This is a genomic window from Sphingobium trunci, from assembly GCF_022664535.1.
In the GTDB taxonomy this organism is placed as follows: domain Bacteria; phylum Pseudomonadota; class Alphaproteobacteria; order Sphingomonadales; family Sphingomonadaceae; genus Sphingobium.
This window is the reverse complement of the sequence record NZ_JAKUJY010000026.1, coordinates 1-56,391: the sequence shown is the minus strand read 5'-3', so window position 1 is coordinate 56,391 and position 56,391 is coordinate 1. Positions and strand designations below refer to the sequence as shown.

The 56,391-nt window shown below is 62.5% G+C and carries 49 protein-coding genes; 23 read left to right on the top strand and 26 right to left on the bottom strand.

The features are described from left to right. Positions 1–281: 281 nt before the first annotated feature. From MJ601_RS18310 to MJ601_RS18285, 6 genes are all read right to left on the bottom strand, one after another. Positions 282–455, bottom strand: coding sequence for a Trm112 family protein (locus tag MJ601_RS18310; protein WP_242129080.1), 174 nt, complete (start codon positions 453–455; stop codon positions 282–284). A gap of 20 nt (positions 456–475) precedes the next feature. Continuing rightward, positions 476–1,084: an LON peptidase substrate-binding domain-containing protein gene (locus MJ601_RS18305; protein WP_242129077.1), complete on the bottom strand. Its 609-nt coding sequence runs from the start codon at positions 1,082–1,084 to the stop codon at positions 476–478. 8 nt (positions 1,085–1,092) lie between these two features. Continuing rightward, positions 1,093–2,004, bottom strand: coding sequence for a tetratricopeptide repeat protein (locus tag MJ601_RS18300; RefSeq protein WP_242129075.1), 912 nt, complete (start codon positions 2,002–2,004; stop codon positions 1,093–1,095). A 166-nt stretch (positions 2,005–2,170) separates the two neighbouring features. Beyond that, positions 2,171–2,581, bottom strand: a complete 411-nt coding sequence (locus MJ601_RS18295) for a DUF2141 domain-containing protein (protein ID WP_242129087.1) — start codon at positions 2,579–2,581, stop codon at positions 2,171–2,173. 14 nt (positions 2,582–2,595) lie between these two features. Continuing rightward, complete coding sequence (locus MJ601_RS18290) at positions 2,596–3,321, bottom strand: sterol desaturase family protein (protein WP_242129073.1); 726 nt, start codon at positions 3,319–3,321, stop codon at positions 2,596–2,598. 30 nt (positions 3,322–3,351) lie between these two features. Beyond that, positions 3,352–4,242: a prephenate dehydratase gene (locus MJ601_RS18285; protein ID WP_242129071.1), complete on the bottom strand. Its 891-nt coding sequence runs from the start codon at positions 4,240–4,242 to the stop codon at positions 3,352–3,354. 188 nt (positions 4,243–4,430) lie between these two features. Between MJ601_RS18285 and MJ601_RS18280 the strand changes: the two genes are divergently transcribed. Both MJ601_RS18280 and MJ601_RS18275 read left to right on the top strand, forming a co-directional pair. Continuing rightward, positions 4,431–5,057 (top strand): c-type cytochrome, encoded by a 627-nt coding sequence (locus MJ601_RS18280; protein WP_242129069.1) that lies wholly within the window; start codon positions 4,431–4,433, stop codon positions 5,055–5,057. A 33-nt stretch (positions 5,058–5,090) separates the two neighbouring features. Then, positions 5,091–5,690: a GNAT family N-acetyltransferase gene (locus MJ601_RS18275; RefSeq protein ID WP_242129067.1), complete on the top strand. Its 600-nt coding sequence runs from the start codon at positions 5,091–5,093 to the stop codon at positions 5,688–5,690. A 170-nt stretch (positions 5,691–5,860) separates the two neighbouring features. Here the strand turns inward: MJ601_RS18275 and MJ601_RS18270 are convergent, their stop codons facing one another. Continuing rightward, the gene (locus tag MJ601_RS18270) at positions 5,861–8,470 is read right to left on the bottom strand and encodes an EAL domain-containing protein (protein ID WP_242129065.1); all 2,610 of its coding nucleotides are present in this window, start codon (positions 8,468–8,470) and stop codon (positions 5,861–5,863) included. A 50-nt stretch (positions 8,471–8,520) separates the two neighbouring features. Further along, a complete protein-coding gene (dnaN, locus tag MJ601_RS18265) occupies positions 8,521–9,633 on the bottom strand; it encodes a DNA polymerase III subunit beta (protein WP_242129063.1) in 1,113 nt (370 codons plus the stop codon). Between the two features lie 199 nt (positions 9,634–9,832). Between dnaN and MJ601_RS18260 the strand changes: the two genes are divergently transcribed. The 3 genes from MJ601_RS18260 (at position 9,833) to MJ601_RS18250 (ending at position 12,134) form a co-directional block, all read left to right on the top strand. Continuing rightward, on the top strand, positions 9,833–10,294 hold the full coding sequence (locus MJ601_RS18260) for a hypothetical protein (protein ID WP_242129086.1): 462 nt from the start codon (positions 9,833–9,835) through the stop codon (positions 10,292–10,294). A gap of 46 nt (positions 10,295–10,340) precedes the next feature. After that, the gene (gene rlmN / locus MJ601_RS18255) at positions 10,341–11,600 is read left to right on the top strand and encodes a dual-specificity RNA methyltransferase RlmN (RefSeq protein WP_242129061.1); all 1,260 of its coding nucleotides are present in this window, start codon (positions 10,341–10,343) and stop codon (positions 11,598–11,600) included. Positions 11,601–11,708: 108 nt separating this feature from the next. Continuing rightward, the gene (locus MJ601_RS18250) at positions 11,709–12,134 is read left to right on the top strand and encodes a hypothetical protein (protein WP_242129084.1); all 426 of its coding nucleotides are present in this window, start codon (positions 11,709–11,711) and stop codon (positions 12,132–12,134) included. Between the two features lie 68 nt (positions 12,135–12,202). Here MJ601_RS18250 and MJ601_RS18245 read toward each other — a convergent pair whose 3' ends face one another. Then, on the bottom strand, positions 12,203–12,721 hold the full coding sequence (locus MJ601_RS18245; RefSeq protein WP_242129060.1) for a porin family protein: 519 nt from the start codon (positions 12,719–12,721) through the stop codon (positions 12,203–12,205). A gap of 305 nt (positions 12,722–13,026) precedes the next feature. Then, positions 13,027–13,536, bottom strand: a complete 510-nt coding sequence (locus MJ601_RS18240; RefSeq protein WP_242129058.1) for a porin family protein — start codon at positions 13,534–13,536, stop codon at positions 13,027–13,029. Positions 13,537–13,827: 291 nt separating this feature from the next. On the opposite strand from MJ601_RS18240, the gene MJ601_RS18235 reads away from it, so the two are divergent. The 7 genes from MJ601_RS18235 (at position 13,828) to MJ601_RS18205 (ending at position 18,750) form a co-directional block, all read left to right on the top strand. After that, positions 13,828–14,541 (top strand): cytochrome b/b6 domain-containing protein, encoded by a 714-nt coding sequence (locus MJ601_RS18235; protein WP_242129055.1) that lies wholly within the window; start codon positions 13,828–13,830, stop codon positions 14,539–14,541. Next, a complete protein-coding gene (locus MJ601_RS18230) occupies positions 14,538–15,284 on the top strand; it encodes a molybdopterin-binding protein (protein WP_242129053.1) in 747 nt (248 codons plus the stop codon). The genes MJ601_RS18235 and MJ601_RS18230 overlap by 4 nt, the downstream gene beginning before the upstream one ends. Positions 15,285–15,315: 31 nt before the next feature. Beyond that, positions 15,316–16,557 carry an SAM-dependent methyltransferase gene (locus MJ601_RS18225; protein ID WP_242129051.1) on the top strand — a complete coding sequence of 414 codons (1,242 nt, stop codon included), beginning with the start codon at positions 15,316–15,318 and terminating at the stop codon, positions 16,555–16,557. Between the two features lie 110 nt (positions 16,558–16,667). Beyond that, positions 16,668–16,979 (top strand): hypothetical protein, encoded by a 312-nt coding sequence (locus tag MJ601_RS18220; protein WP_242129049.1) that lies wholly within the window; start codon positions 16,668–16,670, stop codon positions 16,977–16,979. A 183-nt stretch (positions 16,980–17,162) separates the two neighbouring features. Further along, on the top strand, positions 17,163–17,585 hold the full coding sequence (locus MJ601_RS18215) for a DUF350 domain-containing protein (RefSeq protein ID WP_242129047.1): 423 nt from the start codon (positions 17,163–17,165) through the stop codon (positions 17,583–17,585). Positions 17,586–17,607: 22 nt separating this feature from the next. Then, the gene (locus MJ601_RS18210; protein ID WP_348635602.1) at positions 17,608–18,441 is read left to right on the top strand and encodes a S1 family peptidase; all 834 of its coding nucleotides are present in this window, start codon (positions 17,608–17,610) and stop codon (positions 18,439–18,441) included. 33 nt (positions 18,442–18,474) lie between these two features. Beyond that, on the top strand, positions 18,475–18,750 hold the full coding sequence (locus tag MJ601_RS18205) for a DUF3297 family protein (protein WP_242129043.1): 276 nt from the start codon (positions 18,475–18,477) through the stop codon (positions 18,748–18,750). An 82-nt stretch (positions 18,751–18,832) separates the two neighbouring features. On the opposite strand, the gene MJ601_RS18200 is transcribed toward MJ601_RS18205, so the two are convergent. From MJ601_RS18200 to MJ601_RS18185, 4 genes are all read right to left on the bottom strand, one after another. Next, on the bottom strand, positions 18,833–19,522 hold the full coding sequence (locus MJ601_RS18200) for a CHAP domain-containing protein (protein WP_242129041.1): 690 nt from the start codon (positions 19,520–19,522) through the stop codon (positions 18,833–18,835). A 73-nt stretch (positions 19,523–19,595) separates the two neighbouring features. After that, the gene (locus MJ601_RS18195; protein WP_242129039.1) at positions 19,596–20,126 is read right to left on the bottom strand and encodes a CHAP domain-containing protein; all 531 of its coding nucleotides are present in this window, start codon (positions 20,124–20,126) and stop codon (positions 19,596–19,598) included. A 110-nt stretch (positions 20,127–20,236) separates the two neighbouring features. Next, complete coding sequence (gene recF / locus MJ601_RS18190; RefSeq protein ID WP_242129038.1) at positions 20,237–21,307, bottom strand: DNA replication/repair protein RecF; 1,071 nt, start codon at positions 21,305–21,307, stop codon at positions 20,237–20,239. 329 nt (positions 21,308–21,636) lie between these two features. Continuing rightward, positions 21,637–22,179 carry a hypothetical protein gene (locus MJ601_RS18185; protein ID WP_242129036.1) on the bottom strand — a complete coding sequence of 181 codons (543 nt, stop codon included), beginning with the start codon at positions 22,177–22,179 and terminating at the stop codon, positions 21,637–21,639. Positions 22,180–22,365: 186 nt separating this feature from the next. Between MJ601_RS18185 and MJ601_RS18180 the strand changes: the two genes are divergently transcribed. Beyond that, positions 22,366–22,899, top strand: coding sequence for a peroxiredoxin (locus tag MJ601_RS18180; protein WP_242129034.1), 534 nt, complete (start codon positions 22,366–22,368; stop codon positions 22,897–22,899). Here MJ601_RS18180 and MJ601_RS18175 read toward each other — a convergent pair whose 3' ends face one another. Both MJ601_RS18175 and MJ601_RS18170 read right to left on the bottom strand, forming a co-directional pair. Next, positions 22,900–23,805 carry a dienelactone hydrolase family protein gene (locus MJ601_RS18175; RefSeq protein WP_242129032.1) on the bottom strand — a complete coding sequence of 302 codons (906 nt, stop codon included), beginning with the start codon at positions 23,803–23,805 and terminating at the stop codon, positions 22,900–22,902. It lies immediately after the preceding gene. Between the two features lie 71 nt (positions 23,806–23,876). Further along, positions 23,877–24,263 carry a gamma-glutamylcyclotransferase family protein gene (locus MJ601_RS18170; RefSeq protein WP_242129030.1) on the bottom strand — a complete coding sequence of 129 codons (387 nt, stop codon included), beginning with the start codon at positions 24,261–24,263 and terminating at the stop codon, positions 23,877–23,879. A gap of 327 nt (positions 24,264–24,590) precedes the next feature. Between MJ601_RS18170 and MJ601_RS18165 the strand changes: the two genes are divergently transcribed. Then, positions 24,591–24,776: a PspC domain-containing protein gene (locus tag MJ601_RS18165; RefSeq protein WP_242129027.1), complete on the top strand. Its 186-nt coding sequence runs from the start codon at positions 24,591–24,593 to the stop codon at positions 24,774–24,776. A 93-nt stretch (positions 24,777–24,869) separates the two neighbouring features. On the opposite strand, the gene MJ601_RS18160 is transcribed toward MJ601_RS18165, so the two are convergent. The 3 genes from MJ601_RS18160 to MJ601_RS18150 are packed head-to-tail and all read right to left on the bottom strand — an operon-like array spanning position 24,870 to position 26,543. Further along, a complete protein-coding gene (locus MJ601_RS18160; RefSeq protein WP_242129025.1) occupies positions 24,870–25,067 on the bottom strand; it encodes a hypothetical protein in 198 nt (65 codons plus the stop codon). A gap of 9 nt (positions 25,068–25,076) precedes the next feature. After that, positions 25,077–25,817: a DUF72 domain-containing protein gene (locus tag MJ601_RS18155; protein WP_242129023.1), complete on the bottom strand. Its 741-nt coding sequence runs from the start codon at positions 25,815–25,817 to the stop codon at positions 25,077–25,079. Positions 25,818–25,877: 60 nt separating this feature from the next. Then, positions 25,878–26,543, bottom strand: coding sequence for a peptidylprolyl isomerase (locus tag MJ601_RS18150; protein ID WP_242129022.1), 666 nt, complete (start codon positions 26,541–26,543; stop codon positions 25,878–25,880). Between the two features lie 412 nt (positions 26,544–26,955). Between MJ601_RS18150 and MJ601_RS18145 the strand changes: the two genes are divergently transcribed. The 4 genes from MJ601_RS18145 to MJ601_RS18130 all read left to right on the top strand — a co-directional run bounded on the left by MJ601_RS18145 (position 26,956) and on the right by MJ601_RS18130 (position 34,063). Further along, positions 26,956–29,169: a TonB-dependent receptor gene (locus MJ601_RS18145; RefSeq protein WP_242129020.1), complete on the top strand. Its 2,214-nt coding sequence runs from the start codon at positions 26,956–26,958 to the stop codon at positions 29,167–29,169. 67 nt (positions 29,170–29,236) lie between these two features. Beyond that, the gene (locus tag MJ601_RS18140) at positions 29,237–31,450 is read left to right on the top strand and encodes a beta-glucosidase family protein (protein WP_491572930.1); all 2,214 of its coding nucleotides are present in this window, start codon (positions 29,237–29,239) and stop codon (positions 31,448–31,450) included. 4 nt (positions 31,451–31,454) lie between these two features. Next, positions 31,455–32,960, top strand: coding sequence for a carboxylesterase/lipase family protein (locus tag MJ601_RS18135; protein ID WP_242129018.1), 1,506 nt, complete (start codon positions 31,455–31,457; stop codon positions 32,958–32,960). Between the two features lie 65 nt (positions 32,961–33,025). Beyond that, complete coding sequence (locus MJ601_RS18130) at positions 33,026–34,063, top strand: LacI family DNA-binding transcriptional regulator (RefSeq protein ID WP_242129016.1); 1,038 nt, start codon at positions 33,026–33,028, stop codon at positions 34,061–34,063. Between the two features lie 84 nt (positions 34,064–34,147). On the opposite strand, the gene MJ601_RS18125 is transcribed toward MJ601_RS18130, so the two are convergent. From MJ601_RS18125 to MJ601_RS18095, 7 genes are all read right to left on the bottom strand, one after another. After that, entirely contained in the window at positions 34,148–36,385 is a 2,238-nt protein-coding gene (locus MJ601_RS18125) for a TonB-dependent receptor (protein ID WP_242129014.1), read from the bottom strand. A gap of 137 nt (positions 36,386–36,522) precedes the next feature. Continuing rightward, entirely contained in the window at positions 36,523–37,680 is a 1,158-nt protein-coding gene (locus MJ601_RS18120) for a nucleoside hydrolase (RefSeq protein WP_242129012.1), read from the bottom strand. A gap of 229 nt (positions 37,681–37,909) precedes the next feature. Further along, on the bottom strand, positions 37,910–38,293 hold the full coding sequence (locus MJ601_RS18115) for a 4Fe-4S dicluster domain-containing protein (protein ID WP_242129010.1): 384 nt from the start codon (positions 38,291–38,293) through the stop codon (positions 37,910–37,912). After that, positions 38,290–39,894 (bottom strand): FAD-dependent oxidoreductase, encoded by a 1,605-nt coding sequence (locus tag MJ601_RS18110; protein WP_242129008.1) that lies wholly within the window; start codon positions 39,892–39,894, stop codon positions 38,290–38,292. Before MJ601_RS18110 ends, MJ601_RS18115 begins: the two co-directional genes overlap by 4 nt. Beyond that, positions 39,891–41,243, bottom strand: coding sequence for an LLM class flavin-dependent oxidoreductase (locus MJ601_RS18105; RefSeq protein ID WP_242129006.1), 1,353 nt, complete (start codon positions 41,241–41,243; stop codon positions 39,891–39,893). The genes MJ601_RS18110 and MJ601_RS18105 overlap by 4 nt, the downstream gene beginning before the upstream one ends. Before the next feature lie 156 nt (positions 41,244–41,399). Then, entirely contained in the window at positions 41,400–43,541 is a 2,142-nt protein-coding gene (locus MJ601_RS18100) for a TonB-dependent receptor (protein WP_242129005.1), read from the bottom strand. Between the two features lie 425 nt (positions 43,542–43,966). Then, on the bottom strand, positions 43,967–44,245 hold the full coding sequence (locus MJ601_RS18095) for a hypothetical protein (protein ID WP_242129003.1): 279 nt from the start codon (positions 44,243–44,245) through the stop codon (positions 43,967–43,969). Positions 44,246–44,448: 203 nt separating this feature from the next. On the opposite strand from MJ601_RS18095, the gene MJ601_RS18090 reads away from it, so the two are divergent. The 5 genes from MJ601_RS18090 to MJ601_RS18070 form a co-directional block, all read left to right on the top strand. Further along, a complete protein-coding gene (locus tag MJ601_RS18090; protein ID WP_242129001.1) occupies positions 44,449–46,593 on the top strand; it encodes a type I secretion system permease/ATPase in 2,145 nt (714 codons plus the stop codon). Continuing rightward, positions 46,590–47,981 (top strand): HlyD family type I secretion periplasmic adaptor subunit, encoded by a 1,392-nt coding sequence (locus tag MJ601_RS18085; RefSeq protein WP_242128999.1) that lies wholly within the window; start codon positions 46,590–46,592, stop codon positions 47,979–47,981. The genes MJ601_RS18090 and MJ601_RS18085 overlap by 4 nt, the downstream gene beginning before the upstream one ends. 47 nt (positions 47,982–48,028) lie before the next feature. Next, the gene (locus MJ601_RS18080; RefSeq protein ID WP_242128997.1) at positions 48,029–48,550 is read left to right on the top strand and encodes a toxin-activating lysine-acyltransferase; all 522 of its coding nucleotides are present in this window, start codon (positions 48,029–48,031) and stop codon (positions 48,548–48,550) included. Positions 48,551–48,972: 422 nt separating this feature from the next. Further along, positions 48,973–49,314: a hypothetical protein gene (locus tag MJ601_RS18075; protein ID WP_242128995.1), complete on the top strand. Its 342-nt coding sequence runs from the start codon at positions 48,973–48,975 to the stop codon at positions 49,312–49,314. After that, the coding region (locus MJ601_RS18070) for a calcium-binding protein (protein WP_281061362.1) at positions 49,314–56,391 on the top strand (7,078 nt) is incomplete at its 3' end. The genes MJ601_RS18075 and MJ601_RS18070, both read left to right, overlap by 1 nt.

The following is a 56,391-nucleotide window of genomic DNA, read 5'->3' as shown; positions in this document are numbered from 1 at the left end:
AGCTTCTCCCGGATACCGTCCAGATCAACGAAGCGATCCACCGCCCGCAACAGGTGGTTCTGGGGAACATGGTCTTCCAGCCTGAAGCTGTAAAACAGCGCCTCCTGCATCACCGTCCGATCACCCATCATGAGCCTGTCTCCTAACGACAGGATCAGTGAATCAGGACCGCGCAATTACTGCAAGCCCGGCTTTTTCAACACTATCGGCCAATCCCAGACACCCGCCTCCCGCCTGCGGGAGGGGAGAAACGACGTCCGCCTGCCACCCGAAACCGCCAGTCAGATGGACCGGGCTTCGCGGACCACCAGCACGGGCACGCCATCGCGCACCGGGAAGGCCAGGCCCGCCGCGTCCGACACCAGTTCGCTTCGTTCCGCGTCCCAGCGCAGCGGCGTCCGCGTCACCGGGCATGCCAGCTTGGCCAGCAAGGCAGGATCGGGGGCGCCACTCATTGTCCCACTCGCTGGCCCGCTCATTGCATGGTCGCGCCGCCGTTGCGCTCGATGCGCCCGACGATCTGCATGAGCTGGATGATCCGGTCGCTCCGGTCGCCCAGCGTATCGGCCTCCAGCAGGGTCTGCTTGGCGGCGGGGTCGAAGGGAGCGATCTGCGCGATGCCGTTGACCAGCGCCATATCGTCCAGCCGCGACACCGCCGTCCAGTCCACCACATAGCCCAGCGCTTCGGCGAAACGCCGCGATTCCAGCTCCAGCGCCGCGCGTTCGACGGCGGAGAGGATCTCATCCTCCTGCGCCATCGGCTCCACGTCCGCCTCGATCTGGCGAAAGGCGGTCGGCACGTCCAGTTCCCGCACCACGCGAAACCGCGCCAGCCCCCTGAGGACGATATTGAACCGCCCATCCTCCAGCGCCTCGATATGGGTGATGTGGCCCAGGCACCCCATGTCGAAGAGCGCCGGTTTCTCCCCCTCCTCGCGCGGCTGGATCATGCCGATCCGCCGGTCCCGCGCCACCGCGTCGTGGATCAGCGCCTTGTAGCGCGGCTCGAAAATATGGAGCGGCAACTCCATCCCCGGCAGCAGCAGGGCGCCCGACAGGGGAAAGATGGACACGCGCGCCATCGCGGGGATCAGGAAAAGAGGATTTGCGAAAGCCTGCGCCGCTGCGCCGCCACCCAGGGGTCTTCCAGCCCCGTCGCCTCGAACAGCTTGATGAGCTGCGCCCGCGCCGCGCCATCGTTCCAGGCCCGGTCGCGCCGCACGCTTTCCAGCAACTGTTCGGCCGCGCCGTCCCGGTCGCCATTGGCCATAAGGCCGTTGGCGAGTTCGAAGCGCGCCTCATGATCGTCGGGATCGGCCGCGACCTTCGCCGCGATACCGGAAAGGTCCGCCACCGGCTTCGCGTCCCGCTTGAGCGCGATCGCAGCCCGCGCCCGCTCGATCGCCTGATCCTTCGCCACGTCGGCGGGCAGCGCCGCCAGCACCGCCTCCGCCTTGTCAAGTTGCCCCAGCGCCGCCAGCGCCCGCGCCTCGCCCGAAGCGACCTCCGCATTGTCCTGCACCATCTGGCCGATCTGCTGGAACACGGAAAGCGCGCGTTCCGCCTCGCCACCGGCCAGCAGTTCCTCGCCCATGGCGATCAGCGGGGCGATTTCCTGCAACTGGGCCTTTTCATCGGATTCGATCGGCAACTGGGCCAGCAACTGGTCGAGATATTGCTTGAGCTGCCCTTCGGTGCGCGCCTGGCTGAGATCAGCGACCGGCTGGCCCTGGAACACGGCATAGACGGTCGGGATCGACTGGACGCGGAACTGCGCCGCGATGAACTTGTCCTCATCGACATTGATCTTGACCAGCTTCACGCCCTTGGGCGCATAGTCGGCGCAGACCTTCTCGATCACCGGCGCCAGCTGCTTGCAGGGGCCGCACCATTCGGCCCAGAAGTCGACGATCACCAGGCTCGTGCGCGACGGGTCCACCACATCCCGGCGGAAAGCCTCCACCGATGCCTTGTCGGCCTCGCTCAATCCCAGGGTCGCCACTTCAAAATCTCCTGCTGCCTGTGCGGTCACTCGCCGCCTCCATACAGCGCCTTATGTGGGGCGTCACCCCATTGGAACAAGGCCGGTGGAAAAGCGTACGATTGTAGCGGCTTGCGGCCCGATTGCATCAGGTCGCGCGTTCCAGTTCCCTGACTTGCCGTGATTCCTAGAGGAAATATTTGACCCGGATGTCCTGCTGCACCGCAGCGCCCGCCACGGCGAACTGCGCGGATTTGAAGCTGGGCGCGCCGAAGCGGATCGCGGGATTGCGCGAAAAGCCCACCCCTTCGCGCGGGATGCCAGCGAACGTGTCCAGCTTTCCATTGCCATTCTCATCATGGACGATGGCGATCGCATAGGTTCCGGGCGCCATCGCGCCCAGCGCGATCGTCCCCGCCTTCACCGGCACCGCGAAATGCCGCTTTTCGGGATCATGGGTGCAATCGGGGAAATAGCGCGGCGACCGGGTGACGCAGATCAGGACATTGCCCTTCGCCGACCGCAGGCCCCGCACCTCCATGCTGAGCGGCTGTGCCAGATCGGCCGGGGCCGCGCCCATCAACAGCGTCATCAGCATCACCGATCCCGTCTTCACGCCGCCTCCCTGAATCTGCCCAAACCCCTGTCCGTCCCGCAAAGCCGGTCCCAGACGCGGAAATAAAGCCCATAGTTGCAGGCATATTGCTCATGATGCCGCTGGTGATGGCTGGCGGTGATCAGCCAGCGTCCCACCGGTCCCTTCACGAGCCAGGGCGGAAACATCTCCCACCCCATATGGTTGCCGACGCCCATCACGGTCATGATCGTCAGCACCGCGCCCAGCGCAGCGACATGGATGGGGATGAGGAAGACCAGCGCCGGGATGACGACCGCGCCGGTCAGCGCTTCCCAGGGGTGGAAGCTCATCGCCGCCCAGGCCGTGGGCGGGCGGCTGGCATGGTGCACGGCATGGGCGATGCGGAAAAGCCGGGGCCGGTGCATCCAGCGATGCGTCCAGTAGAACCAGGCGTCATGCGCGGCGAGATAGAGCAGCACCGAGACCGGCAGATACCAGAGCGGAAAGGCGTGGACGTCGGCATAGACCCGCGTCCACCCACGCGCCTGCCATCCCCATGCGACCACGCCCGCCGGAATCCCGTAGATCAGCGCGGACGCCAGCGACCAGCCGATTTCGCGGCGAATCTGCCGGTCCAGACCGCGATAGAGGCCGGGCTGGCGCAGCCGCGTCGCCCAGGCGAAGCCCCCGCTGGTCAGCAGATAGCGCACCGCGACGATCAGGCTCATCGCCAAGGCGGACAGGATGACGGCTGCGACCATGGCGGGACTATAGCAGCCCTGCGCCGAAGGTCACGTTCTGGGTCTGGCCTGCCGGTAACTTCCCAGCATCCGCACCCATTTGGTGTGGAATTCCAGTTCCGCCAGCGCGCGATCGACCGCCGGATCGCCGGGCATTCCCTCTATATCGCAATAAAATTCCGTCGCGGCGAAGCTGGCGCCGCGCTGGTAGCTCTCCAGCTTGGTCATGTTGACGCCATTGGTCGCGAAACCGCCCATCGCCTTGTAGAGCGCGGCGGGGATATTCTTCACCTCGAACAGGAAGGTGGTCATCACCAGTCCCACGCCCGCCGTCGGCATCTTCGGCTCGCGCGAGAGGACCAGGAAGCGGGTCATATTGTCGTCGCTGTCCTCGATATTCTCCGCCACCAGCCGCAGGCCATAAAGTTCCGCCGCCAGATAGGGGGCGATCGCCCCCTCGCCCGCCACCTGGGTTTCCGCGACCAGCGCCGCCGCGCCCGCCGTATCGGCATAGCTGACCGGCTGGATGCCGCGATCGCGCAGATAATGGCGGCACTGGCCCAGCGCCTGGGGGTGGCTGACCGCGCTCTTCACCGGGGCGGTGTCGGGCGCCATCAGGCAGTGCCGGATGCGCAGAAAATATTCGTCGATGATGTGCAGCCCGGATTCGGGCAGCAGGAAATGCATGTCCGCGACCCGTCCGTGCAGGCTGTTCTCGATCGGAATGATCGCCCGCGCGGCTTCGCCGTTCCGCACCGCGTCGATCGCATCCTCGAACGCGAAGCTGGGCAGGGGCAGGCAATCGGGCGCGTAGCCGAGCGCGGCAAGGTGCGAATTGGCGCCCGGCGCGCCCTGGAAGGCGACGGCGCGAGCAGGGTCGGCAGCGGCCTTTGCGGCCATTTCCGCGACAAGGAGGCGGGCGGGGGCGGGGAAGTTTTCCATGGACGAAAAGCGCGCTTATTCACTCCATCGCGCACGCGCAAGCATGCTGTTGGTGCACAAAGCCATGAAAAGCGCGCATGATCGCGTTCAACCCGGCTTGCACGTTCGCGTTTGCGCCATTATGGCAGCGGGCGAGAGGGGACGCGACCACAAGCGCCCAGAACAGAAATCCAGGGGAATCCGAGCGAATGGGCGATCGTTTCAACACCGCTGCCGGTTGGGCTTTGTTCGCGGGTATCATCGCGCTGGGCGGCGCGATTGTCAGTTCCAAATTCTTCCATGAAGAGCGGCCCGAGAAGATGGGCTATGCGATCGAAGGCGTGGAAGCCGAAGGCGCGGGCGCCGCCGCCAGCGGCCCCGGCCTCAACACCCTGCTCGCCAGCGCCGATGTCGCGGCGGGCGAGAAGGTGTTTGCCAAGTGCGCGGCCTGCCACACCGCCAATCAGGGCGGCGCCAACGGCATCGGTCCCAATCTCTACGCCACGGTGGGCGAAGCGATCGGCCAGGGCAAGGGCGGCTTCGCTTTCTCCGAAGCGCTCAAGAGCAAGGGCGGCAACTGGACCTTCGAGGCGCTGGATCACTGGCTGACCTCGCCGCGTGAATTCGCGCCGGGCACCAAGATGACCTTTGCTGGCCTGGGCAATCCGGTCGACCGCGCGAACGTCATCGCCTGGCTGAACGCTCAGGGGTCGAACCTGCCGCTGCCCGCCGCCGACGCCGCGCCCGCCGCAGGGGGCGACAATGCCGCACCGACCACAGCCGCCAATGCGGCAAGCAACGCCGCCGCACCGGCGGAAAAGGCCCCGGGCAAGTAAGCGCTGGCCGACGATCCCGTCCGGATCGAGGATTTGACGGGCGCGGCACTGGTTGCCGCGCTCGACGCGCTGGCGGACCTGCGCATCACCGTGTTTCGGGCCTTTCCCTATCTTTATGACGGGGATCGCGGCTATGAGCGCGATTATCTCGCCGCCTATGCGCAAAGTCCGGGTGCGCTGGTCGTAGGCGCCTTCGCCGGGCCGGAGGGAGCCGAACGCCTGGTCGGGGCCGCCACCGCCGCGCCCATGGCGGATCATGCCGCCGAATTTGCCGCCCCCTTCCGGGAGCGCGGCATGGACATCGGCCGGATCTATTATTTCGGCGAATCGGTCCTCCTGCCCGGCTGGCGCGGCCGGGGCATCGGCCATGCCTTTTTCGACCGGCGCGAGGCGAAGGCGGGCGAACTGGGCTTTGCCATGGCGAGCTTCTGCGCGGTCGTCCGGCCGCCGGACCATCCGGCACGACCCGCCGGCTACTCGCCGCTCGATCCCTTCTGGCGCGGCAGGGGTTTTGCGCCGGTCGGGGGGCTGGTCGGCCAGTTCCGCTGGAAGGAATGGGGCGAGGATGGGGAAACCAGCCATCCCATGCAATTCTGGGTCAAATCGCTGGCGGGCGATTCGCCGTCCATCTGAGCCTCGCCGTTCGGTCCTCTTTTTGTTTGGAAATGCGTCTTTGGCGCTTCTCGGCACCGGCCCTCTCCCCCACCCGGCCATCCATAGAATACTACCGTTGGGTGGCCGGGTGGGGGAGAGGGCCGGTGCCGCCTCGAAATGCGCCCTTCCGCGCATTTCCAGACAAACTTTCAGGACGCGATCGACCGCGGCAAGGCGCGCAGCTTTGCCATATCGACCGTCTGGGTAAATTCCACGCCCATACGGTCTTCCTTAGACCAGCGGGCCACCGCGTTGACGGTTTGGCTATCCCCCAGTTCGATGGCGAACAGCGTCCCTTCCGGCACGTTCCACAGCCCCTCCAACTGCGCCCCGGTGGAGGAGATGTTGCGGATGCGGCCGGTATAGACATGGCCGTCATGGTGCACGGCGACCGTGCGCAACATGGTCTTGCGTTCCGGCCTGCTCGACTGGAAGCCCTGCGGCAGGATGATGCCCCGCTGCCCGTGCTGCTGGACCAGCACATCGGCCGCGGGCAAGGGCCGGCCATAGACATAGCCCTGTATATGGCTGCACCCCAGTTGGCGGATCAGGTCCAGCTCATCCTGGGTTTCGGCGCCTTCCGCCGTGGTGTCCATGCCCAGCGCTTCGGCCAGGCTGACGATCGCCTTGATGATGGCGCTGTTGCGGCTGCCCTTGATCGCGGCGCCACGCACGAAGCTCTGGTCGATCTTGATCTTGTCGAAGGGCGCCTTCTTCAGATAGCCGAGCGAACTGTAGCCGGTGCCGAAATCGTCGAGCGCCAGGCGCACGCCCAGCCCCTTGAGCCGCGAGAACATCGATTCGGTGCCGTCGTCATCGTTCAGGAACACGCTTTCGGTGATTTCCAGTTCCAGCCGTTCGGGCGCCAGCCCGGCGGACGCCAGCGCGTTCATGACGGTGGAGGGCAGGCCCGGATTGGCGAACTGGATGGGCGAGACGTTGACCGCCACCCGCACGCCGTCGGCCCATTGCGCGGCATCATGGCAGGCCGTCCGCAGCACCCAGTCGCCGATCGGGCCGATCAGGCCGCTATCCTCCGCGATCGGCACGAACAGGGCCGGCGAAATGGAGCCGCGGATCGGATGATTCCAACGCAGCAGCGCTTCATAGCCGGTAATCTGCTCCGTCTGGGAAGAGACCACCGGCTGATAGACAAGGTGCAGGCCATCCTTGACCAGCGCCTTGCGCAGATCCTCTTCCAGTTGCCGGCGGTCCTCGGCATCGGCGTGCATTTCCGGCGAATAGAAACGATAGATGCCGCGTCCGTCGCCCTTGGCCGCATAGAGCGCAAGGTCGGCGTTGCGGATCAGCGCTTCCGCCGTGACGCCGTCCTGCGGGCAGAAGCTGATGCCGATCGACACGCCGATGACGACGGCCGTTCCCTCGATCGTATAGGGTTGCGACACATCGGCGATGATCGCCCGCGCCAGATGATCGAGCATGATCTTGTCCGCCCGGCCGGGCAGCAATATCTTGAATTCGTCGCCGCCCTGCCGGCCAACCAGCCCCTTGTCGCCGACCACGCGCTGGATGCGCCGGCTGACCTGCCGCAGCAACGCATCGCCCGCCGGATGGCCAAGCGTGTCGTTGACCGTCTTGAAGCGGTCGAGGTCCAGCATCATCAGCGTGCAGTCGCGCGGCTGGCCGCTCGTGCCCGCCACCGCCTGCTCCAGCGAACGCATCATCTGCACGCGGTTGGCCAAGCCGGTCAGCGAATCATATTGCGCCAGCCGGTTCACCTCCGCCTGGCTGCGGCGCATTTCGGTGAGATCGGTGCCGGACCCCCGGAAGCCGTGGAACTGGCCATATTCGTTGAACACCGGCTGGCCGGAAATCGACCACCAGCGTTCGTCCTTCGCCATGGCGGCACGAACCGCGATATCGGCAAAGCCCGTGCGCGCCGACAGGTGGAAGCCGAGCGTCCGTTCGCCGTCCCCTTCCTGGCGGTCACCAGGGCGGACGATTTCGGTGATGGGGCGCCCGATCAGCGTTTCGTCGCGCAGGTCGAGCGTGCGGGCCAGCGTGTCGGAAATATAGACGATGCAGCCATGCCGGTCGGTTTCCCAGAACCAGCCGCGGCCCGACCGTTCATATTCGTGCAGCAACCGGTCGGATCGCTGGGCGCGCAGGTCGCGCCGATGGAAGGCGATGGCCCGGTTCATGTCGTGCGCCGCCTGCCGCAGCGCCGCGACCATCAGCACCGCGATGCAACTGAAAAGCAGGCCGACCTGCGCGAAATCCGCGCCTTGCACCAGCGATGCGACCAACAGGCCCAGAAAATAGCTTACCCCCAGCAGCCGCCGGTCGCCGAAGATCGACACCGCCATCAATGCCACCGCCAGTTCGGCCGCCAGATTGCGCGACAGCGCGCCGCCGATCAGGGAAGGCCCCAGCATCAGGCTGAAAGCCAGGCCCGACAGCAGCACCAGGGGCAGTATCAGCCATTTCTGGTGATGCGGCCGAAGACGCTGGAAACGCGCGCCGCGCGGCGCCACGATGGCGATGCCGTCGACCAGCAGCATGACGGACAGGGCAACGGCATGGCCGATATTGTCGCGTTCGTAAAAGGGGACGTGCAGCAATGCGGTGATGCAGAGCTTGCCCAGCAGGACCAGCGGCCAGAGCCTTGCGATATGGACGAACGTGCCCGAAACCCAGGATGCGTCGACGTCCGTCCCGCCTTCGCCAAGGCCGAGAGCCACGATCAGGTCAGTCCGCCTGGACTGGAACGCCTCCAGATTCGTCCGCAGGGAAGTCATGCTCCCCCGCGTAACGATAAGATGTTGAAAGAAGCTTACCCTGAAGGAAGCTATACCCGCATCGGCATCAGCACATAGAGCGCCGGGCTACGGTCATTTTCGCGGATCAGCGTCGGCGCGGCGGCGTCGGCCAGATGCAGTTCCACCGCCTCGCTGTCGATCTGGCCCAATATGTCGAGCAGATAGCGGGCGTTGAAGCCGATATCGAAGCCTTCCCCCTGGAACGCACCGGGCACCTCTTCAGCTGCCGTGCCGTTTTCGGGGCTGGTGACGGACAGGGTGATCTTGTCGCGATCCAGCGTCATCTTGACCGCGCGGGTCTTTTCCGTAGCGATGGTGGCGACGCGGTCCACGCCTTCCTCGAAGCTGCGCGGATCGATCTTGAGCAGCTTGTCGTTGGCGGTCGGAATGACCCGGCTGTAATCGGGGAAGGTGCCGTCGATCAGCTTGCTGGTCAGGATCGCGCTGCCCAGGCCGAAGCGGATCTTGCTGGCCGACAGGCTGATCTGGACCGAGCCTTCCACCTCGTCGAGCAGCTTGCGCAGTTCGCCGATGCACTTGCGGGGCACGATGATGCCAGGCATGCCGTCGGCGCCGTCCGGACGGGGCACGGTGACGCGGGCGAGGCGGTGGCCGTCGGTCGCGGCCGCCTTCAGCACCGGCTGGCCGTCATCGGAAACATGGAAATAGATGCCGTTCAGATAATAGCGCGTCTCTTCGGTCGAGATGGCGAAACGCGTCTTGTCGATAATCTGCTTCAGCGTCTCGGCCGGCAGTTCGAAGCTGGTCGGCAGGTCGCCTTCCGCGATCACCGGGAAGTCGTCGCGCGGCAGGGTCGACAGGTTGAAGCGGGCACGGCCCGCCTGAATCAGCATCTTGCCCTCGGCGGCATGGAGCGACACCTGGCTGCCTTCGGGCAGCTTGCGGGCGATATCGAACAGGGTGTGCGCGGAAATGGTGGTGGCGCCGGGCTGTTCGACCTGCGCCGAGACGCTCTCGACGATCTGGAGGTCGAGGTCGGTCGCCATCAGCTTGATCGCGCCGTCGGCCGACGCTTCGATCAGCACGTTGGACAGGATCGGAATCGTGTTGCGCCGCTCGACCACCGACTGGACGTGGCTGAGGCTCTTGAGGAGCGTTGCGCGTTCGATGGTGGCCTTCATGTCCCTGTTCTGTCCGTTTCTTTTTTCGCCAAAGCCCGAAATCGGTCGAATCCGGGCGACAATGATGGATGGTCCTTCATAACCGCTGTGACGGCCCCTGCAAGCGCTCGCTGATCGTTTCGCTGGTCAAAGGGTTGCAAAAGGGAACAGCTTGGGCTTTGCCGGGGATGTGAAACTTCTCCGGTCCCTTGCCCTGCCGATGCTTGCGTTCGGTGCGTTGTCCGGAACGGGGGCGCTGGCGCGTGACTCGCTGGGCGTTTTCGAAGCCTGGGGGGCCTTTCGCGATCCGGCTGCTCCGCGCTGCTATGCCATCGCCATGCCGGTGACGGCGAGATCGGAAGGCTTCGCCGCCGTCGGGAGCTGGCCGCGCCAGCAGGTGCGCGGGCAGGTGCATTTCCGCCTGAGCCGGATGCGGGCGAGCGACGCGGCGGTGATCCTGAACGTGGGCGACCGGCGCTTCACGCTGGTGGCGGGCCAGGTCGACGCCTGGGCACCCGACGCGCGGACCGATGCGGCGATCGTCGCGACGATGCGATCGGCCACCAGCATGAGCGTGCAGACCCGCGATGCGCGCGGGCGGGGGTTTGCGGATACCTATGCGTTGCGCGGGGCGGCTACGGCGATCGACGCGGCGGCGCTGGGGTGTGCGAGATTGCACTGAGGCGCCGCCCTTCCAAAATCCCCCAAAATCGGCTATGGGCGCGGCCATGCAGTCAGCCGCCACCCCCTTGATGCCGATTCCCGGCGCTATCGATCCTGTGCCCGTGCCGCGCGCGGTGACGCCCCGTGAGGATGGGCGCGTCGACCTGATGGGCCTGTCGCGCCCGCAGATCAAGGGCGTGCTGGAGGAAGCCGGGCTTGACCAGAAGCAGGCGAAGCTGCGGTCCAAGCAGTTGTTCCACTGGCTCTATCATCGCGGCGAAACCGATTTCGACGCCATGACCGACCTGGCCAAGCCGATGCGCGGCTGGATGGCGGAGCGCTTCGTCGTCGGACGGCCCGAAGTGGTCGAGGCGCAGGTGTCGAGCGACGGCACGCGCAAATGGCTGCTGCGGTCGGACGACGGGCAGGATTATGAGATGGTGTTCATTCCGGATGCCGACCGGGGAACGCTGTGCGTGTCAAGCCAGGTGGGCTGCACGCTCAATTGCCGTTTCTGCCATACCGGCACGATGCGGCTGGTGCGCAACCTGACGCCCGGCGAGATCGTGGGGCAGGTGATGCTGGCCCGCGACGCGCTGGGCGAATGGCCGCGCGGCAACATGGCGTCGGCCAATGACGACGAGGCGGACGACGCCGCGCAATACACCACCGACGGGCGCATGCTGACCAACATCGTGATGATGGGCATGGGCGAGCCGCTCTATAATTTCGACCATGTGCGCGATGCGCTGAAGGTCGTGATGGACGGCGACGGCCTGGCCCTGTCGAAGCGGCGGATCACCCTGTCGACGTCCGGCGTGGTGCCGATGATGGCGCGCGCGGGCGAAGAGATCGGCGTGAACCTTGCCGTGTCGCTCCATGCCGTGACCAAGGATGTGCGCGACGAACTGGTGCCGCTGAACAAGAAGTACGGCATCGAGCAGCTGTTGCAGGCCTGCGCCGATTATCCGAGCGCGAACAATGCCCGGCGCATCACCTTCGAATATGTGATGATCCGGGACAAGAATGACAGCGACGAGGATGCGCGCGAGCTGGTGCGGCTGATCCGCCAGTACAAGCTACCCGCCAAGGTCAATCTGATCCCGTTCAACCCCTGGCCGGGCACCGATTATGAATGTTCGACGCCGGAGCGGATTCGCGCCTTCAGCAACATCGTGTTCGAGGGCGGGATCAGCGCGCCGGTGCGCACGCCGCGCGGGCGGGACATCATGGCCGCCTGCGGACAGCTGAAGTCCGCAAGCGAGAAGAAGAGCCGGGCGGAGCTGGATCGGCTGGCGGCGGAGAAGCAAGCCGCGCTCGGATAGAGCGGGGTTGATTTGGTGCGCCCAGCATGGCGCAAGACGAGAACCCCGCCCGGAACGGCGGGGTTTTTCTTGGCCCTTCGTCCGGGCGGCATGAAAGGGTGAATGAGAATGACGGACGAAGAGATCGAACGGATTGCCCTGGGCTTTTGCGCGCGGACGCTGCCCAAGGAGGAATGGACGCATATGGCCCATTTCTCGACGGCCTTGTGGCTGATGCTGCGGCGGCCCGATCTGGTGCCCGAGCGCGACATGCCGGGGATGATCGCCGCCTATAATGAGAGCGTCGGCGGGGTGAACAGCGACATGTCCGGCTATCATGAGACGATCACCCAGGCGTCCTTGCGCGCGGCGCGGGCGGTGCTGGCAGGTTTGGCCGACGGCGCGACGCCGGGGGAAGCCTTTGCAGCGTTGATGGCGTCGCCCATGGCCGACAAGGACTGGCTGCTGGCCTATTGGTCGCGGGAGCGGCTGATGTCGACCGAGGCGCGCCGTGGATGGGTGGAACCGGACCTCAAGCCCCTGCCCTGGGCATAGAAAAACTGGGCATGGAAAAAGGGCGGCCCCGCGAGGGACCGCCCTTCCCCTGTTCTATCCGAGAGGGATTAGAAACGGAAGCCGATGCCGACCACGCCGGCGTCACGGCCGCCGATGTTGGCTTCATATTCGCTACGCTGATATTCAGCCGAGATGTAGGTGTTGCCGGTCACGGCGAATTCCACGCCGCCGCCGTAACGCACGCCTTCAAACGCCGCGCCAGCGCCGCCGAAGTCGATGCGGGTGTTGGCATAGCCGACCTTGGCGAAAGCCAGGGCGCGCGGCGTCACGATGTAGCCCAGACGAACCGATGCGGCGAGGTCACGGCTGATTTCCGAACCAGTAGCCACACCGTTGCCGCTGGTGGTGGTATCGCTGAACGACACTTCCGGACCGAAGGTGATGTTCGGGGTGACGGCCAGGTCGTAACCGGTGCTGACGCCGTAGCTGAAGCCGTCCTTGCCGCTGAACTTGTCATAGCCCAGCAGAACGCCCGCGCGCGGACCGGTGAAGGGCGCAGCGTCCTGAGCGAAAGCGGGAGCGGAAACGGCGGCAGCAGCAAGTGCTGCGAAAATCACAGTCTTCATAAAGTCCTCATATTCTGAGTAACGCCCATGCCAATGAACATGGCTGACGTTTTCTGTTCTGTTACGGGAGGTGTTACGATTTTATATTGTCATCACCTTTTGGAACACTGATTCAAATCAGAATTCCGCCCGTCCTGCGTGCAGCGATATTTTTCGCTGACGGCGCGCATATGTAATCTGATTGTCATAGTTGCAATATGGATATGAACTTTATGGAATGATGATGTTTTTTCGCAACAGTGCCGTTCATGCAAAAAGGGCGGCCCCATTCAGGACCGCCCTTCTTATTTTAACAAAGGATCGCGTTAGAAGCGGAAGCCGACGCCAACGACGCCTGCGTCACGGCCGCCAAAATTCGCTTCATATTCGGTGCGCTGATATTCAGCCGAGATATAGGTGCGCGGGGTCACCGAATATTCCAGACCGCCGCCATAACGCACGCCTTCCAGCGAGTAGTTGCCGCCGGCCGTCGGCTCGAAGCGGGTGTTGGCATAGCCGACCTTGCCGAACGCCAGCACCTTGGGCGTCACGACATAGCCCAGGCGCACCGAAGCGGCGAGGTCACGGCTGACATCCGTGGTCGCGCTGTCGGTGGTGGCGTCGCCGAAGGACACTTCCGGACCGAAGGTGACGCGCGGGGTGACGGCCAGGTCATAGCCGGCGGTGCCGCCATAGCTGAAGCCCTTGTCGCCCTGAATCTTGTCAAAGCCCATGGTGACGCCCGCACGCGGACCAGTAAAAGGCGCAGCGTCCTGAGCAAAAGCCGGAACAGAAACGGAGACAGCAGCAATCGCTGCGAAAATCGCAGTCTTCATGATATTCCTCATAGCTTATTCGATACCCTGAACGGGGTGAGGCTTATCTATTTACTCATCCGGTTTTTAAAAGAGACTGATCTTTAAAAAATTTCCAGCCCATTCTCTCTTGAAATATCGGGATATCGATCCATACGAACTTAAACTGCCCGCAGCTTCACTTCACGTCGGGCCGGGTGCTTATGGACCCGCAAGCTGGCTCCCACATGAACGGAAACATGAAATTGCGTTCACCCGTGTAACGGCTCCGTAATTTTTGACCTCTGTGGTGCAGAAGAGTAACAGTCCCCTATGGATAGCGCGCCCTGGCAAGCTCGATCGGTGCCGCGTCACAGGCTGGCGACGCGGCTGTGGCACTGGCTGAATGCGTTGCTGCTCTATGTGCTGTTCACCAGCGGGCTGGGCATCTTCAACGCGCATCCGCGGCTTTACTGGGGGCAATATGGCGCGAATTTCGACCATCCCTGGCTGAGGCTGGAGCGGTTCGGAAGCTGGATCACCCTGCCCGCCCATTATAATCTGGCGATGTCGCGCCACTGGCATCTGACAGCCGCGCCGATCCTGGCCTTTGCGCTGCTATTCTACATGGTCTGGAGCCTTTTCGGCCATTTCGGGCGCGACCTTGCCTTTCGCCGGGGCGAACTGGCGCCGCGCCATGTCTGGCAGGATATCAGGGATCACGCCCGGCTGCGCTTCCCGTCCGGGGAGGCGGCGCTGCGTTATAATGTCCTGCAGAAGGCGAGCTATAACGGCGTCCTTTTCATCTTGTTGCCGCTGGTGATCCTGACCGGCCTCACCATGTCGCCGGGCATGAATGCGGCCTGGCCCTGGCTGGCGGAGATGTTCGGCGGGCGGCAGTCGGCACGGTCGATCCACTTCATCGCCGCTTTCGCCTTGGCGGGCTTCTTTCTGGTGCACATCCTCATGGTGGTCCTGGCCGGGCCGGTGAACGAGATCGGGTCGATGATCACCGGGCGCTACAAGGTGCCGGAGGCGCGGCCATGATCCTGCATCGCAGGGCGCTGATATTGGGCGCGGCCGCGACGCTGGCGGGCTGCGATCGGCTGGCGAAGAATGCGACGGTGCGGGAAACATTGTTCTCCGCCGAGAATTTCCACAAATGGGCGCAGCGCAGCCTGATGGCGCGCGATGCGCTGGCGCATGAATTCCGGCCCGACCAGATTTCCCCCTTCTTCCGCCCCAACGGCACCGCCAATCCCAATACGCCCGAATATAAGACGCTGTGGCGCAACGGCTTTGCCGACTGGCGGCTGAAAGTCGGCGGACTGGTCGATCGCCCCATGTCGCTGTCGCTGGCGCAACTGCACGGCTTCCGCCATCGCGAGCAGATCACGCGCCATGACTGTGTCGAGGGGTGGAGCGCGATCGGCCGATGGCGGGGCGTGCCGTTGAAGCAGGTTCTGGACGCGGCCCGGCTACGGGATGGTGCGCGCTACATCGTCTTCCACTGTGCCGACGATATGGGCGGCGGCAAAGGCTATTATGAGAGCATCGACCTGACTGACGCCTTCCACCCGCAGACCATCCTGGCCTTCGCCCTCAACGGCGAGCCGCTGCGGGTGGCCAATGGCGCGCCCCTGCGTCTGCGGGTGGAGCGGCAGCTTGGCTACAAGCAGGCGAAATATCTGATGGCCATCGAGGCGGTCGCCAGCCTCGAGAGCGTGGGCGGCGGGAAGGGCGGCTTTTGGGAGGACCATGCCGGCTATGACTGGTATGCGGGAATTTGACGCAGGCGAAGCGACCTGACAGGTTAAGTCCATGAAAATCTTCGATCGGGTCATCAAACGGCTGGTCACGCGCGGCCAGCTCTCCATTTTCTACCATGACGGCAAGAAGATCATAGCCGGTACGCCGGAGCCGGGCTTCCCCGAGCTGGCGCTGAAATTCCACGATGGGCGGGTGCCGTTCGACATCATCAAGGATCCGCGCCTGGGCATGGCGGAAGCCTATATCGACGGCCGCGTCACGATCGAGGGCGGGGGGATCATGGAACTGATCTCGCTCATCCGCATGAACAACGCCTGGGAAAGCGGCAGGTCGATCAGCGACCTGGGCTCGATCAAGCGCGGCATCAAGTCGATCCGGCGAAGGCTGTGGGCGGCCAATCACCGGGCGCGGTCCAAGGCCAATGTCGCCCATCATTACGACCTTTCAGGGGCGCTCTATGCGCTCTTCCTCGATCGCGACCGGCAATATAGCTGCGCCTATTTCCCCGACGCCGACAATGAGACCGGCATCAGCCTGGAACAGGCGCAGGAGGACAAGAAGGCGCATATCGCCGCCAAGCTGCACCTGGAACCCGGCATGAAGGTGCTGGACATCGGCTGCGGCTGGGGCGGGATGGCGCTGTATCTGCATCGCACCTGCGGCGTGGACGTCACCGGCATCACCTTGTCGGAAGAACAGCTGAAGGTCGCGCGCCAGCGGGCGGCGGATGCGGGCGTCGCCGATCATGTGCGTTTCGAGCTGATCGACTATCGCGATGTCGAGGGGCCGTTCGACCGCATCGTGTCGGTCGGCATGTTCGAGCATGTCGGGACCAGGGATTACCGCACCTTCTACAACAAATGCCGCGAATTGCTGACGCCGCAGGGCGTGATGCTGATCCACACCATCGGCCGGGTCGACGGGCCGGGCATCACCGACGCCTTCACCCAGAAATATATCTTCCCCGGCGGCTATATCCCGGCGCTGTCGGAAATGATCCAGGGCAGCGAGGGCACGCGGCTGATGGTGACGGATGTCGAGGTGCTGCGGATGCATTACGGCCTCACCATCCGCGAATGGTACAAGCGGACGCTGGCGCACAAGGCGGATATCGTCGCGCTCTACGACGAGCGATTCTTCCGCCTGTGGACCTTCTATCTCGCCGGTGCCGCGACGGTGTTCGAACATGGCGGCATGGTCAATTATCAGGTCCAATATGTCCGCGACCGCCGCAGCCTGCCGATCACGCGCGATTATATGCTGGAAAAGGAAAGCGCGCTGCGCGGCCGCTGATTCAAGCATGAATATTGGCTGACGGCGCCGTTCCCGGACGGTTCAGTCGGACTGCTGCATTGTCTCCCCCATGTCCCCGGTGACGGGCGTGCATGTGAGGAGAGAAAGACATGAACATCTTGTGGAAGGGCGTGGCTGCGCTGGGCCTGGCGGTGAGCGCCATGGGCGTGAGCGCGGTCCCCGCCCATGCGCAATATTATGGCGGCTATGACTATGGCTATCGTGACGGCTATCGCGGCGACCGGTGGGACGGCCGCTGGGATGACCGGCGCGACTGGAGGGATCGCCGCGACTGGCGTGACCGGCGGGACTGGCGGGGCGACCGGCGCTACTGGCGCGGCCATTATCGCCAGCGCTGCTGGACCGAATGGCGCTACAACCATTATCGCGACAGGCGCGTGAAGATTCGCGTCTGCAACTAGAGCATTTTCAAAGCAGATGGCATCATCTGTGGTTTGGAAAATGCGGAACACCGAGGACGAACAGAGCATCATCCGATTCGGCTTGATCGGATCATGTTCTGGAGCGGGTCTCCGCCCCCCCTGTGAACGAAGCGAGCCGTCCGCCGATTGCACCGGCGGGCGGCTTGCTGCATTTTCCGGCCCATGACCGATCCCATGCCCGTCATCCAGAGCCTGCTGTCCGGCCTGCCCATCTTCCTGCTGCACCTGGCCTGCGCGACGCTGGCCTGGCTGGCGGCGATGGCGCTCTATATGTGGATCACCCCGCATGACGAATTTGCGCTGATCCGCGCGGGCAACGAGGCGGCGGCCATCTCGCTGGGCGGCGCGGCGATCGGCTTGGGCATCCCGCTGGGCTTTTGCCTCGCCGGCTCGGTCAATGTCTGGGACATCATGATCTGGGGCAGTGTCACGCTGGTGTTGCAACTCATCGCCTTTCGTTTCGCCGATTATCTGATCGGATCGCTCTCCACCCGGATCGAGGCGAACGAACGGGCGGCGGCCATATTCCTGGCGATGATGAAGATCGCGATCGCCTGCCTCACCGCAGGCGCGGTGGCGAGTTGACGCGGTGGTGCAGCGAGGGTGCCTGCCCTTGCTGGTCAGCGCGGTGCTGGCATTGCTGTGGGTCAGCGAGACGACGCGCGCGCCCTCCCTTCAGGTGGAGGAATTCAATCCGCGATCGCCCCGCCGTCCGTTGCCGCAATGGAGCGACGAAGCCTTCGTCATCGAGGATCGGCCCGGCGGCCCGTCCGACAGCATGGGCACCACCTTCGCCATCGACCGCCAGGGCACATGGCTGACCGCAGAGCATGTGACCCATGATTGCGCCCGCGTCGGCATAGAGGAAGGCGGCGTGGCGCGCGAGGTCTTCCATGTCGTCGCAAGCCGGGAGGCGGATGCCGCGCTGGTGCGCGGCGGAATGCCGAGCAGCCAGTCCCTGCCCTTGTCGGACGCGATGCCGCCGCCCGGATCGATCGGCTACCATATGGGATTTCCCGGCGGCCAGCCAACGCTGGTGATATCCGAACTGATCGGCGCCGCCCGCGCCCGGCGGGGACGGACAGAGGAAAGCCAGCCCGTGCTCGCATGGGCGGAGCGGGCGAGAATCCCGATGGGCGACGGCACGCTGTCGGGCATCAGCGGCGGCCCCGTCCTTGCCGAGGACGGCCATGTGGTGGGCGTCAACAGCGCCGCCACCGATCGGCGCGGCCGCATCCTGACCGCGCCGCCGGACGCGCTGGCCCGGCTGGTCAACGCCAGCCGCGCGGTAAACGACCGGCCTGTCGCCTATCCCTTCATCGATCCGGGCGAAGCGCAGGCGCGGTTCGAATCCTGGCTGGCGCAGGGGGTGATCCGCCGGATATTCTGCAACGTCGACGACACGCGCGGACGGTTGACGACGGGCAAGCCCAGAGAGTAGGTCGCAGGCCAGATTGACAGGATTTGGACCCATATGAGCGACACGCCCCCCGACCGGCTTTCCACCAACCCGAAAAGCCCCTTTTTCGACATGGACGTGCTTCAGCGCGGCATCGGCATCAGGTTCAAGGATCGCGTCCGCAACGATGTCGAGGAATATAGCATTTCCGAAGGCTGGATCCGCGTCGCTGCGGGCAAGACCCGCGACCGCCACGGCCAGCCGCTGACCATCAAGCTGTCCGGCCCGGTTGAGGCCTGGTTCGAAAATCCGGCGGAAGGTGCTGAGGAAGCGGCAGACAAGGGCGAATAAGCCCCTGCCCCACGCCAAACAGAAAGGGCGCGGCCTCGGCGATGAGGCGGCGCCCTTTTTTTATTGGGCGTAGAAAGGCCGTTCAGCGCAGCGCCGAGTCCCGTTTCACGTCGGCGATGATGTCCCCGAGCGAACGGGCCGAAGGCGCCGCGTCGGCAAAATGGATGGCGCGCATATCCACGGTCAGGCGCGGCTGGCTGGCCGCGCGGGTCTTGCGCGGGGGAGCAGCCTGTTCTTCGTCCGGATCGTCGGCCCGGACATCGGCGCTGGCCAGGCGAACGCTGTCGCCCAGAGCCGGATCGGGCCGGAAGGCGCGAAGCTGGGGTTTGTCGGGATAGATGAAACCGAAGGCCGGGTTGATCCGCGCGCCCATCTGATTGGTCGGGCTGTGCCAGACGCGCACCTCGCTCCAGTCCCCCGCATCGGACACGTCGATCGCCAGCACATCTTCCTCGATCGCGCCGGGCACCGACCAGTTGGCATGACGGATCAGCACGCGGCGATCATCCAGCACCTTGCTGACCACGGCGACATGGCCGAGCACCATCGGCCCTGCAGGCCGGAAGGCGAGAACCGCGCCCCTGCGCGGTGTGTGGCCGCGCCTGTAATGATTTTCCGCCTGATCCCACCAGGTCAGCGCATCGCCGTAAATCTGCACGCCGGACACGATGCGCGCATAGGGCACGCATTGCAGCATTGTCGCGCCCAGCACAGGCGTCGTGATCAGGCCGGACAGCAGCATGACCGCCCAGCGCATCGTTCGAAAATTCATGCGACCCCGAAAATCAGAATCGCCCCACCGCCTGCGAGAATAGGCGGCCGTCCCTTAGGAACTGGTTAAAATGTCAGAAAGCACCCTGGGCAGAGTCGCTGCCGGCGGTCGCGCGATCGGCCATGGCGATCTGCACCGGCATGTCGTTCGACTTCTGCGCGTAGATAAAGCCCTTGGCGGCGTTGGAGCGCAGGCCCAGATCGCCGATCGGAGCGTACCAGACGCGCACGTCGGTCCAGTCATTGTTCGGCGAGACGTCGATGGCGCGGACATTGCGCTCGATGCCGCCGCGATAGGACCAGTTGGCATGGGTCAGCAGCACTTCGCGCTCGCTGATGACCTTGCTGACCATGGCGACATGGCCGACCGGCATGGAGCGGCTGGCGGCGAAGGCGAGAACGGCGCCGACGCGCGGTTCATGGCCACGGTCGTACCGGCCCTCGGCCTGACCCCACCAGGTGTTGGCGTTGCCATGCAGGTCGATGCCGGAAATCTGGCGGGCGAAGGGCGCGCACTGGAGCACGCCAGCGGCGGCAGGTGTCGCGATCAGGGCGCCGAGCGCAAGCGTTGCCGCTGCGACAAAAGCGCGAAAACCACCGGTCATATGGATGCGACCCCCGACTTCTTCTTCTAGGAACTAACCCCGTGAGAAGGCTTAGGGCAGACGCCGGACGGGTTGAAAAGCGACGAGCGACGAGTCGTTTGCTGGGCGGGTCAACCTGCGGAACGAAAGACGTGGCCGGCGGTTACGGTGAATCGGGTCGATTCGCCCAAGGCATTGAAAAGACTGTCTTCCGTTCCCGTCATCCAGACCTGGCCGCCGGTTATCCTGAGCCGCTCGAACAGGGCGGCCCGTCGCGACGGGTCGAGATGGGCCGCCACTTCGTCGAGCAACAGCACCGGCGGCTGGCCGCGATGGGCCGCGACCAGCGCGGCGTGAGCCAGCAGGATCGCGAGCAGCAGCGCCTTCTGTTCGCCGGTCGAACAGAGCGCGGCGGCTTGTGCCTTGGCGGCGTGGGTGACGGCCAGATCCTGGCGGTGGGGACCGGACAGGGTTCGCCCGGCGGCGGCGTCGCGGCGGCGTTCCCGCGCCAGACGGGGACCAAGCGGCTCGTCATTCCCCTCCTCGCCCTCGATCGCCAGCAGCGGCCGCGCGAAGGGCTGATCGGGCTGCCCCTCCAACGCGGTGCCGAGACGCGCGACCAGATCGGCACGGGCCGCCGCGAGGGCGCGGCCATGTTCCTCCATCTGCGTTTCGAGCGCGCTCAACCAGCCCGGATCTGCGGAATGCAACTCGCCCAGCAGCCGGTTGCGGGCGCGCATCGCCGCCTCATAGCGGGCGCTGTGCGCGGCATGGGCGGGATGCAGGGCCAGCGTCAGCCGGTCGAGAAAGCGCCGCCGCCCGCCGGGGCTGTCCATGAACAGCCGGTCCATGGCTGGGGTCAGCCAGACGATCGAAAGATGGTCCGCCAGCGCATTGGCGGAGGAGGATGTCCCGGCGATCCGCACCTGCCGCCGGTCGGGCGTGGCGGCAAGGACGCCGGTGCCCAGCATCACGCCGTCCACTTCGGCGGCGATGCCGAAGCCGCCCGCGCCGTCCTGCCGCACCATGTCGCGCAGCGCGGCGCCGCGCAGGCCCCTTCCGGGCGCGAGCATGGATATGGCCTCGAGGATGTTCGTCTTTCCCGCGCCATTTTCGCCGGTCAGCACGATGAAGGCATGATCGGGCACGATCAGCGCATCCGCATGGTTGCGGAAATCGCTTAAGGTGAGACGGCCGATCATCCGGCCGCTCTAGAGCATCGCACGCGGAAACGGGAACCGGTTTTTCCGCAAAGGGAAAATGGGCGAGGGCGTGTTAGAGCCTGTTTGGATATGCGGCTTTAGGGGCGTGACGGCACCGGCCCTCTCCCCCACCCGGCCACCCATAGAATACTGCCGTTGGGTGGCCGGGTGGGGGAGAGGGCCGGTGCCGCCTCGAAATGCGATCTTCCGCATTTCCAACACAACCCTAGAGCATGATCCGATCAAGCTGAATCGGATCATGCTCCTTTTGTCTTTGGTTTTCCGCATTTTCCGAGCCAGCAGGTGATGCCACCTGCTTCGAAAATGCTCTAGCTGCACCGCTTCCGCGTCACCGCCGTCCCGTCGTTCATCATGACCAGCTCGCGGCCATTGGCGGAAGGGCGCAATTCCAGCCTCTTCTTCCAGCTCTGCCCCTCCCCGGTAAAGGCGGCCTCGATGCGGATGCTGCCATCGGGACCATGCGAAACCCCGGTCGCCTTGCCCTCGCTTTCCAGGAAGACGAGGCTGGTGGGCGTGATCGTCAGTTCAAGTTCGGCGGCGCGGTCGGCGCAGCTTTCGTCAAGACCGGCCCAGCGCCCCTGGATGCTGGCGGGAATGGTGACGCCCACCGGCGCTTCGGATCGTGGAATGGCGGGTGCAGGCTCGGCGGTCTGGATGCCGTTGCCCTGCGGCACCTCCGTCACGTTGGAGGTCGCCTGATCGACGATATTGGCAACGACGCCGGGCTGGTCATCGCTCTTCCTGTCGCAGGCCGTCAGCAATAGCAGCGGCGGCAAGAAAATCAGCGCGCGCATGGGAAGGAAACCGGTTTTGCGCCAATGGGTTCCTGCGGTTGCGCTGCCGTCGGTCATGGGTGCCACACTCCCTGTCGATGAACCGCATATGCCATGTCCTGACCCTTGGGGCGCATTTTCTTTTTTCGGCCGGATATCGGCGGCTGGAGGACTTGCGTGCGGTGAACGTTGCAGTCATCAACAGGCGTGCAGCGGGATCATCGGACGCTGGCCGGGAAGCGGCCGAAGGAAAAGGAAGCCGATATGAAAAGCGTAAAACTGGTTCTGGCGCTGGGTGCGGCGCTTCTGGGGTCGCAGGGCGCCATGGCGGCGCTGGCGGTGGGTGCCAAGGCCCCCGATTTCACCACGCGCGGCGCCCTGGCGGGCAAGACCTTCACCGTGACCTTGTCGCACCAGCTGAAGCGCGGTCCGGTCGTCCTCTATTTCTTCCCCAAGGCCTTCACCCCCGGTTGCTCGGCCGAGGCGCGCGAATTTGCCGAGCATATCGAGGATTTCAAAAAGGCCGGTGCGACCGTGATCGGCATGTCGGCCGATCCGGTGGACGATCTGGTCGCCTTCTCGACAAAGGAATGCGCGGGCAAGTTCGCGGTGGCTTCGGCCGGCCCCGCCATCGTGTCGGGCTATGATGTCGCGCTCAAGATGCGGCCGGGCATGACCGACCGCACCTCCTATGTGATCGCGCCCAATGGCCGCATCACCTTCGTGCACAGCGAAATGAACTATGCGGGCCATGTGAAGAGCACGCTCGCCGCCGTGGAGGCGATGAAGCAGAAATAGCTATTTCGCCTTCTTCACATAGGTGCCGAACCAGCCAAGCGTCGCCTGCCAGGCGGCCTTGGCGGCGGCTTCGTTATAGCTGGGGCGATAATCGGCCATGAAGCCATGGTCGGCGTCGGGATAGACGGTGATTGCATCCGGCGGCGATTTGCCCGCCACCTTCAACGCGGCCTTCATCTTTTCGACGTCCGCGACGGGAATCCCCTTGTCGAGCGCCCCATATTGGCCCAGCACCGGAGCCTTGAGCGCGCTCACCTGCTCGATCACGTTCAGCGGCTGCAGTTCGGTTTTGTCGCTGATCAGCCGCCCGTAAAAGGCGACGCCCGCATCCAGTTCCCTGCTGTGCGCGGCATAGAGCCACACGACCCGCCCGCCCCAGCAAAAGCCGGTGATGCCGCGCCGCCTGTCGTCGCCGCCATGGCTGCCCGCCCAGCCATAGGTCGAGTCGATATCCTTGAGCACCTGCGCATCCGGCGCCTTCGAGACGATGGTGCCGACAAGCTGCTTGAAGTCGGCGACCTTGGTCGCGTCGCCATGGCGCGCGAACAGGTCGGGGGCGATGGCATAATAGCCCGCCCTGGCGAAGCGGCGGCACATGTCGCGAATCCACTCGTGCACGCCGAAAATCTCATGCACCACGCAGATGATCGGCGCGCTCCCGGCGGCGGCGGGGCGGGCGACGAAAGCGGGCATGGCGAAACCGTCGCTCGCCTTGATCGAGACGATCTCCTCCTTCAAACCCTCTCCGGAGGTCTGGACGGCGCTGCTGGATATCGGTCGGCAGGCAGCCGCGAATCCGGCAGCGAAAGCACCGCTCATCAGCAGCTTGCGACGGTCGAGCCCGGTCGAACCGATCCAGTTGCGATCTTCGGGCAAACGTGCGGATTGCTCCTGCCTGTCGGTCATACGCTCTCTCCTCCATGCCCGCGCTGCGGAGCTTAGGCCGTAAACCCGCCGCCGCCAAGCGCAAGCCATTCTCAGGCAAGGAAATCTCCACCCTCGATCGGCGGAAGCGTGCCGACTTCCCAATTATAGATATAGGTCCAGGCCTCGACCGGCCCGGCATCGCCCTGCACGGTCAGCAGCTCCCGGCGATATTCATGCGGCTCCGAGAAATGGGCGGCGCATTCCTCATGCTTGTCGAGGACCGTCAGGATCGCGTCAGCATCCGGCAGCGCGAAAAGATCGCCCCTGACCTTGCCCGATCCGCCGGGCACGAAGACCGGATAGGCACCCGCCCGATAAAGCCTGCCCCGCGCGACCGCGCCGCCGGCAGGGCTGGCCACGCCTTTCAGCCAGTCCGCCATCGGCCCGTCAAAGCCGGGACGGAGCGTTCCATAGACGAAAAGAAGGGCGTGGCTCACATAGCCCCCATGGAAATAGTCCGGACTAACGGTGAATTTACCCAACTCTTGGAATTTATCACAGGGAAAATTGCCTTTCGCTTCGGCAAAGGGGCAGCTTTTGCGGGTAAAATCAAAATTGGCACGCCTCCTGCAATCCTTCCGGCATCACGGCCGGATGGTCCGGCCATTGTCATTTCAGGGAGTTTATCATGTCCGCCAAGCTTCAGAACGCCGTCTTCGCCCTTACCGGTGCGCTGCTGGTCGCCAGCCTCTTCATCAGCGCCGCCGTCCCGGTCACGCCGATCGCCTGATCCCCCCGCCTCCCGATTCGAAAAGGTCCGTTCCATGAACAACAGCTTCACCCTCGACCGGCGCAATGGAAAGATCATGGGCGTATGCGCCGGGCTTTCCAACCGCACCGGCCTGGATGTCACACTGATCCGCATCGCCACGGTGCTGCTGACCCTGTGCGCATTGGGGCCCGTCGGCGTCGTCGCCTATCTGCTGGCGGGATGGCTGGCCGAAGGGTGACGATCGCGCATAATAAAAAAGCCACCCTTGGACATGTCCGGGGTGACTCTTTTTCTATCCGTCAGGGACGGTGAAGATGAGGTCATGTTGCGATCAGGCAAACAGAACCGAATAGAAGGTCAGCATCTGCGCGCCGACCGCAGCCATAAGGGCAACGCCCTGAATCATGTTACGCATATCGTTCGTCCTGCAAGTTGTTTTTTGTGTCAGCCTTTCGGCGATGGCGCCTATGCGCCCGACACCAAATTGTAACAATCGCAAAGGACGATTTCGCAGTTGCAGCAAATGCAACAGTCACTGTTACCCCAAAGCCACGATCATTGCCTGTGCGGCCGCCGGCGCCCGCACCTTCGCGCCGCTGATGAAAAAGACATAGGCGTCCCCCTGCGCCGCCTGCCGCCGCGCCATGGCGGCCCAGTCGGCAATCTCCCCGGGGGTGTAACCCGCAGCTTCCTCCTCCCGCGTGCGCATCAGCCGGGCGTAGGAAAAGCCCACATCATGGCCCCGCAACGCCGGATATTGGGGATGATCGGCATAGACCACCGCCGCTCCGGCCTCTCGCGCCATGTCGAAGAAGGCGGGATCATCGAAGCTTTCATGCCTGACTTCCAGCGCATGGCGCAGCGGCACGCCCTCGACGCTGGCGGGCAGCAATTGCAGGAAGGCCGCGAAATCCTGCGGATCGAATCTCTTGGTCGGCATGAACTGCCAGAGGATCGGTCCCAGCCGATCGCCTAGCTCGACCAGCCCCTGATGAAGGAATTTCGCGATGGAATCAGCCGATTCGGCCAGGACGCGGCGATTGGTGCAGAAACGCGACGCCTTGACGGCGAACTGGAAACCGTCCGGCACGGCCCTGGCCCAGCCGGCGAAGATCGCGGGCTTTTGCGTGCTGTAATAGGTGGCGTTGATCTCCGTCGCCGTCAGATGCTTCCCGACATAGGCCAGTTCATCCTTCTGCCGCAGCCCCTCAGGATAGAAGGTGCCGCGCCACGGTTCGAAAATCCAACCGCCGATGCCGACCCTGATCTTCCCGCTCATAGCGACTCTCCTTTCCCTCCATCCTGACGAGCGGAGACGGAAAAAGCCACCGGCGCCGCTTCAGCCTTTCCGGTTGAGGCCCAACAGCCATGGCTTCACCCCGCGCGAGGGATGCGGTTTGCCGTCGAGCCTTTTGGCACGGATGATGGCGATGGGCTTGACGATCATCTGCCCGCGCATCGGCCCGGAGCCGCAACAGGTCGGCACGGCCAGGATGCGCTTCACCACGTCCATGCCCCCGACCACATGGCCGAAGGCGGCATAGCCGATATAATCGCCCCGCGCGTCCATGTTCGGCGTCGGGCCGATGGTGATGAAGAAATTGCCCATGGCCGAGTTGGGGCGATCGGGGCGGGCCATGGACAGCGTCGCATCGAGATGCCTGAGGCCGGTCCGGCTGGTCGGCTCATGCCTGATCGGCGGCAGGGAGCGGCGCGCATCCGTGTCGATGCCGCCCTGGATCAGGCCCAGTTTCGGATCGCTTTTCCGCCGCGCCGCCCGATAGAAGGTCACGCCGTCGAAACGCCCATCATCGACATAGGTCAGGAAATTGGCCGAAGTCAGTGGCGCCCGCCGGTCATCCGTGGCGACAATGATCGTGCCGACCGACGTTTCGATCGCGACCCGCGTGTGACCGGGCGTCGGGCGGTTGGCAGGCTGCGCAAGGGCGGAACCGGGAGCGAGGGCAAGCAGAGGGGCCAGAGAAAGCAGGGCAGCAGGGCGCATCGGCAGAGAGCAGGCTTCGTAAAGAGGGGGTGGTCCAAGCTAGAGAGCCTGCGCACAAGGCGCAACCGGGTGACAGGGCTTATGGGCTTCTTTTTCCGGGCAAGAAGGGCGCCGGAATCAGAGACATTCGGACCCGAAACTTTTATGTCAGCGCTGACTTGACAGCGCTGACATATTCCCGCACCTCTAGGCTGCAAGGCACCACAAGGTGATTGGGGAAAGGATGAACAGGAAAGGCGGGCGCATCTGATCGCCCGCTGCCGGATCAGTCCGGCAAATCATCATCACAGTATCGAAATCGACGCGGGGGTCCGTTCCTTCATGCCTGCATGGAGGCTGGGTTCGTGCGCGCCAGGCAGATGCGTACGGCCGGGTCGCGGCCAAAAGAGCCAAGAAAAGGGAGAGGGATTGAATGAAGATCTTCAAGGCAGCATTGCTGGCTTCGGCCATGATCATGTCCATGCCAGCGCTGGCGGCAGACGAGCAGGCCCAGGCGCCGCAGGAGGCGGGATATGGCGACATCATCGTCACCGCGAACCGCACCCAGTCGCTCGCATCCAAGACCCCGGTCGCGCTGACCGCGGTGACCGGCGAAGCGCTCATCAAGGCCGGTGTCGTCAATCCCACGCAACTGGGCGACCAGGTACCCAACCTGTCGATCGACCGGGCCAACGGCCTGCAGATCACCATTCGCGGCGTGACCAGTTCGGACGGCACGGAAAAGGGCGATCCGTCCGCCGCCTTCATGATCGACGGCATCTACATCGCCCGGCCGCAGGTGCAGGAAGTCTCCTTCTTCGACGTGGAACGGGTGGAGGTGCTGCGCGGCCCGCAAGGAACGCTGTTCGGCCGCAACACCACGGCCGGTCTGGTCAACATCCTCACCAACAAGCCCAAGCTGGGCGTCACGGAGGGGTCGGTCGACCTGTCCTACGGCAATTATGACAGCCGCCAGGCGACCGGCGTCATCAACCTGCCCGTGGGCGAGAAGGTCGCGCTGCGCTTTGCGGCCAATTACGAGCAGCGGGACAGTTTCCTGCGTACCGGTCCGCGGTTCACCACCTCGCTCGATCCGTTCCGCAAGAACATCTCGCTGCGCGGGTCGGCGCTGTTCGACCTCGGCCGTGGGCAGCTCGTCCTGCGGGGCGATTATTCGTGGATCAAGGGCGTCACCACCAACAGCCTTCCGACCGGGCAGTTCTTCGCCAATTTCAATACGCCCGGCGTCGATCCGCTCTATATCGGCAATGGTTCGACCGACAGCCGCATGACGCTCAACATCCCCTTTTCGGGTCCGCTCCAGCGGGATAACCGCACATGGGGGGCTCAGGGCGATCTGGACTATGATCTCGGCCCGGTGACGGTCAACTATCTGGGCTCCTATCGCAGCTTCCACCGGGTAGAGGACGGCGTCGGCTATCTGGCGGGGGCCATCGCCATTCCCAACACCTATGCGGGCAGTTTCTGGCAGACCAGCCATGAACTGCGCCTCGTCACCAATGGCGACGGCCCGCTGAAGGCGCAGGCGGGCGCCTATTATTTCAAGGAAAAATCGGCCATCGGCTTCTACCTGCTCGGCCTGTTGTCGCCTACGCCGGGGACCACCGGCTATGTCTACGGCTTCCCGCAGGATCCGACCATCGCCGAATCCTACGCCTTTTTCGGGCAGGCGACCTACAGCCTGACTGACAGGCTGCGCCTGACGGGCGGCATACGCTATTCGCATGACCTGAAATCCCGCATCGGCGCCATCGTGCGCTGCGGGACGCTGGCCTGCGACGCGTCGACCGATACCCGGACGCCCAACGCCGCGCGCCGCAATTTCGCCAGGACGACCTGGCGCGCGGGCATCGACTATGATCTCAACGACCGTTCGCTGCTCTATGGCGTCGTTGCCACCGGCTACAAGGCTGGCGGCTTCAACGATGGCTGCGAAGCGGGAACCGGCGCCGGATGCACCTTGCCCGCCGCCGCGCTCTATTATGAGCCGGAAACGCTGACATCCTATGAGGTGGGCCTCAAGACCCGCTTCGCGAACAATGCGGTTCGCCTGAACCTGTCGGCCTTCCACTATGACTATGACGGCATTCAGCTGAGCCAGGCGGTCACGATCAACAATGCGCCGTTCCAGGTGACGACCAATGCCGCGAAAGCCAAGGTCGACGGGGTCGAGGCCGAAGGCGTGATCGAACCCGTCAGGAACAGCCGTTTCGACGCTTCCGTCACCTGGCTGAACGCGCGCTATACCGACTATCAGCCCTCGGCCACGATCGACTGGTCCGGCAAGAAGCTGGACCGATCGCCGGAATGGGTGTTTTCGGCAGGCTATACCCAGACCTTCGATCTGGCCAATGGCGGCAACATCCAGGCCGGGGCGCGGACCCGCGTGTCCGACAGCTTCAGGCTGGCGGCACTGGGCACGCTCAACCAGTTCCGGGTGCCGGGCTACAGCAAGACGGACGTGACGCTGACCTACAACGCGCCCGGCGACCGCTGGTATGTCCAGGCGTTCGGCAAGAATCTGGAAAACAGCATCGTCGTCACCACCGCCAGCACCGGCGCCTTCGGGACGGTTCAGGTCGCGGACCCGCGCACCTATGGCGTGCGCACGGGCTTCCGCTTCTGACCCTCCCTTCTCCCCTCCACCGGCCGGACGGCGCAAGGCGCGGTCCGGCCCCGCATCGGCGAGTTTCATGATGAAAGCCCTGTCCCTTTCCACCGCCCTTCTGACCGCCCTGCTGGCCCACCCGGCCGGGGCGGAGGAAGGCGGCCCGGTTTCCCTCGCCGCCGCGCAGGCCAGCGCCGATGCGACGGTGAAGCAGATGAAGCCGGAGGAAATGACGATCCTGACCCACGGCATCATGCCGCTGGCTCTGGGGGGAGCCGCAGGGCCGATACCGGCCGATGCGATACCGGGCGCCGGCTATGTGCCGGGCATCCCGCGCCTCGGCATTCCGGCGCTGAAGGAAACCGATGCCAGCCTGGGCGTTTCCTATGTCGGCGGCGTCCGCAAGGACGGGGCGACCGCCCTGCCCTCCGCCGTGGCGCAGGCGGCAAGCTGGAATTCCGCCCTCGTCTATCGCGGCGGCGCGATGATCGGGTCGGAAGCGCGGGCCAAGGGCTTCAACGTGCTGCTGGCGGGTGGCGTCAACCTGATGCGCGATCCGCGCAACGGCCGGACCTTCGAATATTTTTCCGAAGATCCGCTGCTATCGGGCGTGCTTGTCGGCGCGGCGATCCGGGGCGTGCAGTCCAACGGCATCATTTCCACGATCAAGCATTTCGCGCTCAACGGCCAGGAAACCGGCCGCAAGCATGTCGATGTCCGGATTTCCGACGCCGCCGCGCGCGAGAGCGACCTGCTCGCCTTCCAGATCGGGATCGAACAGGGCCAGCCCGGATCGGTGATGTGCGCCTACAACCGGGTGAACGGCCATCATGCCTGCGACAATGATTATCTGTTGAACAAGGTGCTGAAGCAGGACTGGGGCTATAAGGGGTTCGTCATGTCCGACTGGGGCGCCGTGCCCGGTGTCGAGGCGGCGATCCACGGCCTGGACCAGCAGTCGGGCGAACAGCTCGACACGGCGCTCTTCTTCGGCGACGTGCTGGGCCGCAAGGCGGTATCCGATCCCGCTTATGCGGCGCGCCTTGCCGACATGAACCGCCGCATCCTGACCGCGATCCACGCCGTCAGGCTGGACAGCAATCCGCCCGTACCCGGCGGGAAGATCGACTTCGCCGCGAACGCGCAGGTGGCGGAGGAGGTCGCGCGCCAGGGCATCGTGCTGCTCAAGAATGCCGACAAGGTCCTGCCGCTGGCGGCCACTGCCCGCTCCATCGCGGTGATCGGCGGCTATGCCGACGGCGGCGTATTGTCGGGCGCCGGGTCCAGCCAGGTTCATGGCGAAAAAGGCCCCGCCGTGGCCCGGCCGCAATCCGCCAAGGAAGGGCCGTTCAGCAGCTTCTTCGCCCAGCAATATCATCGCTCCAGTCCGCTGGACGCCATTGCCGCCAGGGCGACGCAGGCGAAGATCAGCTTCCGCGACGGCCGCTACATCGCGGATGCCGTGGAAAAAGCGCGCCAGTCGGAAGTCGCGATCATCTTCGCGACCCAGTGGACCACGGAAGGACTGGACGTTCCCGACCTGTCGCTGCCCGACGGGCAGGACGCCCTGATCGCGGCGGTCGCTGCCGCCAATCCGCGCACCATCGTCGTGCTGGAAACCGGAGGTCCGGTGAAAATGCCCTGGCTGGACAAGGTCGCCGCCGTGGTGGAGGCTTGGTATCCCGGCGCGCGCGGCGGACAGGCGATCGCGTCCGTGCTGTTCGGCGAAACCAATCCGTCCGGCCGCCTGCCGATCAGCTTCCCCGCCAGCGAGGCGCAATTGCCCCGGCCGAAGCTGGACGGCAGCGACTGGGTGGAACCCAATTTCATCGGCGAGGTCGGGCCGGAGAACCGCGCGCTGACGGCGGATTATGATGTCGAGGGATCGGATGTCGGCTATCGCTGGTTCGCACGGCAGGGCCAGAAGCCGCTTTTCCCCTTCGGCTATGGGCTGAGCTATACCAGCTTCGAAAGCGGCGGGCTGAAAATGTCGGGCCTGTCGGCGCGCTTCACCGTCCGCAACAGTGGAACCCGTGCGGGCGACGAGGTGGCGCAGCTTTATCTGGTCAGCCGCGCGGGCACGCCCAAGCGGCGGCTGGCGGCCTTCAGCCGCGTCAGCCTGGAACCGGGCGCGCGCCAGACGGTATCGGTCTCGATCGACCCGCGCGTGCTGGCGGACTGGAACGGGCATGGCTGGACCATGCCGGGGGGTGACTATGTCTTCGCGCTGGGCAAGGATGCCGAAACGCTGGGACAGCCGATCAGCATAAGGTTGCCCGCCAAAAGCTGGAAGGATTGACGCCATGCGTATCGCGACATGCCTTGCCCTTGGCCTTGGGTTGACCGTGGCGCCGCCGCTCTCCGCGCAAACGGTCATGATCGAGGGCGGCGGCGCGGTCCGCGGCGTGACGCAGGGCGCCGTCACCAGCTTCAAGGGCATTCCCTATGCGGCGGCGCCGGTGGGCGCCAATCGCTGGCGCCCGCCCCAGCCCGCGCCGTCCTGGCAGGGGGAGCGCCCCGGCGACCGTTTCGGCGCCGACTGCGCGCAGCAGCCTTTCCCCGGCGATGCGGCACCGCTGGCGACGCGGCCTTCGGAAGACTGCCTCTACCTCAATATCTGGAGGCCCGAAGTCACGAAAGCGGGCGCGCGGCTGCCGGTCATGTTGTGGATTCACGGCGGCGGCTTCGTCAATGGCGGCGCATCGCCCGCCGTCTATTCGGGCGAGAATTTCGCGCGCGACGGCGTGCTGTTCGTCAGCATCAACTATCGGCTGGGGCGCTTCGGCTTCTTCGCCCACCCCGCCTTGGCGGATGAGGGCTATGGCGGCAATTTCGGCTTTCTCGACCAGATTGCGGCGCTGAAATGGGTGCAGGCCCATATCGCATCCTTCGGCGGCGATCCGGCCAATGTCACCATCGCCGGAGAAAGCGCGGGGGGCATGTCGGTGCATATGCTGCTCCAGTCGCCGCTCGCGCGCGGGCTGTTCGCGAAGGCGGTGATCCAGTCGGGCGGCGGGCGCGACCGCACGCTGCCCATGCCAACCCTGGCGCAGGCGGCACTGGCTGGAAAGACATTCGCGCCGGGGCTGGACGCGGCGGGCCTGCGCGCCCTGCCCGCCGACACCATCGTCGGCGGCCTCAACATGGCGACGGCGAGCCAGCCTGGCTATTCCGGACCCATGGTCGATGGCCGGACCATCATGGGCAGTTCGATCGACGGTGCGCGCGCCGGACTCTATGCGCGCGTGCCGGTCATGGTCGGCGCCAATTCCGCCGACGGTTTTCCGATCACGACGGACAAGGCGCGTATCTTCGCCGCCTACGGGCCGGACGCGGAGCGGGCGAAGGCGCTCTACGATCCGGCGGGCGGGCGGGCAGGCCTTGCCCTTGCGGTCATGACCTCGGCCGACCGCATGTTCATCGAACCGGCGCGGGCCATCGCCCGCAGCCTGGCGGGCGGGCAGCCGGTCTGGCTCTATCGCTTCGCCTATGCGCAGCCGGGCATCGCGGCGCAAATGGGCGGGGCGCCCCATGCAAGCGAAATCCCCTATGTCTTCGACACCGTGCGCCACCGGCAGGATCCACCGGAAATCCCGGAGGAACAGGCGGTCGCGACGCTGGCGCACCGCTATTGGGTCAATTTCATCCGCACCGGGCGGCCGGACGGGTCGGGCGGCGTGCCATCCTGGCCCCAGGCGACGGCGCAGGACCGGACGGTTCAGATCATCGGCGATGCAGGCGCCCGGCATGACGAAGATCCGCTGGCGGAAAGGCTGGATTTTGCGGAGCGCCTCGCGCAGAAGCCCTGACCGGCGCGGCGAAATCCGCATGGACGGGATTGCACGCGACCGCCGGTTCACGGCATAGCTTGGCCATGAAGAAGACGACCCGCCCCGTCACCCTCGCCGATATCGGAGCCAGCATCGGCATGTCGGCCAAGACCGTGTCGCGCGTGGTCAATCGCGACCCCAATGTCAGCCAGGCCACCCGGCGGCGGGTCGAGGCGGCCATTGCCGCCACCGGATTCCGTCCCAATCTGGCGGCGCGGTCGCTGGCGGCGGACCGATCCTTTCTGGTGGGCTGCTTCCTCGTCAACACCGCCAATTTCTATTATGCGGAACTGGTGCGGGGCGCCGCCCGCGCCTGCCGCCGCTACGGCTATCATCTGGTGCTGGAGGAACTGGACCTCCAGGAATCGGTGACGGACTATTATCGCGAACATATGTCCAATATCGGCCATCACGGCTTTCTTCTCGCCCCGCCCTTTTGCGACGATGCGGCTTTGCTGGACATGCTGGACGAGGATGGACATCGCTATGTGCGCGTGTCTCCCGCAACGCAGCCCGGTCGGGCGCCCTCGGTCTATGCCGACGATGCGGGCGGCGTGGCGGCGCTGGCGGAGCATCTCTGGCAGCTCGGACATCGCCGTTTCGGGATCGTATCCGGCCCGTCGGGGCATCTGGCCAGCGCCGTGCGGTCCCATTCCTTCATGGAAAGCCTCTACAGGCTGGGCTGCCTGCCTTCCGACATCCTGTCGGTCGAACCCGATTGCTGGAATCCGGTCGTGACGGGGGGGCGGGGTGCCGCGATCCGGATGCTGGGCACCGGGGAACGGCCCACCGCCATTTTCTGCTATAATGACGAACTGGCAGCCGGTTTCATCGGCTATGCGCGCGACATCGGCCTTTCCATTCCCGGCGATCTGGCCGTGGCCGGGTTCGACGACAGCGAGGGCGCGCGGCTGATCTGGCCGCCGCTCACCACCGTGCACCAACCGATCGTGGAAATGGCGGAACGCGCGATCGAACGGCTTGTGACGCCGCAGAGCGCTGGCGACCCATCGCTGATGTGCGGGGTCGAACTGAAGATCCGCGGCAGCACCGACCCCGGGGCCATGTCCGATCCGGCCTGATGCCGCGGAGCGTTCCAACCCGCAAAAGCCGCTGGCGACGAACGGGCTTGGCCGCCCGCCGCCAGCAGAAGCCCATGGCTGCCGTCAGAATCCGATCTTGAACTCGCCGCCGATGATGCGCGGTTCGTTCACCATGCCGGTCAGATTGTTGAAGTCGATCGCACCGATGATGCGGATCTGATTGGTGATGTTGCGCGCGAAGGCCGCCACTTCCCAATTCTTCGCCTTGTCCCGGTAACCGGCGCGCAGGCCGCCTTCCAGGAACGCCTTGCCGGTGAACTCGATCGATCTGTAGAGGAACAGGTCGACCTTGCTGCGATAGGCCCAGTCGGTATAGGCGAACAGTTCCTTCTGATCGCCGATCGGGACGGCATAGCCCACGGTCGCGTTCAGGATCCAGCGAGGCGCCTGCGGCAAGGGATTGCCATTGATCGCGGCCAGCGTGCTGCCGTTCACCACGACGAGCGGATCCGTAACCGTGCAGGACGCGCCACAGGGCGCGACATACAGGTTGGGATCCTTGATTTCCGTGAAGTTGTAGCTGCCGCCCAGGGTGATATCCAGATTTTCGGTGGGCTTCGCGCTCAATTCCGCCTCGACGCCATAGCCGATCGCCTTCTTGGCATTGAGCAGACGCGTAACGTTCGATCCGCCGCCCACGGCCGTCAACTGGATATCGCGCGTGTTGAAATAATAGGCGTCGATCGAATAGTTGATGCCCGAACCGCCACCCTTGAAGCCGATTTCGTAGGACGTCGTCGTCTGCGGTCTGGCCGTGGTCGATATGCCCGCACTGATGTCGTTATGGATCGCCGCGCCCAGATAGCCGGACGCCGCGCGCGCATAGACGCTCATGTCGCCGGTCAGCTTGTAGGTGGCGCTGAGATCCCAGGACCATTTGGAACCGCTGACCTTGCCGCTCACGACGTCGGTCGAGCTGGCGATATCGTTGCCGTTGTAGAGATAGCTTTGCCGCTCGTCATGCGACCAGCGCAGGCCGCCGCGCAGGATCAGGTTGTCGACCGGCGTATATTCCAGCGATCCGTACAAAGCAAAGGTGCGGCTGTGGAGGCTGCTGTTGTCGCCGGGGGTGAAGGTGCCGGCCAGATCCCAGCTGCCGCCCTGATCCTCATAATAATTCTGGTTGAAATAATAGGCGCCGCCCTGGAACCGCACGTCGCCGAACTTTTCCGACACGAACCGCAGTTCCTGCGTGAATTCGCGGGGATGGTCCGCGCTGCCCGTTTCCACCGAGAAGGGGATGAAGCCCGGGCCATAGGGCGGCGCATAGCTGGCGCCATAGCCGCCGTCGATGTCGCCGCGGGAATAGACGTTGGCCTTTTCCCATCCGGTGATCGAATAGACGGTGCCAAGGCCGTCGAGCTTGTAGCTGATCTGGGCATTGCTGCCCCAGCCGTCGAGCCGCTGCGGATTGGAGCCGTCCTGCGCGGCATGGCGGATGTCGAAGCCGTCGACGAAATCATCGGTGCCCTGCTTGATGATATTGGCCCTGAACAGGCGGGCGGTGCCGCGCAGGGAGCGGATATGGAAGTTCAGCAGGACATCCAGCGGGCCGTCTTCATATTCCAGCTGGGCGCGGCCCGCGAGATCGCGATACCCCTCGAAGCTCTTTTCATACATGGTCGCCGCATAATCGTTGGTGACCCAGTCGTCCCGGCGCTGCAGCAGGCCGGACACGCGGAAACGCAGCTTGTCGTTGATGGGACCGCTGATCGCCGCTTCGCTGTTGACGGTGTTGAAGGTTCCCCACGACACGCTGGCATGGCCGGTGAAATCCTCGGTCGGACGGGCCGAGGTCAGCTTGATGACGCCAGCGGGCGTATTGCGGCCGAACAGCGTGCCCTGCGGTCCCTTGAGCACTTCGATATTCTCAAGGTCGAACGCGGGAAAGGCCTTCAGGAACGGGCTTTCCACCGCAATATTGTCGTAGACGACGGACACCGGCTGCTGCGCATCGCCATGGAAGTCGGTGTTGCCGAGACCGCGAATGTAGAAGCGGGGGAAGGTGCGGCCGAAGGAGGATTCCGCCAGCAGGCTGGGAACACGCCCCGAAAGGAAACGGATATCAAGGCCGCTGGAATTGATGGCGTTGAGCTTCTCGTTGCTGAGCGAGGAGACCGCGATCGGAACATCGACGGCGCGCTCGTCCCGGCGGGTTGCGGTGACGACGATGTCGCCGCCGTCCTTGGCGTCCGCCGCCGGGGCGGCCGGAGCATCGGCAAATGCCGGTGAAGCAACGCCGAGCGAAACGGCGACCGCAAATAATGAAACGGATAATGCGCGGCCAGCTCTATCAATCATGTCTCATCCCCTTTGGATGCTGGGGCCAGACTGTTTTTCTGGCCATTGAACGATCAAACCCTCTCCTTTCCCCTGAATTATTCACACCGTTGCGACCCGAAAGCTCTTCGCTTTTATTCGGACTTATTGTGTTCGAGTTATTTTGATTTTGGTGTCTTGTTATTGCTGTTCGCAATCAGCCTGACCATCAGCGCTTCGAAGCGCGGAACGTCGATGGACCGGATCACTTCCGCAGGCTGTTCTCCCAGACCGGGCTGGTAGCCCGCCCGCCAGGACAGCAGGTCGCCATAGCTGGCGCCGAACTGCGTATTATAGTCGACATATAATGTCTCCTTCTCCGTCACGAGCGACGGGTCAAGCCACACCGCGGCGGCGATTTCGTCCCACATCGGAAAACCGGGTTCCCAGCCCGCGATGAACTTGCCCAGTTCGGGGCTTGCCGCCTTGGAAAGGCGGTCGAGCAGGCCGGGGGTCAACTGCGTCGCCGTGGCCGGATCGGCCGGCACGACGGTGATCTTCTTCCACGGACTGCGCGACACGATGCTCGCCGCCTCCGGATCGAACCGCATGTTGAATTCACGCCGCGGCGAATTGACGAACTCCCGCGCGAATTCGGCAGCGGAGCGATTGTCCAGCACCTGATGGGGGTTGAAGCTGCCGCCCATATAGACCAGTCCCTTGGCCAGGCTGGCAAATTCCGGATCGAGCCGCTGCGCCAGCGCCAGGTTCGTCATCGGCCCGCCTTCGATGATGGTGATCTGGCCCGGATATTTGTGGACCATCCGGATCATGAAGTTCGCCGCGATCTCCGGGGACGGCTTTGTCGTCGGATTGCCCCAGGGCAGGTTCACCGGATCGTTGGGGCCGTAATAGGCCGGCGTGCTCTGCTGGGTCGGTTCGACCCATTTCTTCATCCACGCGCCCTTCCACGTCAGCTTGCCGTAGAGCGCTTCCCATCGATTCGTCTGCTCCTCGGTGTTGAGGAGAGGATAGGTGGCGCCGGGCACCACCGGCACGTCGGTGCGCTTCACCAGTTCCAGACCGCGCAGGGCACTGGCCGTCGCGCGGTTGACCCAGACATTGCCCGATACGGTCGTGATGCCCAGCACATCCACCTTGTCCGATTCCAGCAGCATCATGTGCATCAGGCCGAAGCCTTCATCTTCGATGATGACCTTTTGCCGATCGCCCTGCGCGTGGGCGGGAACGGCAGCGAAACCCAGGACCAGAGGCGCGAGCAGCAGGAATTGCATGACCGCGCGCGCGAAGGCTCGCCGGTTCGTGAGTTTCAACATAACCGTCCTTGCATGGTCCGGGGACCGAGGGTGAGCGGGAAATAGCTAACGCCATCCGGCGCCGGACCTTCCCCATGCCGACCGATGCATGACAGCGCTAGCATAATCATCTACATGCTGCGTTGCAAAAATTCGAACAGACCACGATAGAGCAAGGCTGTGCCGAGGCGACGCCATGATCGCCTGCGCACAGGGAGCCCCACAGGGCAGCCGCGTGAGGGAAAACGCCTTATGCCTGGGCGCGCTTTAGGGCATGGCGCCTCGCCGCAATCTCTGCGCCTTCGCGCAGCAGCGGGCCGAGGCGCCAGAAATCGCTCAGATGGCCCCGGTCCGGATCGGGCGGCCGGTCCCATCCATAATCATGGCGCAGCCGTCCTGCATGCCCGGCCTCCAGGATCGCTTCGGGCGCGATCGTCGCCGCCGCATGCTGGTCGGGATCGACATAGATCGCATCGGCCTCGCAATAGAGTTCGCACATATAGCATGTCTGGCACTGATCGATCCGGGCGATGACCGGAACTCCCCCCTCCCCCGCGTCGAACACATGGGTGGGGCAGGCAGCGACGCAGCTATGGCAGCCGGTGCAGCGGTTCTCGAAAATATGGGCGATCATGCGGCGGCCCCGGTCGATGCGTGGAGGGAAAGGGGCGGTTCGAAGCGGGTCCAGACCCGGTCCAGTCCCCCGGTCAGCAGCCGCCGCCCCAGCGCGGGATCGACGTCCGGCGCATCCGCGCGCATGTGCATGCCCCGGCTTTCCCCGCGCGCCAGGGCGGCCGCGCCGACCCAGCGGGCGGATGCAATCATGGCCGCCTGCTCGCGCAGATGAACCTGCGCCAAACCCGTCGCATGGCCGTGATCGGCCAGATCCCGCCACAGCCCGTCCAGCAGGGATTGCGCTTGGGTCAGCTTGGCTTCGCTGCGCCACAGCGTGCCGTCGAAATCGATCGTGCAGGCCTGGACCGCCGGAATGACCGGGAACAGATCGAGCGGCCTGACCTGCGAGGCGGGGCGCAGGCCCGCGCGTCCCGCCGGCCGCAGGCGGGTGGCATGCCTGCCCTGCCGCAGCGCGGCGCGGGCGGCCGCCCCGCCCGCGATACGGCCGGATGTCAGCGCCCAGGCGGCATTTTGCGCACCCCCGCCGCTGGTGGCGCCCGCCACCAGTTCCCGCGTCGCGCAATCGCCCGCCGCATGCAGTCCCGCCACGCTGGTCCGGCATTCATCATCGACGATCCGAAGCCCGCCGGTGCCGCGCACGGTGCCTTCACCGAACAGGCCGATCGGGAAGCGGTCCTCGAACAGGTCGATTCCGCGCCGTTCGAAGGGTGGAAGCGAAGCGGGCTGGATCCGCCGCAGATAGTGTTTGAGCAGGGCGGGCGCATCGCTGAGGTCGGCCAGCACCGGTCCTTCCCGCATCGCGGTGGCCAGCGCCTTCAGATGCGCGCCTTCGCCGCTCATTGGCGGCGGCACGTCCAGTTCGCGTCCTGCCGCATCGAAGAATCGCGCCGCGAAATAAGGAAGGGTGCGGGTCGAATTCCAGGCCGGGGACAGCGAATAGGAAGCGGAAAATTCCATGCCGGAAAGCGCGGCTCCCGCTTCGGCCGCCATCAGCAGGCCGTCGCCGCTATTGCCATGGCTGCCGATCAGACCCGACCGGAAGGCGCAGCCCCCGGTGGCGAGCACGACCGCCGGCGCTTGAACGGACCAGGGCCGGCCAGCGAGCCGCGCGTGGCCCGCGGCGCCCGCGACTGCACCCTGGTCGTCGGTCAACAGTTCGAGCGCGGGGTGATGGTCGAGGATGGTGACGCCCCGGTCGCTGGCGAAACGGCGCAAAGCCCGCATATATTCCGGCCCGCGCACGCCTGCGTAAAAGGTGCCGCCGCGTCCGTCGCCGTCGAACGGATAATAGGGCGCCAGTTCCGGCAGGGCGCGCCAGGTTTCCTCGATGATGCGGGCCATCCAGCTTCGATCGGCCAGGCCGAAGGACCGGGCATGGCGCTCCTCGATCGCGGCGGCACGCTTGTCCGCGTCGGGCGGCACCCACCAGTGGTTGGGGCCGCCGGTGGCGGTCACGCCGCTGGTGCCGACGAAGCCCTTGTCCGCCAGCACGACGCGCGCGCCCGCCCGCGCGGCCGCGACCGCCGCCCAGCATGCCGCCATGCCGCCGCCGATGATGAGGACGTCGGCGGCAAGCTCCAGCGCGTCTGGCTGGCTCATTCGGCGGCGATCGGCTGCGGTTCCCTGCGGGCGAGGCTGTAGCGGTTTTCCGGTACCGGCAGGCCCAGATGGCCGCGCAGCGTGTCATGGGTATAATCCCTGCGGAACAGCCCGCGCGCCTGCAGGATCGGCACCACCCGCTCGCGGAACAGGGCGAAGTCGCGCGGGCGTGTCACGCGAAGGTTGAAACCGTCCGCGGCGCGCCGCACGAACCAGCGCTCGATCTCGTTGGCGATGGTTTCGGGCGAGCCGACAAAGTCCGAGCGCCACTGGCCGAAGCGATAGGCGGCCTGCCGCAGGGTCAGCTGCTCCTCCGCCGCGACGCGGATGATGCGTTCGGCATGGCCCTTGTAGCTGTTGAGCGTCACGCCGGAGAGGTCGGGAAAGGGCGCGTCCAGCTCATATTGCGTGAAATCATGATAGTTGAACGCCCGGCCGACCTGGGTCAGCAGCTTGCCGATGTCGAGCGCGCCCTGGGCGGCTGCGGCGATCTCCCGCGCTTCCTTGTCGGTTTCGGCGATGATGGGGACCAGGCCCGGCAGCACCTTGATCTGGTCGGGATCACGCCCCAGCGCGGCCGCCCGCCCCTTGAGATCGGCATAATAGGCCCGGCCGCTTTCGAAATCCTGCGCCGATGCGAAGGTGCCCTCGGCGATGGCCGCGCCCAGATTGCGTCCCTCGCTGCTGTCGCCCGCCTGGAAGATCACCGGCTGGCCCTGACGCGAACGGCTGAGCGCCAGCGGGCCAGCGACCGAGAAATGCTCGCCCCTGTGATCGAGCCGGTGCTGCCTGCCCTTGTCGAGGAAGGTGCGGCTTGTCCGGTCGCGGGGAAAGGCGTCGTCCTCATAGCTGTCCCACAGGCCCTGCACCACCTCCACGAACTCGCGGGCGCGGGCATAGCGGACGGCATGGTCGAAATGCTCCTCGCGCCCATAGTTGCGCGCCGCACCCTCCAGCCCGGTGGTGACCACATTCCATCCGGCGCGGCCCCGGCTGATATGGTCGAGCGAGCCGAACTGGCGGGCGACATTATAGGGTTCCCAATAGGATGTGGTGAGCGTGCCGACCAGCCCGATGCGGGAAGTGGAGGCCGCCACCGCCGACAACAGGGTCAGCGGCTCCAGCCGGTTGAGGAAATGCGGCGCCGTGTCGGGCGTGATGTAGGGCGAATCCACGATGAAGACGAGGTCGAACTTCGCCGCCTCCGCCGCCCGCGCATTGTCGATATACCAGTCGATATCGATGCTGGCGTCACCCGGCAGGTCGGGGTCGAGCCAGGACCCGTGATCCGCCCCGACGCCCTCCAATATGGCGCCCAGATGCAATTGCCGTTCGGGCTTGTCCACCATGCCGCGTTCCTTTCTGAAAAATGCTTTCCGGCGATGCTAGTCCGGGGAAGAGGGAACGAATAACGAGAGCTGCTCAACCATTGCTGATTTCGTTCAATGGGACCGGCGGCGATCGAGCCATGCTCAGGCAAGGCCCGCATCTCGCAACGGGCGGCTTCAGGTGGCGAAGCGGACGGTGAACAGCATGGTCGCCGGGTCGGGATAGTTTTTGTAATAGACGCCGGTCGACGGGATATAGGTCGAACTTACCGGCTTGTTCGCGCCCAATATATTCCTGGCCGACACGCCGATCTGGAAACGGTCGTCAGGCAGCGTCCAGTTGATCGATCCGTTGACGAAGGTCTGCCCCGGCACCAGATCCTGGGGACGCGCCAGTGCGCTGGTGTAGAAACTGCTCTGATATTGCGCATTGGCCGACAGGCGCAAATGGCTGGCGCTCGTGCCGAGCGGCAGATCATAGGTTGCGCCGCCCGAAAGCGAATATTTGGGCGCGTTGACCAGGGGATTGCCGTCGGCGTTCACGCCGTTGCCGCCCGCGCCCTTATATTCGTCATAGATCGCCTTCAGATAGCCGCCGGACGCCTGGACGCTGAAGCGGCCGGACAGGCGCAGCTCATTTTCCAGCTCTATGCCCCAGCTATGCGCCTTGCCCGCATTGCCCCGGCGGCTGCCGACATAGGCGGGGTCGTAGAAGGATACCTGGAGATCGCGATAATCATTGTAGAAGATGGCGAGGTTGCTGCGCAGCGCCTGACCGAACAGCGTTGCCTTCAGCCCCCCTTCATAGGTGGTCACCTTTTCCGGATTATAGGGCAAGGTGGCAAGGTCCAGCCGGGTCGCGCGATTGTCGAAGCCCCCCGACTTGAAGCCGCGCGACCAGGTCAGATATTGCAGCAGATTGGCGGTCCATTGCGCTTGCAGCGACACTTTCGGGGTGACCGCGCGCCATGTCTTGTCCGCCTCGCCTGCGATCGACTGGGCGATCACATTGCGATTGGCGTCGATCACCTTGTTGTCGAAAACGAAGCGCTTCTTTTCGATGGTGCCGCGAATGCCCGCGGTCAGGCTGAAGATATCCGTGGCCTTCCACGTTCCTTCGCCGAAGAGGGCATAGGCGTCGGTATAGGTGATGTTATGCGCGCGCAGCCTGCTGACAGGCGCCGTGGCGGCGGTGCCGGTACGGCTGAATCCGTCGCGTTCCACGAAAAAGCGCTCATGCAGGTAGAAGAAGCCGCTGGTGAAGCTCAGGGCGCCGAACTCGCCGTTCAACTGAACCTCCTGGCTCAGCGACCTGTCATTATAGTGAATGAGGTTCTTCTGGATCAGCGCGGCCTCGCCATCATTGTCATAATAGACGGGATTGAGGTTGAAGCCGCTCGCGGCGGTGATGGACTTGATCGAGAGAGCGGGCGACAGGGTGTAGATCAGACGCAGCGAACCGCTCCGCGCATCGAGATGCTGAAGCGGCTCGACTTCCGAATAGGACAGGCGGCGGCTGAAGCTGCCGGGCTGGTTGACCGGGACATAGGACCGGGAATCGCTGCGGTCGCGGGTGATGTTGACGGTCAGCAGCGCATCAAGCCCCTCGATGCCGGTGAAGCGCAGCTTGCCGCGCCAGGCATCCAGGTCGATCCGATTGACGTCGTGGCCGAGCGTCGGGTCATAGGTCACGCCGTCGCGCGAACGGTGGATGTAGGAAATGCTGCCGGACAGGGCGTTGCTGACGATCGGGCCGCTGACCAGCGCGCGGGCCTGCACATCGTTGAAGCTGCCATAGCCCGCCTCCGCCGTGACATGCGTGCTATCGTCGGGATCGCGGGTGATGATGCGCAGTGCCCCGGCGCTGGAGTTGCGGCCGTAGAGCGTCCCCTGCGGCCCGCGCAGCAGCTCGACGCGCTCCAGATCGACAAATTCGCTCATCGACCCGATCTGGCGCGGCACATAGACGTCGTCGACATAGACGGCCAGCACCGGTTCCTGGATCGGGTCGCTCTCGCCCACGCCACGCAGCGAGAAGGTCTGGGTCGTGTGGCTGATCGAGGCGCGGGCGACGAACAGATTGGGCACCTGGCCCGCAAGGTCGCGGACATTGCTGATGTTGCGCTCTTCCAGCCGGTCGGGCGTGAAGGCGGAAATGGCGATGGCGGTCTTCTGAAGATCGGTGGCGCGGCGTTCGGCCGTGACGATGATCTCGCCGCCCGCGCTGCTATCGTCGGCGGCAGCGACGGCGGTCTGGGCGAGGGCCGGGCCGGCTGCGGACAAAGCTGCGGTACAAAGCAACAGGCGACGGAAGTTCATTTGAGCCCCTTTTTCGGAATTGGATGGAAGGGGCTTAAAAAGAGAGAGCGATCCGTGACCAACGCGTAATGATCGAGGCTTTATGGATTCTGCAAAACCATTGAGTGGAACTCGATGTTGGGATCGGACGGCAAATATGGCGCCCCCTCCTCCTGTATATCTCTGCGGTGAGAATGAGAGGTTCCGGCAAGATCGAAGCCGATGGGAGCTGAGGATTTTGCACGATGAAGTCGAAATTCACGCGCGAGCAGATCGTGTTTGCATCAGGCGGAGCTGCTCGCTTGCGATGACTTATATGCCATGCTCTCCCCGGTTCCCGGCATGGGCCGAGAGTGCGTTCAGGCGGGAGATCTCGAGCGATGATCGGGACCAATGACCTCATGCTTATCGTGGGGGAACTTTCCCCAAGGGGCGGGGAAACCGCCTCATGCAGAGATGAAAAAACCCAGCAAAAGCTGGGTGGTGACCCCTACGGGAAGTGTTTGTAAAATTAAGTTATTGATATATATTGATAATATTCCAAATTTCATCGCATATACCATCATATAGCCCAACATGCCCTTGGGATTTTGCGATACGGACTGAGCCCAAGTGATGCGAATCGCGGATGTTGCCGACGCCATTGCAGCACTTACGACGAGACGAAACTTCTCAAAATCCGCCTTCACCGTGACGGCTAGCGCGTTCGATCCGGTCCCGCCCATTTAACCTCGATGTAACGAAAACCCTCTGCTGGCGACAGGCCGACGGCGCCGTCTGGTTAATGGGTAACTAGGGCTAAATCATCCATAATGAACTGAATTATCTTCATAAACCTCCTCAAATCGTCGCAAATTGGGTTGATTGATCCGTGCGGTTGTGAAACCTTTTGTAAAGGCGCTGGGGTCTGCGCCTAACAGGGGTGAAGATGGACAGGGGACTGGGAGACGCCTCATGGGGCGTCGATAGCGGCGCGCGCGCACTCGCTACGCTGCTGGCCGTGCATAAAATTGCTGTCGATCCTGAGCAGTTGCGTCATGAATTGGGGCATCATGACGCCCTGACGCCGGATGATGTGTTGCGCTTGGCCAAACGCCAGGATGGTGTTCGGGCGCGCCTAGTTCACGTGAATTTCGATAGACTGGCGCGGCAGCCGTTGCCGGTGATGGCCAATGGGCCTGAGGGCTGGTTCCTGATCGGCCGCGCTTCTGATTCAGAAGTGCTGATCCAGCGTCCTGGTTCCAATGTCGAAAGGCTTGTCCGGGACGAACTGGAGGCGATCTGGTCCGGCGAGATCATCTTGCTGACTACGCGGGAGAGCGTGGGCGGGGCGGCAGGCCGCTTCGATATCCGCTGGTTCATCCCGCAGGTCGTTCGCTACCGCAAGCTGATCGGCGAGGTGCTGCTGATCACGCTGGCACTCAATCTGCTCGGTCTTGCAGCACCGCTCTTCTTTCAGAATGTCATCGACAAGGTACTGGTCCATAACACGCTGGCGACACTCCAGGTCTTGTCGGTCGGCTTTGTCGCGGTATCGCTCTGGGAAGTGGCCTTCGGCTGGTTGCGAACCCGGCTCTATTCGGAAACCAGCCAGAAGCTGGATGTCGAATTGGGCTCCAAGCTCTTCCGCCATATGCTTGGCTTGCCACTCTCCTATTTCGAGGGTCGCCGCGTCGGCGACACGGTAACACGAATCCGCCAGCTTGAATCCATCCGGGAGTTCCTGACCAATGCGTCGCTTTCGGTCCTGATCGATCCTGTCTTCACCATCGTCTTTCTGGTGGCGATGTGGATCTATTCTCCGACCCTCTTCTGGATCGTCGCGGCCACCATTCCGGCCTATGTCGCGGTGTCGCTGCTCGTCACCGGCCCGCTGCGCCATCGGCTCGACGAAAAGTTCGAACGCGGGTCTGCGAACAACGCCCTGCTGGTGGAAAGCGTCTCGGGCATGCAGACCATCAAGGCATCGGCGGTTGAGCCGCAATGGCAGGAAAGATGGGAGCGGCAACTGGCGGGCTACAGTGCTGCCAATCAGCGGGTCATCAACCTGGGCAACACCGGCAGCCAGGCCGTTCAGCTAATTTCCAAGCTCAGTCTGGCGGCGATCCTGTTCTTCGGCGCCCGCGAGGTGATTGCCGGCGCTATGACGGTGGGAGCGCTTGTCGCTTTCAATATGTTTGCCCAGCGCGTTTCCGGCCCCGTGATCCGTATGGCTCAACTCTGGCAGGACTTCCAGCAGGTGCGCCTTTCCATCGATAGGCTGGGCGATGTCCTCAACCAGCCCATTGAGCCGGGCGCAGGCTCCCGCGTCGCCTTGCCGGAGATCAAGGGCATGATCCGCTTCGAGGGCGTCAAATTTCGCTATGGCTTGGATGGACCCTGGACGCTGGAGGATATCGACATCCACCTCCCAGCAGGCGGGACGCTGGGCATTGCCGGGTCGTCAGGATCAGGCAAGTCCACACTTACCAAACTGCTCCAGCGCCTCTACACCCCCGCAGCAGGCAGAATCCTTATCGATGGCGTCGACATCGCCCAGATCGACCCAAGCTGGCTGCGCCGCCAAATCGGCGTGGTTCTCCAGGAGAACCTGCTGTTCAACCGCTCGATCCGTGAGAATATCGCGCTTGCCCATCCCGCCATGCCGCTGGAACAGGTGATGGCGGCGGCACAGCTTGCTGGCGCCCATGAGTTCATCGTCGGTCTGCCCCAGGGCTATGATACGATCATAGAGGAACGGGGTGTCAACCTGTCAGGCGGACAACGCCAGCGTATCGCTATTGCGCGTGCCCTGGTCACACAGCCTCGCATCCTCATCCTTGATGAGGCCACTTCAGCCCTGGACGCGGAAAGCGAGGAGATCATCCAGCGCAACCTGCGCGCTATGGCGCGAGGGCGGACTGTTCTCATCATCGCTCACCGACTGTCGGCCATCCGCCAATGCGACCGGATCATGACGCTGGAGAAGGGACGGATCGTTGAAGTCGGCACCCATGACGAACTGCTGCGTCAGGGTGGTCGCTATGCCAGCCTGCATCGGCGCCAAATGGGCGTGAGCGAGGGCGTGGCATGAGCAGCATCGCGCAACATTGGGATGTGGTCCGCGCCGCATTCGCCGACGAAAAGCGCCGAGCCAAGCACCTTACGAGGGTCGATGATGTTACATTCCTTCCGGCGGCACTCGAAATCATCGAACAGCCTGTATCGCCCACAGCCAGAGCCACCACATGGGTACTGCTCATCGGCCTTGTCCTGACCATCCTTTGGCTGACCTACGGGAAGGTCGATGTGGTGGCCTCGGCGCCGGGGCGCCTGATCCCGGCAGACAATGTGAAGCTGGTCCAGCCTGCGGAGGCGGGGGTTGTCCGGGCCATCCATGTCAGAAACGGCCAGTTCGTGCGCAAGGGCCAGGTACTGGTCGAACTGGATCCGACCGTATCAGCAGCTGAGACCATTCAGGCCGAGGCCGCGCTGCAAACCGCTCTGTTCGATGTCGCTCGGGCCAGGGCGGTACTCTCAGCCCTGGACGGCAAAGGTCTCAACTTCATCCCGCCCCGAGCAACGGCGGCCCAACTGATCGCGACGCAGCGCGCCTTGGCGGCAGCGGAACTGGCTACGATCGAAGCCTCCGCTTCCGGACGGTCGGCTGACCTCCAGGCCGCCAAGGCCGCCCGCTCCGAGGCGTTGGTCCAGGCCGCCAAGCTCACAGAGACGATTCCGCTCCTCGATCAACAGCTTGATGCCTATGAAGGATTGCTGACGAAGGGCTATGCGGCCAAGCTGAAGGTCATCGAGATGCGGCGGCAACGCTTCGCGACCATCCGGGATCGCGAAGCGGCGCTGGAAACCGCGCGGAAGGCCGAGGCGCAATCCTCCAGTGCCTCAAGCACCATGGCGCAGAGCAAAGCCGAAGCGCGTTCCAGGATACTCACAGACCTCGCCAAGGCGGAGGCGGACGCGCGCCTTCGTCAGGAAGAGCTGACCAAGAGCCGGCAGCGCAGCAGCCTCCAGCGTCTCATCGCGCCTGTCGATGGAACGATCACTCAGTTGTCCGTTCATACCATCGGCGGCGTTGTCGAACCGGCCAAGCCGATCATGGTGGTGGTGCCCCAAGGCGGTTCGCTGATCGCCGAGGTCAAGATTCTCAACAAGGATATGGGCTTCGTAAAGGATGGCCAATCGGTCGCGATCAAGCTCGAAGCTTTCCCATTCACCCGATATGGCACGGTGCCGGGATATGTGGAGAGCATCGGATCGGACGCGGTTGAGGATGAAAAGCTCGGTCTCGTCTATCCCGCCCGTATTCGTCTCCATCCCATGGACCGTGGCAGGGCAACAGAGATGCGGCTCACCGCAGGCTTAGCCACTACAGCGGACATCAGGACAGGGCGCCGCAGCATTCTGAGCTATCTCGTAAGTCCTATTAATGAAGCAACCCAGGAAGCTGCACGGGAAAGGTAAACGATTATGATCTGGCCGTGCATCTTTCGGAATGAGGGAAACATTCGATGACAGCCGATCGAAGCGAAACAGGCGTGCCAAAACCTGTGACCGTCAGTCATATTTTCGGCGAGATCGTGTGGTTGCTCGGCCAGTCTGCGCGTCACAGCGATATTTCCGCACGGGACATGAGCTGGCTGATTATGCCGCCCATCCTTCATCGTCAGTTCCATATCTTCCGAGAAGGTGAACGTCCGATTGGTGCCGCTATCTGGGCATTGCTTGATGAAGCAGGGGAGCACAAAGTAATACAAGGCCTGCAGCCGAGTGGAAAAATGCTTGAATATGCAGAGTGGAAGGCTGGCGATCGCCTATGGCTTATCGAACTCATTTCTCCCTTTGCAACGGCCCAGAACCGTCATGTTGAACTGATGATGGCAGATCTTGTGGCAGGACCGTTTAGCGATAAAGATTTTAAAATGCTTAGTAGGCACTACGAGGGCAGAGAGATGAGGGTTGTTTCAGTTCCAGCCAGCACAAAAGATATCCTCAAGCAGCGCATAAAAGAGATCGTGGAAGCCTCGATATGACTATAATTCGGCGCTTATCCTCGGCTGCATGTGTATTTGCCCTTTGCTTCAGCGTTGTCGCGCAAGCGGAGGAGGATTGGACTATAGTTAGTCTGCCCGATCTGAAGCGTGAAGCGAAAAAAGGCGTTAAGCTTGCTCAGCTCGAACTTGGCAAAAGATTTGAGGAAGGGCGACAGGTCGGTCGAGACCTTAAGGCAGCACTCAAATGGTACGCTGAGGCTGGACGCGACGTGCGGACAAGAGAGTATACTTACTCTCCTCCCGTGGGAGATGAGAAGTATGGGCACGTGATAGCATTCGGCAATACTCGGCTGATACCCGGCCTTTCAGAAGCGAAAGCCAGATCAAAATTAATTCAACAGTATTTAGAAAAATAACGTCCGTGATTGCGCAAAAAGCAGCTTGAGCACGAAGGATTATTTATGTTTACCGTTGATCGAAATTCAAAACGTACATTCGACTCTGAAACGGGATCTGAACTATATTGCGATCAGACATTTAGAGACGGGACACGGAATTTCTCGATAGAATGTTCGGATGGGAAGATACAGTTCTCTGCAAGCTCTCAGCAAAAATTTGACGGCGACGGTGGGCGATGCACAATACTTTGGCATGTGAGGCATCCTTTTTATGTATCCGGGGAAGTGAAATCTTATATTGCTACTAAAATCATCGAAGATGCGCTTACGGCTTACAAGCAGCTTAATGGCTTGCCGCAGGACGCACGCGTTGAAATAAAATATGTCAACGAAGGAGAAGCGTAATGGATTATACCAGCGCTCTTCAGGCTTTGACAGAAATGGATAGCCCAACTGTTGAACAATTGCGGCAGCTATTGTCTACTGTTGATGTTTCAGGTCCCCCCGATACGAAGTCAACAATTCTTTATAGCGGTAGGATTGGCGGTGCCAATGGAATCAGTACAGAACAAATTGCAATAAATATTGCGCAGTCAGATAATAAAATTTCTATAATTAACAATACAGATGCAGCGCAACTTCTAATAAATGAAGATTTTCAAGAAAAACTACTTATCGCAGCAACTAATGAGCAAAAGGATTTTAACGATATACTTTTCAATGGATCTTCCGGGTTTTGGGCGGAGACATCAGGTAGATTCGCTAGTTCTGCGTCAGGAAATATCATAGCCATCGGGCCAGAGGCCGATTTTTCAAGGGTATTTGGGCAAGTGGAATTGCCTGCTCTCATGGATAATCCGTCAATTACCTCGATAAATGGCATTCCACGAGATGACGTTATCTCCCGTTATAATTATCATTATATTCAGTCAGGCAGCGAATCTGATGCGATGAGGCTTCTCTTTGAAGATTTATCGAATAAATCTCTTTCGGATGTTGCGAAGGGCATCGAGTTCTCGAAGCTTGATGGTAATAGTATAACGGTTAAGGTATCTTCTGAATTTTTCGTGGAAAATTTGGCGAATGGAGTTGCGGGTTTCGATTCCTCATCCGGATCTCTGCTGGAACCTGTTGAAAATCTTATTGATCCTCTATCTTTTGAAGCGCGGGCGCTGTCCATTGCGTCCACGGGTGGATGGATTCATAACCTTAAAGTCGCTGGGCAGGTTTTGGGGCCTGCGGGAGACATCCTGGAATTGACCGTAGCTGCAGTGGCTATCAAGGCTGCGCTGGATGCGGGCGACCGCCAAGGCGCTGCGCAGATCGCCGCCACTTTCTCAGCGTCATATTTGAGTGGCGCCGCTGGCGCCGCCCTTGCCGCGGAGCTTGCGTCGCCCCTTTTGCTAGGTGGGCCTGTCGGTTGGGCGGCATATGGGCTTGTTGTCATTGGAGCAGGCGTAACTGCATCAGTGGCGGGTGAGAAAACCGTCGCCTGGATGATGAATGGCGGTGGAGGTAATTTCTTCGGCCGTGATGGCCAAGGTCTTTACGTTGATGTCTATCAACGTGGACCGGATGGCCGATTGTATGTAACTCGTGCTCGGCAGCGCGTAGGTTTCGATGAAATCGAAATTGGTACACCGGGGTTGTCCGATCAGGTAGAGATTGTGGTCACGGCACAGCCTGATGGAAGCGTGCGAGGGGCTTATATAAAGCTTCGTGACCCTGTTTCGGGTGAATCACAACTTATTCTGAGTGAGGAACTGCTTGGTGACTTTGAGAATGCTTTCAAGGCCTTCTTGGCTAAGGGCGGCACTCTCGTGGGTGGCGGCGGAGGTTCTGGAGGCGGTGCATGGGGTGGGTCGAATCTCGCACCGGGCGACAGCGTTGCCGATACGCCGTCGGGTGATCTTCCAGCGCTCTCGATCGTTCGCAATGAAGACGGGACGATAACTCTCAACGGAAGATCGGTTCGCGCGATTGCGCCAGATCCTCGGAATCCTAACGGCATTATTATCTCGCCAGTGCAAGGTATAGATGAGTGGGGCCGGGAGGTTTCTTACGATTTGTATTTCAACGGATCCAAGTTGGAGAAAACGGGCGTAACGCGCGTTCGCGACGGCGGGGTTGAAATCCGGTCTGAACCAGGTCAACCTACAACGATTCGTGCCGCGAATCTCCAAGAAGTCGGTGTAGATTTCGTAAATGCATCCAATGTTATCGCTAGCGTTTTCGGTCGTTATCTTGTTGGCGGCAACGTGCTGACACAGACTGTTTCGTCTGCCTTGATCTCAACGCTAAGTACGAATTTTGGTGAAGTTCTGAATACGGTTATTCTCGATGGAGGTAGCCAAACTATATCGAACATTGAGAAGGCGTTTGAAGGGATTGAGCGGGAGTTTCTGGGGAATCTCCAAAGCGCCGGAATTGGCGCTCTCAGCTCTATAATTTCCGCTGAATTGCTGGGTCAGTTGGGTATTGATGGCATTCCGGGACAGCTTGCGGGAAGTGTTGCCAACTATGTTCTTAACATCATTGGAGAAAATATTGCTGCTATAGCAGGCGGCGCTGATATCGGCGTTTTTTCCGGTGTTGGTGGTGAATATTTTGAACTTGGTCTTTATAATATTGCTGGAAGCTTCATCGGAAGCACACTTGCAAACGAAATAGTCAGTTGGGATGAGGTTGGTGAGCAACTAGGGTCATCCATTGGGAGCAGCTTGGGTGCGGCCGTCGGTCAGACGGCTATACCAATTCCCGTCTTGGGCGCTGCCATCGGATCCCTCCTGGGGAATCTACTTGGTGGTCTGATAGGAGGGGTGTTCACTGGGACGCCAAAATCGGGCGCAATTGTCGAGTACGATCCAGCAATTGGTACATTCAAAGTTACCGAAGTATGGAAGGAGGACGGTGGGAAACGCGCAGTTGCACGCCAACTCGGCAATACCGCTTCGGACGCCATGAACGGCATTATTGAGAAAATCGGCGGCACGCTTGTTAATGGCCAGGCCATCGATGCCGGATCCTATGGTATGCGAGGAAAGCGGTACATATACTGGGAAGATGATTATAATACATCTAACCGTATCAAGTTCAAGGAGGCCAGTGACCTCATTGAATATGGGGTAATGAAATCCGCAAAGGAATTTCAATTTTTAGGCGGTGACATTTATTTGAAACGCGCGTTCTATGCAACTATTTCGTCAGGTTATTTAGATAAATCAGCGCTGGATAACATCACCGACCCAGAGGACATTGCGGGAGACGAGACGGTCACTAGCGTCGATTTCGGTCTAGATGTTCTTCTAGGGAATCTGGCAGTTGCGGATCGTCTAAAAACATATTTAGCGGCATCCACGGCTATCAATGCGCTGATGGCGGCCGAACCTAATTCAGCGTTCACCGCTGACTGGCTGCTTTCCATTGCCCGTATATCGGATCTCGGCCTTCTCAAACGAAATGAGCATGATTGGGATGGGGGATTTTCTTACCTGCTCGATCAAGCGGACGTTGATGCGAGGGAAGTAAACTTCCGGTTTGAGGCGATTGCGAGTGACAATCGCAATGGCGAGCGCATCATTTACCTCGGTGACAAAACCCTCGAAGATACAGTCGATACCGGATCAAAGACCGTTATCGAAACAGGAACTGAAAACGATGTTCTAAAAATTGCAGATATCGCGATAATCTCGAATGTCATTCGTTCTGGAGAAGGAGACGATATTGTCATAGGTGGGGATACAGGTGATGATATTTTTGGAGAAGACGGAAACGATCTTCTGATAGGCGGCAAACTAGATGACTGGATTTTCGGCGGCAATGGTAACGATGTCCTTGATGCAGGTGGTGGAAACGGAAATGTCCTTTCTGGCGGAGACGGAAACGATAGAATTCAGGGAGCTGATTGGGACGATGCGAAAACTCGTGAAGATGGCTCGGATTGGCTTTACGGCGGACGCGGTGATGATTGGATAGTTGGCCAAGGTGGAAATGACTTCTTAGAAGGCGGTCAAGGGGCGGACTTTGTTGATGGCGGAAAGGGTAGTGATACCCTTATCTTTCGCCGAGGTGATGGTATAGATCGTGTCGTTGATACCGGATTAGATTTGGGCGACATTGACGTCATTCAGTTCGGCGATGGGATAGTTCCGACTGACGTTGGGGTGATCGCAAGTTCCTCCAGCATCGACATGTCAATGCTTCTGGGTGCAGGTGGTGATCGCGTCGATCTCCGGGGCGCGGCGTTAACATCGCGCGCAGGCATCGAATTTTTCGACTTCGGCTCCACGATCTGGTCGCGCGGCCAGATGACTGCCCAGGCGGTCTTTGCCAAAAATGCTGGGAGCATCGTTTCCGGGTCAGGCGCGGCTGAGATTGTTAACGGTACGCGCTATGACGACACCCTATCGGGTGGCGCGGGTGATACGCTCAAGGGCGGGTATGGCTCGGACGGTTACCAATTCGCGCTAGGTGACGGCGAGGTCACGATTGACGAAAGCGGCTTCGTTTCCGACCTCGATGTGGTGATCTTTGGTTCTGGGATTTCCGTTGCCGATATATCGGTGGCCATCAATCCGGCTTCTCCGCAGGATTTGCTTGTCCATGTGGGGAACGCCGGCGACCGGTTGATCCTGAAGCACCAGCTTCTTGACTCAGGTGAAGGCTCTCTTGAAGAATTCCGCTTCGCCGATGGCACCAGCCTGACCCTGCGTGATCTCTATGGGATGGCGCTTGGCGGGGGCTTCACGGCCGGTGCCGACACCAAGATCGGCCTGGATCAACCGGATCGCTTCCTGGCCGGAAATGGCGATGACCGACTGACAGGCGGCTTGGGCAATGACAATCTCGAAGGCGGCAACGGCGCCGATACCTATGTATATCGGATCGGCGATGGCTTCGATCGTATCTGGGATCAGACCACTGATGCCTGGAACGGATTTCTAGGCGGCAATACGCTTGAACTCGGAGCCGGGATCACAACCTCGAACATCACGATCGAGCGGGATCCTTCCGACAGCAATAATGTTCGGATTGGAATTGCTGGACAAGTCGGCTCGATTCTCGTCGACGGCCAGTTCGATGTCGCGACTTATGGGGGCAATACTTACTGGGGCATAACCACCATCGCTTTTGCGGATGGTACGGTATGGAATCGCACCACGATCGATAGCTTCCTTGTCCAATCGGGACTCTCGCAGCGTAACGATATCGTCATAGGAACGCGCGCCGATGAGACTATCAACGGCGGAGCCGGCAATGATCGGCTATGGGGTAATGAAGGCGACGATACTGTCATTGGCGGACAGGGTGACGACACTCTGGAAGCGGGCAGCGGCGCGGATACCTATGTCTACAATCTCGGCGATGGCTTCGACCGTATCTGGGACCAGACCACCGATGCCTGGAACGGATTTTTGGGCGCGAACACGCTTCAACTGGGCGCAGGTATAACAGCCGCTGACACCATTCTGGAACGTGACCAGGCCGACACGAACAATCTGCGCATCCGCTTTGCCAATGGTGCTGGATCCATCCTTGTCGATAACCAATATGAAGTGGCTCGATACGGCGGCAATACATATTGGGGTATTACCAACATCGCCTTCGCCGATGGCACCACATGGGACCGCGCCCAGATTGAGGCGCGGCTGAGACAGGCTAGCATATCGTCCCTCAACGATGTTGTCTATGGAACCCGGTTTGATGAGGTTCTGGACGGCGGCAGCGGCAATGATCGGATTTATGCCGACGAAGGGGCTGATACCATAATTGGTGGATTAGGTGACGACATTCTCGAAGCGGGCATTGGTGCGGATACCTATGTCTACAACCTCGGCGATGGGTTTGACCGCATCTGGGATCAGACGACCGATGCCTGGAACGGTTGGCTTGGCGGCAATACGCTTCAACTGGGCGCGGGCATTACCGCGGCGGATATTATTCTGGAACGTGACCAGGCCGATACGAACAACCTTCGCATCCGCTTTGGCAATGGCGCCGGAGCCATCCTTGTCGATAATCAGTATGAAGTGGCCCGCTATGGCGGCAACACCTATTGGGGTATCACCAACATCGCCTTCGCCGATGGCACCACATGGGATCGGAACCAGATCGAGGCTCAACTTCTGACGTCGAGCCAGTCAGCCCAAAATGATGTTATTTACGGCACGAGATTTGCCGAAACCATTGACGGTGGGGCTGGGAACGACACCATCTTTGCCGGTGAAGGCGATGACGTAATCAGGGGCGGCACCGGCGATGATGTTCTCCAGGGAAGCTACGGACAGGACACCTATATCTATAATATCGGTGACGGCGACGACGTTATCATCGATGCCAGGACGGACGCCTATAACAACTGGTTTGGATCAAATACCCTCAAATTTGGTGCGGGCATTTCCAGTTCCGACCTGATCCTGGAAAAGGATTTCGCCGACAACACAAATCTGGTGATCCGCTTTACGAATGCGACCGGGTCGATCACGGTCGATGACCAGACGAGAGCTTATTGGGACGCCAGTTGGGGCATTGATACATTCGAATTCGCAGATGGTTCGACCTGGGATCGCGCTACGATCACCGCTGCCATCACACAAAGCAGCACGGTGCTCACCGGTACAAATAATGGCGACGAGTTGACCGGTTCGGCCTCATCCGAGACTATTCGCGGTCTTGCCGGAAACGATGTTCTAGCTGGCGGGGGCGGTTCTGACCGGCTTGAGGGAGGGGATGGAAATGACACCTACCTCTTCAACCTTGGCGACGGCTCGGACCTCATCGTCGACAGTTCAGGCGTTGACACCGTTCGCTTCGGGGCCGGAATCACCACGAGCAGCGTGATTCTCAGCCAGGTCAAATATGACGGCGATGATGATGGCGTTTTCATCACCATAGCTGGAACGAGCGACCGGCTGCGCATTTACGGCCAGAATGGCGGCAATCGTATCGAGAGATTTGAGTTTGCCGATGGCACGATATGGACCGACACCGACTTGCGGACGCATCTGTTCGCGCAGGTTTTGACAGCCGGTGATGATGTCGTGCGCGGAACCGGCTTCGGCGACACATTGCTCGGTGGCGCCGGCGATGATCAGATACAGGGCGTCGATGGTGACGATATCATTGGAGGCGGCGCTGGGAGCGACCGGCTGGAAGGCGGCAACGGCAACGACGTCTATCTTTTCAACATGGGTGACGGTTTCGATGTGCTCGTCGAATCCGGCGGGAACGATACTGTCCGTTTTGGCGCTGGAATTGTGGCGACCGACCTCGTCCTGACCCAGGTCAATCAGGACGGAGACAACGACGGCGTTTTCATCACGGTTGCCGGTACTAACAACCGCCTACACATCGTTGGCCAAAATACGGGCAATTATGGGATCGAGCGGTTCGAATTTGCCGATGGCACGGTCTGGACCGATGTCGACTTCCGCGCACAGCTTTTCGCTCAACTCCAGACAGCAGGCGACGACGTCATCCGAG

Coding starts and splice junctions, on each gene's coding strand:
- MJ601_RS18310 (WP_242129080.1), bottom strand. CDS start 455: ATGAGTGGCGCCCCCGATCCTGCCTTGCTGGCCAAGCTGGCATGCCCG.
- MJ601_RS18305 (WP_242129077.1), bottom strand. CDS start 1,084: ATGGCGCGCGTGTCCATCTTTCCCCTGTCGGGCGCCCTGCTGCTGCCG.
- MJ601_RS18295 (WP_242129087.1), bottom strand. CDS start 2,581: ATGCTGATGACGCTGTTGATGGGCGCGGCCCCGGCCGATCTGGCACAG.
- MJ601_RS18290 (WP_242129073.1), bottom strand. CDS start 3,321: ATGGTCGCAGCCGTCATCCTGTCCGCCTTGGCGATGAGCCTGATCGTC.
- MJ601_RS18285 (WP_242129071.1), bottom strand. CDS start 4,242: ATGGAAAACTTCCCCGCCCCCGCCCGCCTCCTTGTCGCGGAAATGGCC.
- MJ601_RS18280 (WP_242129069.1), top strand. CDS start 4,431: ATGGGCGATCGTTTCAACACCGCTGCCGGTTGGGCTTTGTTCGCGGGT.
- MJ601_RS18270 (WP_242129065.1), bottom strand. CDS start 8,470: ATGACTTCCCTGCGGACGAATCTGGAGGCGTTCCAGTCCAGGCGGACT.
- dnaN (WP_242129063.1), bottom strand. CDS start 9,633: ATGAAGGCCACCATCGAACGCGCAACGCTCCTCAAGAGCCTCAGCCAC.
- MJ601_RS18260 (WP_242129086.1), top strand. CDS start 9,833: ATGCTTGCGTTCGGTGCGTTGTCCGGAACGGGGGCGCTGGCGCGTGAC.
- rlmN (WP_242129061.1), top strand. CDS start 10,341: ATGCAGTCAGCCGCCACCCCCTTGATGCCGATTCCCGGCGCTATCGAT.
- MJ601_RS18250 (WP_242129084.1), top strand. CDS start 11,709: ATGACGGACGAAGAGATCGAACGGATTGCCCTGGGCTTTTGCGCGCGG.
- MJ601_RS18245 (WP_242129060.1), bottom strand. CDS start 12,721: ATGAAGACTGTGATTTTCGCAGCACTTGCTGCTGCCGCCGTTTCCGCT.
- MJ601_RS18240 (WP_242129058.1), bottom strand. CDS start 13,536: ATGAAGACTGCGATTTTCGCAGCGATTGCTGCTGTCTCCGTTTCTGTT.
- MJ601_RS18235 (WP_242129055.1), top strand. CDS start 13,828: ATGGATAGCGCGCCCTGGCAAGCTCGATCGGTGCCGCGTCACAGGCTG.
- MJ601_RS18230 (WP_242129053.1), top strand. CDS start 14,538: ATGATCCTGCATCGCAGGGCGCTGATATTGGGCGCGGCCGCGACGCTG.
- MJ601_RS18225 (WP_242129051.1), top strand. CDS start 15,316: ATGAAAATCTTCGATCGGGTCATCAAACGGCTGGTCACGCGCGGCCAG.
- MJ601_RS18220 (WP_242129049.1), top strand. CDS start 16,668: ATGAACATCTTGTGGAAGGGCGTGGCTGCGCTGGGCCTGGCGGTGAGC.
- MJ601_RS18215 (WP_242129047.1), top strand. CDS start 17,163: ATGACCGATCCCATGCCCGTCATCCAGAGCCTGCTGTCCGGCCTGCCC.
- MJ601_RS18205 (WP_242129043.1), top strand. CDS start 18,475: ATGAGCGACACGCCCCCCGACCGGCTTTCCACCAACCCGAAAAGCCCC.
- MJ601_RS18200 (WP_242129041.1), bottom strand. CDS start 19,522: ATGAATTTTCGAACGATGCGCTGGGCGGTCATGCTGCTGTCCGGCCTG.
- MJ601_RS18195 (WP_242129039.1), bottom strand. CDS start 20,126: ATGACCGGTGGTTTTCGCGCTTTTGTCGCAGCGGCAACGCTTGCGCTC.
- recF (WP_242129038.1), bottom strand. CDS start 21,307: ATGATCGGCCGTCTCACCTTAAGCGATTTCCGCAACCATGCGGATGCG.
- MJ601_RS18185 (WP_242129036.1), bottom strand. CDS start 22,179: ATGACCGACGGCAGCGCAACCGCAGGAACCCATTGGCGCAAAACCGGT.
- MJ601_RS18180 (WP_242129034.1), top strand. CDS start 22,366: ATGAAAAGCGTAAAACTGGTTCTGGCGCTGGGTGCGGCGCTTCTGGGG.
- MJ601_RS18175 (WP_242129032.1), bottom strand. CDS start 23,805: ATGACCGACAGGCAGGAGCAATCCGCACGTTTGCCCGAAGATCGCAAC.
- MJ601_RS18165 (WP_242129027.1), top strand. CDS start 24,591: ATGAACAACAGCTTCACCCTCGACCGGCGCAATGGAAAGATCATGGGC.
- MJ601_RS18155 (WP_242129023.1), bottom strand. CDS start 25,817: ATGAGCGGGAAGATCAGGGTCGGCATCGGCGGTTGGATTTTCGAACCG.
- MJ601_RS18150 (WP_242129022.1), bottom strand. CDS start 26,543: ATGCGCCCTGCTGCCCTGCTTTCTCTGGCCCCTCTGCTTGCCCTCGCT.
- MJ601_RS18145 (WP_242129020.1), top strand. CDS start 26,956: ATGAAGATCTTCAAGGCAGCATTGCTGGCTTCGGCCATGATCATGTCC.
- MJ601_RS18140 (WP_491572930.1), top strand. CDS start 29,237: ATGATGAAAGCCCTGTCCCTTTCCACCGCCCTTCTGACCGCCCTGCTG.
- MJ601_RS18135 (WP_242129018.1), top strand. CDS start 31,455: ATGCGTATCGCGACATGCCTTGCCCTTGGCCTTGGGTTGACCGTGGCG.
- MJ601_RS18130 (WP_242129016.1), top strand. CDS start 33,026: ATGAAGAAGACGACCCGCCCCGTCACCCTCGCCGATATCGGAGCCAGC.
- MJ601_RS18125 (WP_242129014.1), bottom strand. CDS start 36,385: ATGATTGATAGAGCTGGCCGCGCATTATCCGTTTCATTATTTGCGGTC.
- MJ601_RS18120 (WP_242129012.1), bottom strand. CDS start 37,680: ATGTTGAAACTCACGAACCGGCGAGCCTTCGCGCGCGCGGTCATGCAA.
- MJ601_RS18115 (WP_242129010.1), bottom strand. CDS start 38,293: ATGATCGCCCATATTTTCGAGAACCGCTGCACCGGCTGCCATAGCTGC.
- MJ601_RS18110 (WP_242129008.1), bottom strand. CDS start 39,894: ATGAGCCAGCCAGACGCGCTGGAGCTTGCCGCCGACGTCCTCATCATC.
- MJ601_RS18105 (WP_242129006.1), bottom strand. CDS start 41,243: ATGGTGGACAAGCCCGAACGGCAATTGCATCTGGGCGCCATATTGGAG.
- MJ601_RS18100 (WP_242129005.1), bottom strand. CDS start 43,541: ATGAACTTCCGTCGCCTGTTGCTTTGTACCGCAGCTTTGTCCGCAGCC.
- MJ601_RS18095 (WP_242129003.1), bottom strand. CDS start 44,245: ATGGGCGGGACCGGATCGAACGCGCTAGCCGTCACGGTGAAGGCGGAT.
- MJ601_RS18090 (WP_242129001.1), top strand. CDS start 44,449: ATGGACAGGGGACTGGGAGACGCCTCATGGGGCGTCGATAGCGGCGCG.
- MJ601_RS18085 (WP_242128999.1), top strand. CDS start 46,590: ATGAGCAGCATCGCGCAACATTGGGATGTGGTCCGCGCCGCATTCGCC.
- MJ601_RS18080 (WP_242128997.1), top strand. CDS start 48,029: ATGACAGCCGATCGAAGCGAAACAGGCGTGCCAAAACCTGTGACCGTC.
- MJ601_RS18075 (WP_242128995.1), top strand. CDS start 48,973: ATGTTTACCGTTGATCGAAATTCAAAACGTACATTCGACTCTGAAACG.